The organism is Nonomuraea montanisoli (assembly GCF_013363975.1).
Taxonomy (GTDB): domain Bacteria; phylum Actinomycetota; class Actinomycetes; order Streptosporangiales; family Streptosporangiaceae; genus Nonomuraea; species Nonomuraea montanisoli.
Window position 1 is genome coordinate 1 of sequence record NZ_JABWGN010000020.1, and the last position, 57,671, is coordinate 57,671.

The 57,671-nt window shown below is 66.3% G+C and carries 37 protein-coding genes (1 of these 37 running past the window's edge); 7 read left to right on the plus strand and 30 right to left on the minus strand.

Annotation, left to right across the window (positions count from 1 at the left end):
- Positions 1–485: 485 nt before the first annotated feature.
- The 4 genes from HTZ77_RS47010 to HTZ77_RS38880 all read right to left on the minus strand — a co-directional run bounded on the left by HTZ77_RS47010 (position 486) and on the right by HTZ77_RS38880 (position 3,068).
- Positions 486–827 carry a site-specific integrase gene (locus tag HTZ77_RS47010; RefSeq protein WP_235995801.1) on the minus strand — a complete coding sequence of 114 codons (342 nt, stop codon included), beginning with the start codon at positions 825–827 and terminating at the stop codon, positions 486–488.
- A 56-nt stretch (positions 828–883) separates the two neighbouring features.
- Positions 884–1,849: a hypothetical protein gene (locus HTZ77_RS38870; protein WP_235995802.1), complete on the minus strand. Its 966-nt coding sequence runs from the start codon at positions 1,847–1,849 to the stop codon at positions 884–886.
- The gene (locus HTZ77_RS38875) at positions 1,846–2,034 is read right to left on the minus strand and encodes a helix-turn-helix transcriptional regulator (RefSeq protein ID WP_175594775.1); all 189 of its coding nucleotides are present in this window, start codon (positions 2,032–2,034) and stop codon (positions 1,846–1,848) included. The genes HTZ77_RS38870 and HTZ77_RS38875 overlap by 4 nt, the downstream gene beginning before the upstream one ends.
- Before the next feature lie 788 nt (positions 2,035–2,822).
- A complete protein-coding gene (locus tag HTZ77_RS38880) occupies positions 2,823–3,068 on the minus strand; it encodes a hypothetical protein (protein WP_175594776.1) in 246 nt (81 codons plus the stop codon).
- Positions 3,069–3,102: 34 nt separating this feature from the next.
- Here HTZ77_RS38880 and HTZ77_RS48885 point away from each other — a divergent pair, with 34 nt between their 5' ends.
- A complete protein-coding gene (locus tag HTZ77_RS48885) occupies positions 3,103–3,825 on the plus strand; it encodes a sacsin N-terminal ATP-binding-like domain-containing protein (protein ID WP_407940639.1) in 723 nt (240 codons plus the stop codon).
- 85 nt (positions 3,826–3,910) lie between these two features.
- Here the strand turns inward: HTZ77_RS48885 and HTZ77_RS38885 are convergent, their stop codons facing one another.
- From HTZ77_RS38885 to dndB, 7 genes are all read right to left on the minus strand, one after another.
- Positions 3,911–6,148, minus strand: coding sequence for a ParB N-terminal domain-containing protein (locus tag HTZ77_RS38885; protein WP_175594902.1), 2,238 nt, complete (start codon positions 6,146–6,148; stop codon positions 3,911–3,913).
- Between the two features lie 3 nt (positions 6,149–6,151).
- Complete coding sequence (locus HTZ77_RS38890; RefSeq protein ID WP_175594777.1) at positions 6,152–6,838, minus strand: hypothetical protein; 687 nt, start codon at positions 6,836–6,838, stop codon at positions 6,152–6,154.
- A gap of 1,008 nt (positions 6,839–7,846) precedes the next feature.
- Entirely contained in the window at positions 7,847–8,059 is a 213-nt protein-coding gene (locus tag HTZ77_RS38895) for a transposase (RefSeq protein WP_205304515.1), read from the minus strand.
- 252 nt (positions 8,060–8,311) lie between these two features.
- Positions 8,312–8,746 carry a DNA sulfur modification protein DndE gene (dndE, locus tag HTZ77_RS38900; protein WP_328809030.1) on the minus strand — a complete coding sequence of 145 codons (435 nt, stop codon included), beginning with the start codon at positions 8,744–8,746 and terminating at the stop codon, positions 8,312–8,314.
- Complete coding sequence (dndD, locus tag HTZ77_RS38905; RefSeq protein WP_175594779.1) at positions 8,679–10,667, minus strand: DNA sulfur modification protein DndD; 1,989 nt, start codon at positions 10,665–10,667, stop codon at positions 8,679–8,681. Before dndD ends, dndE begins: the two co-directional genes overlap by 68 nt.
- A complete protein-coding gene (dndC, locus tag HTZ77_RS38910) occupies positions 10,654–12,177 on the minus strand; it encodes a DNA phosphorothioation system sulfurtransferase DndC (RefSeq protein WP_235995803.1) in 1,524 nt (507 codons plus the stop codon). The genes dndD and dndC overlap by 14 nt, the downstream gene beginning before the upstream one ends.
- Positions 12,174–13,307, minus strand: a complete 1,134-nt coding sequence (dndB, locus tag HTZ77_RS38915) for a DNA sulfur modification protein DndB (RefSeq protein ID WP_175594780.1) — start codon at positions 13,305–13,307, stop codon at positions 12,174–12,176. The genes dndC and dndB overlap by 4 nt, the downstream gene beginning before the upstream one ends.
- An 82-nt stretch (positions 13,308–13,389) precedes the next feature.
- Here dndB and dndA point away from each other — a divergent pair, with 82 nt between their 5' ends.
- Positions 13,390–14,547 carry a cysteine desulfurase DndA gene (gene dndA / locus HTZ77_RS38920; RefSeq protein WP_175594781.1) on the plus strand — a complete coding sequence of 386 codons (1,158 nt, stop codon included), beginning with the start codon at positions 13,390–13,392 and terminating at the stop codon, positions 14,545–14,547.
- On the opposite strand, the gene HTZ77_RS38925 is transcribed toward dndA, so the two are convergent.
- Genes HTZ77_RS38925 through HTZ77_RS38950 form a run of 6 tightly spaced genes read right to left on the minus strand, consistent with a single transcriptional unit; the run spans position 14,534 to position 22,789 of the window.
- A complete protein-coding gene (locus HTZ77_RS38925; RefSeq protein ID WP_175594782.1) occupies positions 14,534–15,982 on the minus strand; it encodes a DNA phosphorothioation-associated putative methyltransferase in 1,449 nt (482 codons plus the stop codon). The genes dndA and HTZ77_RS38925 overlap by 14 nt on opposite strands.
- 16 nt (positions 15,983–15,998) lie before the next feature.
- Positions 15,999–16,475, minus strand: a complete 477-nt coding sequence (locus tag HTZ77_RS38930) for a DNA phosphorothioation-associated protein 4 (RefSeq protein WP_175594783.1) — start codon at positions 16,473–16,475, stop codon at positions 15,999–16,001.
- Positions 16,472–18,541, minus strand: a complete 2,070-nt coding sequence (locus HTZ77_RS38935) for an AAA family ATPase (protein WP_175594784.1) — start codon at positions 18,539–18,541, stop codon at positions 16,472–16,474. The genes HTZ77_RS38930 and HTZ77_RS38935 overlap by 4 nt, the downstream gene beginning before the upstream one ends.
- Positions 18,538–18,723, minus strand: a complete 186-nt coding sequence (locus HTZ77_RS38940; RefSeq protein ID WP_175594785.1) for a hypothetical protein — start codon at positions 18,721–18,723, stop codon at positions 18,538–18,540. The genes HTZ77_RS38935 and HTZ77_RS38940 overlap by 4 nt, the downstream gene beginning before the upstream one ends.
- A gap of 17 nt (positions 18,724–18,740) precedes the next feature.
- Positions 18,741–20,861 (minus strand): DEAD/DEAH box helicase family protein, encoded by a 2,121-nt coding sequence (locus HTZ77_RS38945; RefSeq protein ID WP_205304517.1) that lies wholly within the window; start codon positions 20,859–20,861, stop codon positions 18,741–18,743.
- A gap of 8 nt (positions 20,862–20,869) precedes the next feature.
- On the minus strand, positions 20,870–22,789 hold the full coding sequence (locus HTZ77_RS38950) for a sigma factor-like helix-turn-helix DNA-binding protein (protein ID WP_175594787.1): 1,920 nt from the start codon (positions 22,787–22,789) through the stop codon (positions 20,870–20,872).
- A gap of 375 nt (positions 22,790–23,164) precedes the next feature.
- Here HTZ77_RS38950 and HTZ77_RS38955 point away from each other — a divergent pair, with 375 nt between their 5' ends.
- The 3 genes from HTZ77_RS38955 (at position 23,165) to HTZ77_RS38965 (ending at position 26,664) form a co-directional block, all read left to right on the plus strand.
- Complete coding sequence (locus tag HTZ77_RS38955; protein WP_175594788.1) at positions 23,165–23,803, plus strand: Lsr2 family DNA-binding protein; 639 nt, start codon at positions 23,165–23,167, stop codon at positions 23,801–23,803.
- A complete protein-coding gene (locus HTZ77_RS38960) occupies positions 23,793–24,437 on the plus strand; it encodes a hypothetical protein (RefSeq protein WP_175594789.1) in 645 nt (214 codons plus the stop codon). Before HTZ77_RS38955 ends, HTZ77_RS38960 begins: the two co-directional genes overlap by 11 nt.
- Before the next feature lie 1,156 nt (positions 24,438–25,593).
- Positions 25,594–26,664, plus strand: a complete 1,071-nt coding sequence (locus tag HTZ77_RS38965) for a restriction endonuclease (RefSeq protein ID WP_175594790.1) — start codon at positions 25,594–25,596, stop codon at positions 26,662–26,664.
- Between the two features lie 225 nt (positions 26,665–26,889).
- On the opposite strand, the gene HTZ77_RS38970 is transcribed toward HTZ77_RS38965, so the two are convergent.
- From HTZ77_RS38970 to HTZ77_RS38980, 3 genes are all read right to left on the minus strand, one after another.
- Complete coding sequence (locus HTZ77_RS38970) at positions 26,890–27,105, minus strand: hypothetical protein (protein WP_175594791.1); 216 nt, start codon at positions 27,103–27,105, stop codon at positions 26,890–26,892.
- A 27-nt stretch (positions 27,106–27,132) separates the two neighbouring features.
- Entirely contained in the window at positions 27,133–29,460 is a 2,328-nt protein-coding gene (locus HTZ77_RS38975) for a type I restriction-modification system subunit M/S (protein WP_175594792.1), read from the minus strand.
- 795 nt (positions 29,461–30,255) lie between these two features.
- Positions 30,256–32,760 (minus strand): hypothetical protein, encoded by a 2,505-nt coding sequence (locus HTZ77_RS38980; RefSeq protein WP_175594793.1) that lies wholly within the window; start codon positions 32,758–32,760, stop codon positions 30,256–30,258.
- Positions 32,761–33,911: 1,151 nt separating this feature from the next.
- On the opposite strand from HTZ77_RS38980, the gene HTZ77_RS38985 reads away from it, so the two are divergent.
- Together HTZ77_RS38985 and prfH are read left to right on the plus strand one after the other, a co-directional pair.
- Positions 33,912–35,117, plus strand: coding sequence for an RNA ligase RtcB family protein (locus HTZ77_RS38985; RefSeq protein WP_175594794.1), 1,206 nt, complete (start codon positions 33,912–33,914; stop codon positions 35,115–35,117).
- A complete protein-coding gene (prfH, locus tag HTZ77_RS38990; RefSeq protein ID WP_175594795.1) occupies positions 35,114–35,815 on the plus strand; it encodes a peptide chain release factor H in 702 nt (233 codons plus the stop codon). Before HTZ77_RS38985 ends, prfH begins: the two co-directional genes overlap by 4 nt.
- A gap of 87 nt (positions 35,816–35,902) precedes the next feature.
- On the opposite strand, the gene HTZ77_RS38995 is transcribed toward prfH, so the two are convergent.
- From HTZ77_RS38995 to HTZ77_RS39040, 10 genes are all read right to left on the minus strand, one after another.
- A complete protein-coding gene (locus HTZ77_RS38995) occupies positions 35,903–38,983 on the minus strand; it encodes a DUF3427 domain-containing protein (protein ID WP_175594796.1) in 3,081 nt (1,026 codons plus the stop codon).
- A gap of 73 nt (positions 38,984–39,056) precedes the next feature.
- On the minus strand, positions 39,057–41,024 hold the full coding sequence (locus HTZ77_RS39000; RefSeq protein WP_175594904.1) for an SWIM zinc finger family protein: 1,968 nt from the start codon (positions 41,022–41,024) through the stop codon (positions 39,057–39,059).
- A gap of 2 nt (positions 41,025–41,026) precedes the next feature.
- Entirely contained in the window at positions 41,027–44,497 is a 3,471-nt protein-coding gene (locus HTZ77_RS39005) for a vWA domain-containing protein (protein ID WP_175594797.1), read from the minus strand.
- Positions 44,494–45,660, minus strand: a complete 1,167-nt coding sequence (locus HTZ77_RS39010; RefSeq protein ID WP_235995805.1) for an ATP-binding protein — start codon at positions 45,658–45,660, stop codon at positions 44,494–44,496. The genes HTZ77_RS39005 and HTZ77_RS39010 overlap by 4 nt, the downstream gene beginning before the upstream one ends.
- Before the next feature lie 31 nt (positions 45,661–45,691).
- The gene (locus HTZ77_RS39015) at positions 45,692–50,596 is read right to left on the minus strand and encodes a DNA-binding protein (RefSeq protein WP_175594799.1); all 4,905 of its coding nucleotides are present in this window, start codon (positions 50,594–50,596) and stop codon (positions 45,692–45,694) included.
- Positions 50,593–51,453 carry a DUF4132 domain-containing protein gene (locus HTZ77_RS39020; protein WP_175594800.1) on the minus strand — a complete coding sequence of 287 codons (861 nt, stop codon included), beginning with the start codon at positions 51,451–51,453 and terminating at the stop codon, positions 50,593–50,595. The genes HTZ77_RS39015 and HTZ77_RS39020 overlap by 4 nt, the downstream gene beginning before the upstream one ends.
- 423 nt (positions 51,454–51,876) lie before the next feature.
- The gene (locus HTZ77_RS39025) at positions 51,877–54,378 is read right to left on the minus strand and encodes a polysaccharide lyase family 8 super-sandwich domain-containing protein (protein WP_175594801.1); all 2,502 of its coding nucleotides are present in this window, start codon (positions 54,376–54,378) and stop codon (positions 51,877–51,879) included.
- 79 nt (positions 54,379–54,457) lie between these two features.
- Complete coding sequence (locus HTZ77_RS39030; RefSeq protein WP_175594802.1) at positions 54,458–55,771, minus strand: family 43 glycosylhydrolase; 1,314 nt, start codon at positions 55,769–55,771, stop codon at positions 54,458–54,460.
- 115 nt (positions 55,772–55,886) lie between these two features.
- Positions 55,887–56,819 carry a formylglycine-generating enzyme family protein gene (locus HTZ77_RS39035; RefSeq protein WP_456237993.1) on the minus strand — a complete coding sequence of 311 codons (933 nt, stop codon included), beginning with the start codon at positions 56,817–56,819 and terminating at the stop codon, positions 55,887–55,889.
- A 1-nt stretch (position 56,820) separates the two neighbouring features.
- Positions 56,821–57,671: the 3' portion of a sulfatase family protein gene (locus HTZ77_RS39040; RefSeq protein ID WP_175594803.1), read on the minus strand. It continues 565 nt past the right edge of the window; the window shows 851 of its 1,416 coding nt (coding positions 566–1,416); its start codon lies off the right edge, out of view; its stop codon occupies positions 56,821–56,823.

Here is a 57,671-nt window from a genome sequence, read left to right on the forward strand (position 1 = left end):
TCACCGCTAAGGTGGCCACGAGGTCTCCGGGTACAGGTTCTTCTTGGTCGTTGAACCCTTTACCGGAGACCTCTTTGCTTATCCGGCTACGACACGCCGTTGATCAACACTTCGAGACAGGCCCTAGCCGCGGATCACCACGCAGGCGTTCTCATGTTGTGAAACCGAGTAGCTGAAGACCGTCGGCGGGGTGGCTGCGGTAGTGGTTGGTGGCGGCGATGTTGGTCCAACTGCCCAGATGGAGCCTTCGATGAGCTTGTCGGCACGGGGATCTGGCCATCCAGGGTGAGGATTTCACTCGCGATGGTATTGAGCCGGGCAGAGCTGTTACCCACCATCGGAATGCGGGAGAGGTCTCCCCCTCTCTCTGCGCGTGGGTGCCAGTGTGGCACAGGGCGGGAAGTTTGGCGGCAACGTGCGGAATAGGGCAGCGCCAGGTGGGGTCGGCCCTGGTTGTGCCAGGGCCGAAGGCGGATAAATGTGAGCTATGTGTCCAACGCGTTGTTGATCTTTCCGTTGATCTGTTCTTGTTGGCCGTCGATGCACTTGGCGTAGACCCGCAGCAGCACGTCAACGCTGTGACCGGCGCGTTTCGCGACCTCAGGGGCCGGAACACCCGCATTCAGCCAGAGTGAGACCGCCGCGTGGCGGAGGTCGTACGGTCGCGCGGCCAGAGATGATGCGACCTGTTCCGGGGTAAGCGCCAGTTTGCGGGCCTCCTGCCAGACGTAGGAGTGTGCCGAACTGGAGTAGGTACCGCCGGTGCCCGTGCTGAAGATCCTCCCGTCCTCTGCGGTGCCGTACTCGGCGATGTGCTCGCGGAGCATGGCGACCAGGACTGGCGGGATCGGGATCTCCCGCGTCTCCTTGTCCGCGCGGTGCTTCAGGCTGCGGGACTCGTGTGTCTCGCCGGAGTTTGTCCAGCGTTTGTTGCCTGGGGTCGTGCCCTCTCCAGGACGATCTGACCCCAGCCCTTCTCGGGCAGGGCACAGTTGCTCAGCCGCAGGTCCGCCGCCTCCTCCGGCCGGAGCGCCGCGTAGTAGATGCAGGCGAAGAGGGCCTTGAGCCGGGGACCTCGTTTGCGCCCCACCTTGGGGACGGCGGCGAGAAGTTGCCTCGCTTGGGCCGGGTTGACCACCGTACGCGGATCGATGACCGTGACGGCCTTTGGCGCTGTCCACTTGATTTCGTCCAGCGGGTTGCTGCCGAACACCTTCTGCTCCACCGCGTGCTCCAGGAGGTGATGCAGGACAGCGCGCTTGCGCCGTACCGAGTTCGCCCCCGCCGGGCCACCGGCGAAAGTGATTGAGATGGCGTCGAGAGCTGTGCGAAGGATGTTCGCCTCCCCCAGGGCCGACAGCGGAAGGGACGCTCTCTCCAGCCAACTCAACGCCGCAGCTTGAGACGGGGAAAGGCTAGTTCGCCTGCTCTCGGGGAGGAGGATGTGAGTCCTGAGAACCTCGCGTAGTTCCTCCGCAGCAGGAGGCCGTGGCGCGTCGGCTACCAGGGCAGGGATTAGCGTCAGGAGTGCGTATGCTTCGGTCTCGCGAGTCCTGGCCGCCAAGATGTTCCACCGCCGGAGAAAATACGCCTGAGCGAACTCCAGGAACGACGGCCCCGATGTCTTCGCCGCAAGCATCGACACTGGCAAACCAGTGGTGATGTCGAACTCCTCCCCCATTTTGACCGCCTGACGCAGGTCGGACATGAAGGCGCTGGCCAGCCCCCTGGTTCGAAAGGTCTTGGACCTGTCCTTGCTCGCCACTCGCCAACGCGCTATGTAGGCGGGCGTGCCGCGGTTGGTGCGCTGCTGGATCTGGCCGAGCTGAACGTAGTAGGTGGTCTTCACGCCGCCTCCCGTCGCGAGTCGAGCCATGCCGTGAGGTCACTCCGCCAGACGCGGAGCTCGAGGTTGGGGAGCTGAACGCAGATCGGTGCGCGGCCGAGCTGGCGCCAGCGGTAGAAGGTACGGCGGGACACGCCCAGTTCTTCGAGGACCTGGGGAATGGTCAGCAGCTCGTCACGTCTGATCATCGACCACCGCCCGGGGTCGCAAGGCAGACAGTGGTGCAGTGGCCCTTCCTCGCAGCCGGACAGCGAAAGGCGGGCCGGATTCCGGGCGCTACACCGCCCGGCTTATGGATAGGGGCGTCGCGGTGCAGCAGCCTGCCTGAGGCTCGACCGAGGTGGACGCCCATTCCATGGCGGTGAACGGGTCGGCGAGAGACACCGATCCGCTTGATCTGGTCCGCCCAATCGTCGCTATCGGGGTAGTTGAGTCGATCGGTCATTCTCGTTTTGGCGCTGGAACAGGCAAGCTCGTGCAAGATGGGATCCGTCCTCTCCAGTGGTCTGGTGTGGGATGGCCCTCGCCTGGTGGACGTCTTGGTGGATGTGGCCAGGCGAGGGCGCTGTGGTTGGCGCGTTGGGCCTTGATGCCGACGCAGGTGCAGTCGGTGCAGGCTCGACGTTCGGGACTTCCTTGATCACTCCTTCTCGGCGGTCAACGCAGCAGGCCGGCGCGTGCCTGTTGACCAGGACGAACTGGATGAAGTCCTGCGGAGGCGCGCTCAGCAGCCAGCCGAGCTGCAAGCCCGCCGTGTACCGCAGGCGATCACCCGCATAGCGGGTGTCCCAGACCGTCAGGGGCAGGGATATGGACCACCGCCTCTGGCCATGTCGTCAAGTCCGGTTGCGTGGCGGCGAACGCGGGGTCCAAAGCTTCCGTGGTCGGCTCGTCGTGGGCTGGCGGCTCCCCACCAGCCGCGTCTGCCGTCAGCATCCAGACGCTGCCAGCGGGCCGCGTGAGCCCCTCAGCTGGATCAGGCAGCCCTCTGGATGGTCGAAGCGTTCTTGAGCGGATGAGGCTTGGTGAAGATAAGCAGGTCCTCGTGCGCGGTGGCGTGGATAGGCAGGCCGCGAGCCCGACCCTTACGCGCCTCGTACAGCTGGAAGAACGACGCGCGGTTCAGCAGTTTGCCGCGGCCCAGCCCGCACAGCAGGCACACGATCCGGTCGGCGAAGTTCAGACCGGCGCGCTGAGCCACCTTCTGCACGAGGCCGGGCAAGTCGACGAGTTCCCCGCGGTGTTACGCCCGGACCGTGCTCAGGGAGTGGGAGGCCACGCAGACCTGGCAACCGGATTTGCAGCTGAGATCGGCGACGTTCAGTAGCGCCCGAGACTATTCAGGACGATTCCTTCTTGAACTGCTGCAGAACGGGCATGACGCCCACCCGTCCGACCGTTCCGACGGATGCATACGAATACTCCTGGACGCAAGCGAAGGGTCCTATGGGACGCTTTATGTCGCCAACGGCGGAATCCCCTTCACCTGGCCGCGAGTCGAGGCGATCTGCAAATTCGCTCTGACCGAGAAGACCGTTGGGGAGGGCATTGGCAACAAGGGCATCGGTTTCCGCAGCATCCCGGAGATCACGGATGCGCCCGAGATCTACAGCGCCCGGGCGAGTGGGCTGGGGCCTTTGCGTTTAGACGGTTATTGCTTCCGTTTCGCAACCGAGTGTGATGTCTCAGGACATCGGAAACCCTCGAACCTACGGGTGCGGGGGTTTCTTCGTTTCCGCCTTTGCCTGAGGCTGGTAGCCGCGAGTGGGGTCGATGGTCAGCTCGCACAGAAGCTCTCCGGTGACCGCATCGACGACGCGGACGTGCAGCCTCGGGGATCATCCCTGCATCAGCTGCTCAAAGACGCCCGCCCTCGCCCACGACCGAAACCTGTCATAGGCGGTGGACCACGGCCCGTGGCTCGGCGGGCAGATCCCGCCACAGGCTACCAGTACGGAACCGCCACATCACGGCATTGAATTGAACTGCTGCCGCAGGTCCGGGATCGGCCCCGCTCCCCCAGAGGCAAGTGAAGCTCGATCAAAGACCATTCCTCTGATCAAGTCAGTCGCCGATGAGATCTTCAAGGCTGGTGACCGGAACATTCTCGGACGTACTGTCGTCGTCCTCAACGATCGACGCGTCGTTGTCGGAGGAGATCTCGTCATCAGTAAGAGCTGCCGGCGATTTTGCAAGTGATGAGAGCCAGGATTCGTACGTGTCCTCAGACAGGTAGAACCAGTCCCTCAGCGCCCGCTTGATCGAATTGCTGGCCGCCTGCTGAGCTTCGACGCGGAGCTTTGCCTCGGCAGAGCCTGGCTTGCTGATCTTCAGAGCCTTGAGTTGCTGGTCGGTACACAGCTTCAGGTACAGCTCACGGGCAGCGCTGATCATCCGATCAAAGCCGGAACGATCGGGAAACCACGGCGCGATGTGCTCCCAGGCAGCCGGAGTGTCGAGTGCCTGCATCCAGAAGTATCGAAAGAACACCGACTGCGCAGTGTCCATATTCCCAATCTGGTTCAGCGGATGGTTGACCTCAGCCTTGTTGAACGCGAGCCTGCGGTCCTTCGCCTTACCCTGATCCTGGGAGAAGTACGCGTTCCAGCCCTTCACCAACGCGTCGGCAAATGCGGGCAGATCCTTGGTGTCCGCGCCGCCAGGCTGCTCCTTACGAAGTTGCCACAGCGAGCCAAGGGTCAGCACCAAACCGAGCTGGCAGGCATGTGTGTTGAACACTGCGTAGGCGGCCTTAGATTTCTTGAGGGCCTCAGGCTTACCGGATTCCAGGAACTCCACCGCTCGGTAAGTCTCGAAGCTCTCCTCGCGTACTTTCAGGGCCTCCCAAGCCTTGATCACATCCGACTTGGTGGTCTTCGCGCCGAGCGCCTTCTTTTCCTGGTAGTGCTCATAGCTGTCCCGCAACGTCCAGAAGACGCCGACACCACTGAAGAGTGCATCGTGAGCGAGGGTCAACCCGGTGTCGTCGACATGCCAGTCGTCCTTCAAACGGGTCAGCGCTTTCGCGTGGGCGGCGTACGGGGCTGTCTTCGACAGAACCGTGAGTATGCCGCGTCCCCACGTCTCGGCGAACCGGTCGCTGATCGTGTCCACCTGGCCGATGGGGAACTCGGAGTTGCCGAGGCTTTCCCGCTGGTAGGTGAAGCCACCGTCCTCGAACTGGGCTGGGAAAAGGCTGGTCAAATCCAGCTGTTCGCGCATGAATGCGTCCTGCTCAGCAGGGCTCTGACGACTCCCGAACCTCAAGGTCACATCCTTGAGGTACTTAGGCGGACCAAACACGCAACGCTCCACCGTCGTCTTCAGGAGGTTGATGTTCGTCAGCACCGACCAGCGAGCTGGGCGGCTGGAGTTGACCTCCGGGTTGTCATACTCGACCGCGTACAGGGGCAGATAGGACTCGTCCTGTCCATTCCGGAGCTCGCTAAGCAGCCGCCGCGTCAGCACATTGCTCAACTCGGCATCGGACAGCAGGATGATGCGCGACTCGGATGGAGGGCGTGCCTCCTTGTTGACGTCCACGAAGAGCTTGCGTGCGGCCTCGTGCGGCTTGGCGTCCTCGCCGGCCTGGTCAGGGAACCAGCAGACAGTAACCGGTACCTCGACCTTGCTCAGGTCCAGTTCGCCATGACTGATGTCCTGCAGCGCCTGCTTGACCTGGTTTTCGTAGAATGACCTGAATCTCGCGCCGGGAGAGTTCTGCCAGCTATTCGTCGTCGTGCGCTCGACAGCGAGCAGCGCCATTGCACGATGCTGGCCGTCCAAAACGACTAGCTGCGACTCGGTCCTGTTCCACCACAGCTTGCCGACGTTCGCTGGGTGCAGCCGATCATTTCCGCCGAGGAGCCGTTGCACCTGGAACGAGGTCCCCGCCTGTTCCTGCTGCCACCTGGCGCCGTCATCTTCGACCACCGTCGGCGCGTCCAAGACCGGAAAGCGCGATGGGCGCTTGTTGCGGAACGGCAGCAACACCGCCACGATCGGAGGGAAGAACGCAGGTCCAGTCGCTTGGGGCTTCAGCAAGTACGGGATCAGGCTGACTGCAACTCGGTGGTCATCCAAGTCGCGTTGCAGGAGCTGGTTGAAGTCCAGGTCCCCGGCCTCCATGACTTCCCGGACCGGGGACAAGCTCTTGGTGAGCTGACGTTCCGGGTCGTCGGCGTCGTCTCCGAGCCGGGCCTTGGTCATGATGTAGTCCACCCGGCCGGCCGGCGTGGAGAAGCTCCCCCACGTGCCCTGCACACAGTCACGGAACGTGAGCTTGGTACCTGAGCCGAACATCACTTACTGCCTTCCCAGAATCGGTGAGTACAGCCGATGCAGGAGCCACTCGGCTGACTCGGCCGTGTTCCGTAGGTGCTTCTTCGTTGCTTCGTCGTTCTCTTCGTCGGCCAGGTCAATGACCCAGGCTTCGAGGTGTTCCATCGCAATGTTCCGGGCCGCGGCACGCTGGCCGAAGTTCTTCCCCCGGCCCCGGATGGTCTCCGCGTCCTCAGGGTGCTCACGCAGCCAGTCATGGGTCCGTGTGTAATCCAGACGGTGCTTGCGAAGCCGTTCCTGCAGGTTCGTTGCGACCCCGATGTAGAGAGGGGTGGAGAACACGGGAGACGCCTTCTGAAGGATGGTTGACATCACCCGGCGCCGCTCCTCGGTGTCGAGGGAACTCATCAGCGTTTCGAGGCGCTGCAGTGAGTCGTCATCCCCGGTCTGACCGCCTTCTGCGGGCTCACGAAGAGGGTAGTCCAACTCCAGAGAGCCCTCCCATTTTGCTCCGTACGATCCTCTGCCGCTCAGATCGATTGGCAGGGGCTCATAGTAACCAGCGTACTTGCGGAGCAGGTTCAAGAAGCCCTCAATGGCCTGGTCTCCATCGGCACTGGGCTTAATCTTCCAGTCGTGCGGGCCGGCACGAAAGCTGACATACCAAGCGTAGAGTCCAGGACTCTCCGGAGCTTGGTCTACGTCCAGCATGGAAAAATGGTTCAGAAAGGAACTGTCCGTCACTGGGTGCCGCCTCGCCCTGGCCTCGACTCCAAGCTGACCAGGGGGCCGTACGTCTTGTGTGCATACCCCAACAGCGTTGGTCTCCCGACTACGTGTGGACCGTTACAGATGCAGATCATCCGAAGATATTGCCACTTCGATGCCGAGTGTAGGGGACAGGACTAACAATCCGGGCAATTTCTTCGCTCACACCTGTTGATCAGCGTATTCATGGCGGGACCAACCCCAGCAGTCACCGAAAGAGGCCGGGGTATATCCCACAATGTCGTCGGATATCCGGCCTCCATGACTGCGCCTACCCCACTACTCCGCAGCGGAGGTCACCAGCTCTTGGGTCGATCGCATGTCTTTGTTCCCTGCCAGATAGCCGATGCCTCGTGAAGGTGGATCACAAGCGTACGACTCACCGACTCGTCCGTGAGGGGCTGGCGTCGGCACGGTCGCGTCCGTGGTGGCGACGTTCCTGATCAGGTTGGGCGGCACGATGGTCTTGCCGTTCGTGTCGGGGGGGTGTGGCAGAGCTCGCTGATGTGCAGTTTGTAGCGTTTCAGGACAAGTCGTCGCCTTTGGCCGCCCACCGGACGTCGACATCGTAGGGGAGATCAGCCGTACTCTGCCCTCGGCAGTCCTTCTCCATCGTCTTCGAGGGAGCGCCGCCGCTGGACCACCTCCCGCCCCTTGCGGTCGGTACGCGCATAGTTTTGGATCAACATGACCCGCAGCGCCTGCACCGCGGGCAGATTCCGCAGCCAGACCGGGGAGCACGGCGCACAACCGTCGGCGCCGTAGGCGCGCGCAAGCTCGGCGCGCTTCGTCTCCGAGACCGGCAACCGCCAGGAGTCGACCCAGGCGCGGTAGCGTGATTGGGATGGGTGGAAAGCAGCGTACCGACGCCACCCACGTGATCAGGGAGCTCCGGACCAGCTGCTGGCCAAGCTCGTGGAGATGGGCCTGACACTCGCATCGAACCCGAGATCATCCAACGCCAGCCCCAAGGCATCCTCCCTCCCAGCTCAGGTCCGCTCGCACGGTCTCGGCGGCCTGCCGGTCGGTCAGGTTCTCCGCCCGCTGCAACACCTTGATCAACGCCAGCCTGCCCGGTGACCAGCCGGGTTTACCCTCCGCTGCGAACGCCGCCGCGAACTCCGCGTCGGCGAACAGCTCACCCGGCTCATCCCTGACCTGCACGGGTAGTGGTGTCGGACCATGATGCTTGGCAGGAACACCGAATCGTGCCCGGCACGAGCTCTACCTGGTTAGTCTTCTGAGTGAGGAATTCTGTTCAAATATCCGGCGAGCCGTTCGAGAATCTCGGCATCGGTCTTGGTTCATACACAGGGCCCTCAGATCGCCAGTCCAGGCTACTTCCTAGTTCAGGGACGAACACCTCCTGCCTTCCCGCCAAATGAAGCAGGGGCGTAGACCACTGCCTTTCCGGAGCTAAGGGACAACAGCCTTCATCAGATCGTCCACAGAATTAAGGTCACGTCGTCCTGCAAGATACCCAATGCCGCGATGCAAGTGAGTGACGAGAGTCCTGCCGCAAGCTTCTTCAGTCGGTTCGCTGCCATCACGAAGACACCGGGATCTAATCAACGCCATGTAGATATCCCCGTAAGCTCCAGCGAAAGTTCGCCAAGACATCTCGATGTTGGAGTCGGTGACAACATCGCGCACCAACGGGGGCGTTTCGTCCTGCAAAGACACAGCTAGGGCCCAGCGGCACAGAACGTTCCAGTTCTTTATACCGGTGACTCGCTTAAGTTTGATCAACTGATCCTTGGCCGGTTGAGACAAGCGGACTGTGTCAAGCGACATACCGAGTCTTCCCCCATCCGTAGCCGCGTTCGATCGTGGTTGTGAACGTCGTGTCATCGTGGACCAGTGTGTATGTCTGGGCGATCGACGGAATGAGACGCTGCAGCAGCTCATCATCGATCTCTTCGTCTGTCGACAGCAGAAGCACCTGGTGGCTTGCTTGCGGGAAGTAACGCTCAACAAGATTCTGTCTGTGCCGGCTATCCAGCCGGCCAAGCGGAGTATCGATGACGCTCGGGAGCCTATTGCCCGCTACGCGAGCTAGGCCCCAAAGGAGGGATACCGCCAGGAGCTGGCGCTCACCTGCGCTCAGACGTGCCGGGTTGAGGTCCTCACCGTCCGCGCCAATCAAGGTCAAGGTGAACTTGCTAGTGTCGATACGCAGGTCCTTGACCAGGCCGTCCTTACGCATTAGGCGATTGAAGCTGTCTAGTACAGCGACTTCCAAACGACTGATATGACGTTGCAGCAGGAGCTCGCCAAACCTGTCCAAAGTATTACGAGCGCGGTCGGAGTATGAAACCACACGGGCGCGGTGCTCGATCTCGGCCAGTCCCTTAGCTCGTTTGGCATATGCCTTTTCGCGGGCTGCCTGAAGCTGCGTGTGTTCACGGACACGTGCGGCGTGATCTTCCTCCGTTGCGCGCAGTTCCCTCTCGAGGTCTTCCACGCGCTGACGGACCTTGTCCTGTCGGGCGATCAGGTCAGCGATCGCGTCTTCTGCTGGAACGCCGGCCAACTGCCGATCCAGCGCGTCGAGCTGCGCTCTAAGCTCTCCAGACTCAGTAAGCAGCTCTTGCGCATGCTGTGATTCGCTCTTAAGGACTTGGTCAAGAGAGTTGAGTTGCTGAATGCCTGTCGCCGACATCTGAATCAGTCTAGGAACGCCCGCGTCAGCTGCACGTTGGGCACGGTCCTCTTCCATGAACTGGCTGATCTGCTTAAGCTGAACACCTGGTATGCCGTTACCCAGTAGCGAGAGGATCTCCTTGTCCCGCATGTGCAGGACGTCGAGTAGCTGCTCCGCGCGGACCGCATCTTCCTCTCGAGCCACCTGCGCACGCAGAGCTTCCAGCTGATCCTTGAGGAGGAGAAGTGGGAGCGGTCCTGACGCGACGGTGTTGGCAAGGGTCGCGCTTACAGCTTCGAGCCGACCTTTCGCGTGCGCACTCTGTGCTTCTAGCTCCGCCCGACGGCGGAAGAGGTCCCCCCCCTCCTTGGCGAACGCAGCCTCGACAGCTTTCAGCTCCTTCTTCTCGTGTAGGAGACCAGCCTTTGCGGAAGCGACCCGCTGAAGCGCATCTGCTCTGGCCACCTCGTTTTCCTCAAGCTGAGCTTCGAGGGTGGCGATCAGCTCGAGTGCGGCCTTGTCCTCTCGACTCACCTTCTGGCGCCGTTGAAGAGCAAGTAGGTCGGTTCGCAGCTGTTCGACCGTGCTGACCCCTAGGAGCGATTGAACCGCCGACTCGATGACTGGAGCCGCCCGCTCAGGATCAGCAAGCGATTCGATCTTCTCGCCATCAAAGAAGAAGAGGGATGCGACTTCCAACGGTAGAAGATCCTCTACATAGTCCGCCCATGTGTCACTGACGGCCTTATCGTGTTCGCCGTTGACAAAGACCGCCAGCGACTCGCGGAGAGTCTTTCCCGCGATGGACCAGTTTCGCTCAATCCGGTAATGACGTTGCTCCCCTTCGACCGTGGTCGAGAACCAGAGCTTCACGCCTGCCTGCTTAGGCACTGCCTGACGGTTCACGCTGTCACGGAGAAACGCGTCGTAGGAACGGTTTCCCCTACCGCTGCACCGTGCCCGGGAGCCATACAACGCGAGTTGGATAGCATCTAGCAGCGTCGTCTTCCCGCAGCCGTTGAGGCCGCCGATCAGGATGATCGGCTTACCAGGCTTGGGATTCAGAGAGAGGACCTGCTTGCCGTGGTACGCTCCGAAGTTTTCGAGAGTGATCTCATGCAGGAGCATCGGTGCTCTCTTCTTCCAATCCCAGAAGGGTAGGAGCGATCTTATTCTGCTGATTGCGTTTGGCTAGCTCGACCGCGTCCTCCTCATCCGTGTAGTAGCCCTTCTTGATTGCCTTCTCAAGTGCTTCGAAGAGCCCGGAGCGACGAGTCATCGTACGGAATTTCCGCTCGACCGCAAGTAGCTCACGCATCGTCTCAAAGTGCAGGTCATCTCCGTCGCAGACCTCACGAAGCAGCTCCACCTCATCCGCGGCCACTGCGAGGTGCTGGTCGAGCGGACCACCGGGGAAGTCCTCACCCGTCTCCTGCTTGTAGATGTGGGGTAGCGAATCCTCGACCTCATGCTTCTCGAAGACCCAGATGCGTCGGATTTCGTGCAGCTCATCCATCGTGATCAGTTCGATGTTCCGCACATGTTCTGGAGCATTCTGCCGAATCCACGTCTGGGCATTAAGGAGTTTTCGGAGCCACTCCTCACGAGCCTTTTGTGTGTACGGTCCAGGAACGTTGCGATCGTGGAAGAGCTGAATCGTGCCGTTCATCTTCCGGAAGTCACGCAGGTGGCTGTCGTCGGGAGCGTCGAGCTCGTCGCGCAGCTCCAGGAGCGGAAGCATCCACTCCTTCTCCTCGTCGTTCTGGATCATCGCCGACATGGACTTGTCCTTGTCGACAAGGGTGCACGTCCAGCACCCAAAGCGGCTGTCGCCGCAGGAAGGAGTGGTGTTGTCCACCACGAGTGGGCATTCTCCGTCGCTCGAGGCTCCTTGATACATGGTGAGGAGATCCTTGTTCGGATGCCCCCAGGGGTTGGACTGCTGCATCAAGAACGTCCAGACCTCGTCGTTGCTCCATGCCTCAACAGGGCTATAGACGAGGGAGTTGGGGAGGTTGCCGTTTGGCGAGAGTCGGTCACGGACACGTCGCTTCTCGTGGCGCTCCATTACTCGGGCGCGAGCCTGGCTCTCGGCCTTACGGATGCCCAGGACCAGAATTGCCTCACCGTGGTCGTGCACGACTCGGCGAATGAAAGAGTTAGACGGCTTAATCTTCAAGCGTTCAGTGCACCAGCGGAACTTCGGTTTCGGCGCGGGGTATCCCTTACCGATCAAGCCGACCCAGAAGGTGTCCTTCACATCAGGCACCAGCCGATTCGGCTGGATAGGAAGCTGCTGCTTCTCTGCCGCCTTACGCATGGTCTCCAGCGATTGGGTGACCCAAGCAGCAACGACCGGATTCTCAACGAGGGTGTCCGTACTGATGACGTAGACCGGTTTGGTGCGCTGATGGGGCTCTAGGTCTTGTAGCGCCATCCACACAAGTTGAAGCACCGCGGTGGAGTCTTTGCCACCGCTGTAGCCCACGACCCAAGGGACCTGATCGGCCAGGTATAGCTCACGGATCTCTGCGGTCAGCTCATTCAGCACGGCGGCGAGCCCGCCTTGGCTCTCAAAGGGGACGGCGCGCCGGGTGGGCGTGTTCAGCATGACGGCACTGCGCGTCGGGGTGCTCATCGCTCTCCTCGCTGGTAGGCGTCTTCTGCCTGCTGCTCATCGGCAGTCAGTTCGAGACCGAGCTGCTTGCGTAGATAATTCACGGTAAGTACGACATTTTGGTGATTTTTCGAGACGCGGCCGCCGATGATCGCGCGTCCCTCCCAATCAGGATTGGTGCGTGACCAGTCCACGTCCCGAAGCCGCGCCAGCCGCGGCTTCCACTCCTCTGGATCAAGCGAATCGCGGAGCAGTGTGTTCCCGAGTAGCCCTAGCGCATGAAGTGCGATCCCATGCGTGTGTAGATACTGCTTACGTATCTCCGAGGCGGACAGAGATCGTCTTCGCACCTCTCCCCAGTCTGGGATGAGATCATCTACAGCTTCCCAGTAGTCCCACGACAGGCGTTCCGTGTCCTTGCCGCCAGTCAGCTCCAGCCCTTGAAGAAGGGCGCTCATCGCCGAGTACAGGGCACTGAGCGTGAAGAGCTTGCGCGATCGCGCTGAGAGGTTGCTGCTCTCCATCTCAACGAAGTTGCGGAACACCGGGCACTTCAGCGCAAGGAGTCGTGTCAGCTGGGAGAGCTCATCCCTATGGTCATAGAGGACGCCTATGGAGCGGGCCGGCCGCACGGCATGGCGGTTCAGGTCAGCAAACATCTGCTGGCTGCGTTCGAGGCCAGCGTCATGGAAGAAGACGACGGCGATGGTCTCGTCGCCGAGTGGCGGGTTCTCCTTGAGTGCCGCCTCGATCGCTGCACGCCGGTGCTGGCCATCGTTGATCAAGAAGCGCGAGGCCATCGGGATGTGCAACTGACCGACCCGCAAGCCTGGGCCTTGATCCGACACCCCCACGAAGCGCATGGCGCCATCGACTGAGGCGGTTAGCGCAGAAAAGACGTAGTCGTCAGGGTTCTCCAGGATGTACCGCGCAAGCGCTGGGACTCGCCCCTTGTTCAGCACGCGCTGTGCCCGCACCTCCGGCGCGAGCTCGTCCTCATCAAACAAGAAGATCTTGGGGATGAGGCGCAACGGACACATCGATACGTAATACTCACGCCCTGCCTGCACACCGCGGATCGCTGGGAAGATGTACTCGAAGCCCGCGGTTGTGGCGTCTCCGCCTTGCTGGGCCAGCGCGTGTGATCCCACGCGGTCCACGGTACCGTAAGTACGTGTGCGTTTTAACGTACACACGTGACCTGGGGCAACAATTATGAGAGATGGTGTGCACGTGGTCGCCTACCTGGATGCCGCTGCAACGACGAGGGTACTCCCCGAAGTCGCCGAGGTCGTCTTGCACTGGATGTCCCAAGACTTCGGCAATGCGGGCTCGCGTACCCATGAGTACGGAACTCGCGCCAAGAGGGCAGTAGCCCGCGCTCGTGAAGGCATCGCAGCCCACTTCTCCGCCCGCCCGGATGAGTTGATCTTCACCAGCGGCGCAACCGAGAGCAACAACATCGCCATCCTCGGTCTTGCTCCCTTCGGTGCGAAGAGTGAACGCCGTCACATCGTCAGCACCGCAATTGAACACAAGGCTGTACTGGAGCCACTGGAGCACCTACAGTCACAGTGTTTCGAGGTCGAACTGATCGAGCCGGGGCCGTCCGGTCGTGTGAGTGCGGAAGCCGTACTGGAACGGCTACGTCCCGACACGCTGCTTGTGTCTGTCATGCAGGTCAACAACGAGACCGGCATCATCCAGCCAGTCGCCGAGCTGGCGGAGCATCTCCGCTCCACTGCCACCTATCTTCATGTTGACGCGGCTCAGGGCTTCGGCAAGCTGCCAGACGACCTTCGTGCACCAATCGATCTCGTCAGCTTCAGTGGGCACAAGATCGGAGCGCCCAAGGGGGTGGGCGGCCTGCTCATCAGACGCCGCGGGCGGGACTCCGTGCCGCTGACCCCGCTGATGTACGGAGGCGGCCAGGAGCGCAAGCTCCGCCCCGGCACACTTCCAGTTCCGCTCATCATGGGCCTGTCCAAAGCCCTTGAGGTGTTCGAAAGCGAACGTACGCAGTGGCTGCAAGCGGCCAGCGAGTTCCGCGCCCGTCTGCTGGAGGGACTCGGCAAGACCCGGTTCAACCTCCATGGCGACCAAGAGCACGTGGTCCCGCACATCCTCAATCTGTCGTTCGAGGGTGTGGACACGGAGGCGTTGATCTTGCAGCTGAAAAACTACGCCGCGGTGGCCACCGGATCCGCCTGTACCAGTGCGTCATACACCCCAAGCCATGTCCTCGCGGCGATGGGGCTACCCCAAGAACAGGCCAGCAATGGACTGCGCCTCTCTTGGTTCCCCGACCAGGCTCAGGCACTGGACGTCGACGAGTTCGCAAGCATCATCGCCGAGTACCAAGCCGGCATCGCACCGGTCAGTTCCTCTTGATCAGGCGGTGACCACGGAGCTGGCGGCCGCAGCGGACCAGCTCGGCCTCCCAGCCCTGCTCTGTCCCAATGAGATGGGGATTGGCGTATAGGCCTGCTCGCAGCTCGCTATCGGTAAGTCGCCGATACTTCGGGACATCGAGGTCATCCGGGTGAAGGAACTCATGTTTGCGATGGAGTAGCGGCCTGTTCTCCGACTGCTCGTAGGACATATGCGAGGTCTTGAATGTGGCGAGATCGACCATATAGGACGATCGCAGCCGCGGATGCGGATCCGTGTCGAACTCCGGATAGTCCAGCCAGCTCACTCCCCTACCCTGATGGCGCAGCTTGGCCAGGGTCCACTCCTGTGGACGTCCTGCCGCGAGCGAAGCGCAGTGCTCATACAGGCGCAGCACAACGGGCATGTGATCAATCGCCCGGCGATGCACGTATAGGGCTGTTGGCGTGAGCTTGCCGACCTTTGACCCGTTCATCGCACCGCGGACATAGGCATCATCGCGCAGCTTGAGCAGCAGACGATCGGACCGCATGCATGCTTCCTTGTAGGAACTGAAGAACGCTCTCACGTCGAGCTGCACGGAAAGGGGGAGACATCCGAAGGGGCCACGCCCGTTGAACAGCTCCACCCCGAGGAACAGCAGCGTGGTCAAGGTGGATCTCTTCGCACCTTCTGCGACCTTTTCTGGATCAGCCGACACCCGGACGATCCGCTGCAGTTCTGCAGTGTTCAAATGGGCTAGGAGCTCCGCCATCTGCGCAGGCATCTCCTCTATGCGCGGCACTCGCCCGCGTCGCTCTGTGTAGTCGACTACGGAGGCGATCGCCGATGCCGCGTCGTCAGAGGCCAGCCAGATGGCCGCGGGTGCGATCCGACGAGCCAGATAGCCCAGGCGCGCCTCGTCGCGCTTGAACGCGTACACGATTCCGGGAGCCGCAGAGACGCACCGGACGCCTGTGGCGTCCTCCACGTAGCTTCGGAGCTCGCCAGCGCTGAACAGGTGCTGAAATGTCCGCCGGCTGGTAAGGACCCCGTCGCCGAATCCCGTGCCCTTGACCTTGGACTTCTCCCAGGTGAGTCGAGTGGAGACCACCAAGGTCTCCTTGGCAAGTTCCCATGCCTTGACGAGCGTACGACGCCGTTCCTCCGGGTCCTCGATGATGTTGAGGACATACGTAAGCAGCACGACATCCGATGGGTCGAGGCTGCCTTCGGGGTGATAATGGGGGTCCCAACCGACCGCCCTCATGGCAATGCCCTGTAGAGCCCGGATGTCATCCCCGCGTCCGCACCCATAGTCCAGGACCGACGAGTCAGACGTGATCTGCTGATCCGCCACAGCCTGACGTGCGGGTACGGAAAGTCCCGTTCTACCGATCGCGGTCAGGCGGCGCTCGGTTTCCCAAGCACCGCCCGTCTGCTCTGTGAGAGTCACATGCCCATCATGGGCTTCAGAACTCCGGAGGGCTGAAGAATTGGCCTAGCTCTGGGGGAAGCCCTCCGGACCTCTGATCCCGATCAGCTCGTCGTACCATCTCCAATAGCACGTCCATAACCCGTGACTTGCTCGCGTTGATCTCGCCTTGAATGTAGTTGAGACCACCGTTTGCATACTCTTCGAAGATTGTGACGCGCTCCCCGAGGCGCTCCTCACTCAGGATGGAAGCGTCGCCAGGGTGCTCCATGACCCCAAGGGAGTCGATGAATGCTTCGGCAGTCGGAGAGCGGCGAAAGACTTCGTACCGAATGGGTTCCCCGGTCTCACTGAACTGCTCCCTACGCTCTTGGGCGTAGCCGACGGACGCTGCGAAGAGCAGGGTCGCGGCCATACTGGTGAATGGACCGTCGCCGTCCTTGCTCAGCTGTTGAATCAGGCTCTCGTGTCCCTTGGGCCGACGAACTCGCTGCTCACTAGGGCTCGTCATCATTGCGCCACCTCAGTGAACTCCGCGCCGTCGAAGGAGGACCCCAGCACCTGGTACGGGTACTCTCTCCCGTTCACAGCGATCTTCTCCGTAACGTCCTGCAGGTCACTCTTCGTCGTATGGGTCGTAATCACATACTGCTTGCCCACGCGCGGATGTAGCGAATTCTCGGCGACCCCCTCGGCTTGGGCCTTGCTGGACAGAACCACCACCTGGGACGTCATCTCCGGGAGGAATCTGGCGATCTGCCGACGGTAGTCATCGTCCAGGTTGCCGAACACCGCGTCCATGACAATTGGATACTCACCGCCGACGCCTCCGAAGAAGGGGTTCGGATTCGTGGCAGCGTCGCGGCACTCCTGCGCAACGGCGCCGACGAAGGAGAGCGAGAGCAGCATGTTCTCACCAGTGGACTTGGGGGCCGGGACCTTCTCGTCGCCTACCTGCTCCCAGTACTCCAGCTGGAATCCCGACGTCAGCTCCGGCTCGTAGTTCTTCAGCGACGCCTGCTTGAAGAGGGTTCGGATACGGGTGTCCAGACGGCGGCGGATGCTGTCGGACAAGAGCTCAAGGATCTGCCGGAGCGCGGTCTCGGTCTCTCGGATTACGGCGATCCGGCGCTGGATGCGCTGGTTGTTCTCGTCCTTGACCTGAATCTTGTCGACCTGCTCCTCTTTCTGCTTTTTCTGGTTGGCCAGGTAGTCGAGATGCTCGTCGATCGTGCCGAGGCGTCTGCTCGTCTCGCTCAACTTGTCGATCATCTTGCTGCGTCGCACTTCGATTGCACTGATGTCTTCCTGCGGCAACTTCTTGATCTCGATGGAAACCTCGTTGAGCTGCTCCACTAACATGCGCTCTTTGTCGGATGCCTCCCCAATTAGGCGATCCGTCTCCGCCAACCGATCCATCGTGCCACGACGCCGCTCTTCCAAGCCGGCCACCGCACCGCGCAGTTGGTTCCATGCCGCTTCCACTTCGGCAAGGCCGGCGCGCTCACGCCACGTCTCCAGTGCAGCTCGCTCGCGCGAGCCTTCGGTGAGGTGGGTACCGCAGATGCACTCGCCCTCTATGAGAAGGTCTTCGATGAACGTGCGCTTCAACGGTGCCGGCAGCTCACCACGCTCCCGAAGCGCGTCACAGGCCGCGATGATCTTCTCAGGCAGATCAGGTAGGAAGGCCAGATAACTGGAGTCTGCGAGCACCCGAGATCGCTCGTCCTCGAGCTTGCGCAGTGATTCATGGGCGCTCGCACGTTCCCGTTCCAGGCGCTCACGCTCCAGCTGAAGTTGCTTGGCACCGTCCAGGGATTTAAGACGTGCCGCGAGCAGCTCGATCTCGTCCTTCAGATGCTGAACTTCTGTGTTGAGAGACTCTTTCTCCTTCTTCTTCTCTTCCGTTTCCTTGAAGACGGCGTCGATCTCAGCGGTCAGGCGCTCGGCGAGCTCGCTGTTGGCCCCCTCGGACTTCAGCTGGTGACGCAGCTTGTTCGCTGCGGTGGGGAGGTGCTTGAGAGCTCGCTCGAGCTGCTCCAAGCCAAGGAGCGTCTTGATCGCATGCTGAATCTCAGCGTAGGCCTCCTTTCGAACCAGTTGCTCGATGCGCTCACCGTTGACGAAAAAGAACTTGCTCAGGCGCTCGGGAAGAATCTTGTCTATGTGTCCCTGGGCGCTCTTGAGCTCTTTGGTGACACCCCTGTCGTCACGCTCGAGGAGAAGGAGCTGCGCCTTGGGCAAGCGTTGGTCCGAATTCTGCTTCTCCGCTGTGAGAAACCGGCGCGCAGTGTAAGTGCGGCCTTCATGTTCGAACTCAACGGTCACCGACATGTCCACCGACGAACCGGGGCGGGCTTCCTGCCAGATCCGATTGTTGATCAGTCTGTCCTGCTGCTCGACATCTGCGCTGAGACGCCCATAGAGAGCCCAGGTGAAGGCGTTGAGCAAGGTCGTCTTACCGCCACCATTGGTACCGTATATCAGCGTGACGTTATGCCCCGGCTCCTGAGCGAACGAGATGCGGTTCCGCCCGCCGTACGGTCTGAAGTTCTCGAGCTCGATCGACAGCAGCTTCACTTGACGATGCCCTCAACCCTCCGGATGATCTGGTCGCTCACGTTGCGCGTTACCGTCGCGGTGTCTCCCAGATGCAGGTTCTCCTTCTCCAAGGTCAGAACGTCCACGACAAGCTTCTTCGCCTCATCGCTTAGTTCCGCATAGATACGACCGACGATCTCGCGCTCGTTCTGGTCGCTCACTGGCTGCTCTCCACCCTTCACACATCAAGAAGCTGGTAATAATCGCGCAGTTCCCTCAGTTTGGCGAGGGCTTCCCCGTGATTCTCCGCGTATCCGGCGAACTCTACGCATCGAGCCAGCTCTCGCCGGAAGAGCCGACGCTCGATTTCGAACAAGGCAGGGTCCTGCGGGGGTGTCACCACGAAGTCGATAACCTCTGCGAGGCCCTTCCCTGGCGCCCTTCTAAGGATCCGGCCACGGCGTTGAATGAACTGCCGAGGGTTGGTGCTGCTCGCGAGCATGTACGCCACGCGAGCATCCGGGAGATCTACCCCCTCATCCAGACAGCGCATCGACACAAGAACTTGCAGGTCACGTCCAGTCGCGAACGACCGGAGCAGATCTCGGCGTTGCCGCTTGTGCTCCCTGGAGGTGAACGTATGAGCCCTGAGACCCAACTCCTTGCCCGCTAGCTCGATAACCTGCTCGACCTGGCGTGGCCCGGTCCCCCCGTCAATCAGCGGTGCTCCGCCCTCAGCGCAGTAGATCAACTGGAAGAAACTGTCCCGGTGTCTTTCCAGCGCCTCTCGAAGGGCCGGCATCTTGGCACGAGCGTGCCCTAGGACCTTTGACCGCATCCCTAGCAGCATTCCGAGCGGTGAGTTGTCATCCTCACTCACAGAGTCTGGCTCTTGCGATCTCATAAGCGCGCCAATCTTCACCGTGAGCTCGGTGTACTGCTCTGCCTCGTCATCGCCCAGGGGAACGAGGACGGGGTGGTATTTGTACCTCGTCAACGCCCCTAGGTCGATCGCCTCCTTGAGACCCAGCTCGATGAGAATGTCCCCGAAGTAGTCCTTGAGGGCGTCCGTGCCCGCCGGATCGAACCATCGCTCCGGTGTGGCGGAAAGTGCTAGGCGGAACTGGGCATGTGCCGGCAGAGCCGTCCGCAAATGTTCTGCTCCTAGATGATGTGCCTCATCGGCAATGACCAGCAGAGGAAGATCGATGGAGGCAAGAAGCGCTTGGAAGGCTGCCGCGCGGAAGGTGGCATTGGTGACCACCAATGTGATGCCACCTTTTTGGCGAGCCCGAAGAGCCGCTAGCGCATTGCGTGCCGCTGGCTCCCATGACGCGGCCAGGTCGCGGCATTTGATCGGTACAACGCCGAAGTTGCGAAGTTCTGTGGACCACTGCTCGACAAGGTCCAGGAGCGGGACCACCACGACCGTGACCAAGGAAAGATCGCGAGTGTGAAGCTGTCGCCCCATCTGGTCGAGCGCTGCCAACGCAGTAATCGTCTTTCCTGTGCCGGTAGCCATCTGCAGCATGCCACGACCATTGGCCATCAGCCACTTCGCTATCGCAGTCTTCTGATAGTCTCGCAGTTCGACATCATGCGGCAATCGCGCCCATCCCAAGGTTGTGAGATCGGTGGACACGACCAGCCGCTCAGGATCTTCGATCTCGTTCGACAACTCGCCGGCGCGCTCACCCAATGCGACGAACCGCTCCTTCGCGACAGCGGGGAAGTCAAGAATTTCGAGCCTTGGTGTGCGTCCGGCCCACAATTCATCGAAGTCCGATCGGAGGATGTCCACCCTGCCCTTGTCGTTCTCGTTCCACGATCTGAAGACCTGGATCGATTCGAAGTTGTCAAGGAGGGCGGAGCTGGTCTCGTTCATGGAACCGGTGAATGCGACGGTGTCCCCGTACTTGTCGGAGATGAGGCCGATCTTCTCGTGATAGAGCGCGAGGCCTTCCCTGCCATGAACGATGGCAATCTTCACATCCATCGCCTCTTGGGCAATGAGACGCCCGAGAAGCCCCAGTCCGGCGAGTTCTTTCCGAGGACGCTCGGTGTCTGGGTCCAGCTCACGTAGCACCGCCTTGGCGATGATCTCCCGGTACGCGTAACCAGCCCGCATCTCATCGATGTCGCCGTCCGTAAGATGCGGACTGGCTATAAGGCGAATACGACCGTCGTTACGTTGGAAGCCTTCCAACCCGCGAGCGACCAGTGCGAGAGACTTGCTGGTGAAGTATCCAACTGCTCGGTCGTATCGGTTCGCGAGTGAGAGGCAGGGGACATAGAACTCGCCTACGACGTTGCTGCGGTCGCTCCTGTAACTATCCTCGAGGGTCAAGGTGCGCAGCATGTCAGCCATCACCGGCCGCCGAGCGCAGCGAAGAAGTCATCCAGATCAGGAACAGAATCGAGCGCTCGACAAGATTCACTCAAGGTGTAGCCCTCCACGATTTCGGCGAGGTCAAGATCGCCGCGAGCACGCAGGGCCATCACGAGAGCAGCCCATGAGGTTTGCACAGAGAGTGCAAGGGCGCCGGCTACGGCCGATCGCAGGTCCTCTCCACTCAGTCCCCGTTGGACACCTGACCGAAGCGCGATCTCGTCATCATCGGTCTTGTTCCAGGCACGAACCAGCCGAGCCCGGATCGCGCCATGGTCGGTCGGTGCGAGCCAGACCACATCTCCGATCTTGGCTCGAAGCTGTGTGACCAGCGGACGGATGCTTCCGAATTGCGGCTGAGGTGCTGCCCAGGAGATGCGGATCTCCTGCGCCAGAGCAGCAAAGACCCGTTCAGTCCCCTCTGCGACTTGGAACAATGCCATTACGCCATGTGGCGCCGTAAAGCCCGATCCGCGCAGAACCTCCTTGTTGATGTCTACACGGAACCACCACTGTCCCCTGAGGAAGAAGCACCGACGGGTCCCTTCAGGAGTCGGCATTTTGCGGGATGCCTGGCTTGGCCCATCGTCTCCACTCCCTGCCAGACTGATCCATCCATCTCTACGAGAGAACTCCCGTCGCGCCGCATACGCACGCACACTGGCCGCGGACACCCCGAACTGCTCGACAAGTTCATCTACTACGTCAGCCAGCAGCACACGTCCACCGCCGCGCTCAATCCTTTGCACGATCTCCTCACGGATGCCCTCATACGTCTCGAGGTTCCACTCAGGGAGTCCATAGGAATTGGGGCCCACACGCGCGATGCGGTCATCGGCCTGCAGACGCCCTCGAAGAGATCGCACGCCATCCACCTGAAGTCGCTCCGCGATCTCCTCCACACTCAATGGATGACCCTCCGCGGCCAGGACCGCGACTGCGAGCTCGGGTTGTGAGGCGCCCTTGCGAACCACGATGCCAGCGGCCTTACGGAGACCGCAGTACTCAAGCCACGAGGACCACGCATGGTCATCCAGCCCCAGCTCCGCCTGGAGTTTGTCGAGGCCGTGGCCGCCATCCGCCTGCTTCTCGGGGTGTATGGCTGAGTAGAAGGTCGCATCACGTAGATCTGAAAGCGGCTTGGTCGCCAACCAGGGACCATCGACATCGAGATCGGGCAGAAGCATCTCAAGGAAATTGGACAGCTCAAGCCCGACTGAGTGAACCAGATCCGACAGCCCAGGAACTCGTGCCGAGACACCCTCGAACGTCATGAGCGGTGAAGATCCATTGCAGACCCGCCAATGGAACTCGCCGATCCGCTCCGCAACCGGGGGGCTCTGCCGCCATGTAGCGAAGTTGTCGGCCAGCTTCTTCTCTAGCTGACCAACGCGTGCGCGGCTGACACCAAGCTCGTTGCCCAGGTCATCAAGACTGCGGTCGCGGCGAGCCATGCGATGACGAAGGATCAGGCGCTGACGATCATCAAGCGAAGAGGCCCACAGCTCCAGAAGATCATGCAACGTAGCATGTGGATCGTTCTGGACCGCTTCACCGCGATCACGCACGCCCCCCTCAACCAGAGAGGCGAGAAGCGCGTTCAAGACATCCATGAGCGTCCGCTGGTCGCCGCTTGCCAACCCTGTGAGCTCCGGAACGGTGGTCCAGAGCAAGACGCGGCGATCTTGAAGAGAATTGGCAAGCAGTATGTCCCGCGCTCTCTCCGTAGAACAGTACCGACGGATGTCGAGGGGCTCACAGACCGAGATCTTCAGCAAGTCACCCAGTGACTCATCCCCGCCATGAGCCGCCAGCTCGGCAGCGTATGTAACGATCCAATCAGCACGATCATCGCTGGAGACGGTGGCAAGTGCATCCAGCATGCGGCCGAAGTTCATGCCCGCCTCCTTTCAACACGATCCAAGCACGCTGAAGGTCTACCAGAACCGACTGACACCACGAAGGCGTGCCGGTTAGACAAAGTTACAGGGATAATGCCCCAACGTCGCCAATAGGGACATCGTCAATAGTCGCTATTACCCCTATCGGACGACCGTAAATACCGCCTACAGCACTCAATGCGAGTAGACGTTTACAGGGTGCGACCAGCATTGGAATCTGTCGGGCCCCTGGTGTATGCCTCAGTATCAGCTGGAACGGTTGACACCGGAAGAACCATGAAAGGCCAAGCGAGATTCGCCAGGGACGTTGACCGATCCATACTAAACGGCACATCTCCCCCATAGCATGACATTACGAGTGAGAGCAGCAACATGACTGTTGGCGAGCCGAGCGCAACCGGCGATGTTGAACAGAAGGAAGCGGTTCCGTCACTGGATGACCTCTTCAAGGCCCTCGCGCGCTCGGATGGGACGGTCAGTAGCGAGCAACAGCTCACGGGCGTCACCTCCAACCAAACCAAGTCAGCTGAGATCCGCCAGTGGGCACGCGACAACGGATACCAGGTGGCGCCCCGGGGTCGCCTTCCGGATCACGTTGTAGACGCTTACAAGCGCCGCTCCTCCTCCGCCTCGGCAAGAAGACCGACACGCACATCACGGTCACTGAAGAGTGTCGCGACCCCCAGGTCACCTGCGTTGCCATACCTCAACAGCCTGCAGGAGACGCTTATTGCCGGCGGCGTCGAGTGTCGATTGAACACTGCGGTGCCCACATTGATCATCTCAGCACCGCACCAAGTCAAGATAGCCACAGCGGGCAAGATAGAGGCATTCGTCTCCAACAGCCGTTTTGTTTGGGGAGAAGGGCGCTCCCTGTCGATTCATCCAATCGAGGACCATGAAGGCGCAGCTAAGAAGATCTTGAGATCCTCAGCCGGTGCCGAGGCCGTCCTCCTCTCCGAAAATGCGATCTCAGAGGCGCGTCACAGCCAAAGATCGCGTGGATCTTAAGCACCTCCTCCAGCTTCGCGCCGCACTAGCTGTACGCGGCGTTCAAGCCGACCTCGACCCCTTCGAGGCTTTCCTGATCATCCGCTCGCCTGCGGAGGTAGCGATCACCACAAGCGGCTACGTTCAGGTCCTGAGGTGCCCCGATCTCCGGTTTAGCTGGGGCAAAGGCCTGCCACGCGTTTCGCACAGCGCCGAGGACGCTGACGGTGCGGCTTGGGAGATCACTAAACGCGATTCGAAGGCGACCACGCCATCCGCAACCATGACGACCTCGACCCCTCAAGAACCGAGCGTCACGAGCCCTCGTCCCCAACGGCCACCACGGTTAGGTAGTAGAGCGATCACAACGTACAGCTCCGAGGAGTTGGTGGCCCTGATCCGATGGCTGATCTCCGAAGGACGGGCAACAACCTATGACGATCTCGTTGACAACGCCATCGCCGAGCTGCGACTTCCTGGCAGGACGTCTAGAAGGGTCCAGGCTATCGAAGAGGCCGCCATCCTCGCGGACTGGAAAGCAGGTACCAACTCTACGACCCATGGCGCCCAGTACTCAGATGTCCTCCAGTGGGCGCAGAGGCTTCGGTTCGAGCTCGACACCAGCGACGAGATTCCAGAACAAGTCGTCTACTAGTACAACCGTATGCATCCTGAGCGGCCGTATAGACCGCTGAGATCGCCTTCACGCTTGACTAATCGCAGTCCAGATGGACGTCACGAGAGTAGAGTTGAAGCCTTGGTACCTGACACCTGACACCTGACACCTGACAGACGACAGATGACCGGCGACTGGCGAGGAGCGCTGGCGGCATGTCCCAGATCCCACCTTGGGAGGAACCTCAGACACTTCGGGCGGCAGATCACGTACCAACCGTGGACGAGTTCATTGCACTCCTGAAGCAACCCGATACGAAGCCCGTCAATTTGATCAAGGCAGCTGAGCTGGATTGAACTTGGAGTGCCTCACTTCCCCAGCCGCCGCTGACCGGCAAGCGGCACTGCCGCAGTGGGCACGCGGACACGCTCACCTGCGGCCGCGGACAGCACCAGGCTCGTACGACATGGCGCGGAAGTGCCACCTGCGCCCTCACAACCTCCTGGCTGTCGCGGCCGACCCGCCTGCGACGGCAGCGCTCGATACAGATGTCGCGGCTTGAAGTCTGCTATCCGAAGATGTCGCTGCCATTGACAAGACCTCGGTCCGCACCGTTGAGGTGATCCGCATGACATGTAGCCAAGGGTTCGGCCGAGAAGGCTTGTCCCCAGCCCCGTCAACAGGCCCAGCGCCGTCCTGATGCACGCCTGCCCCGCGCCATACGATGAACCTGCTCTTCCGCTGACCTCGCCCTCCGCCTTCATCCAGCGAGGACCGCTACGCATGCACCAGTGATCTCTCATGGTCACAGGATCGGGAACCGGCGCCGAGACAATGAGTGTTCCGTACACCCCGAGCCCCAGGCCCCTCGCCGTTGTTGCCTGATCGGCGAGTTGAACCGCTCCTTTGCGACGCGTCCCAAACGTCGAGATACCCCACCGGGTCGTTGCCGTGCCGGATCTCGGGAATCTTGATCTCCCGCTGAAGACCTGACCCCCGAGAAGCTGGACGTCACGTTCTACGTTCTCAACCGGCATACGGACTGCATGCGATCAGTCGGGGGCCTGACAGCGCGCGGGGGCGAGCGATCCAACAAACAGAAACTTTAGTCGGGGATAGCATAGAGCGAAGTTACTGTCACGGAGAGTGGCACTCCTGCTTCCCCTGCTTCCTGATCCCTGCTAGGTTCACAGTCATGGGTCTGGAAGCCGCTCTCCGCGGCTACCTGCTCGAAGAGGCGTTAGCTTGGCTCCTGCGCAGCAGTGGCTATCAATTGCTTGTTGCGGCGGAGCAGGACCCCCAGGACCTCGCCTCCGAAGGCAGCATCTTGAAAGTACGCGGCAGGGGGACCGCGCATCAGGTCGACGTCCTCGGAGAGTGGACGTTCAACCCCGCTTTCTCCCTCCCGGTCCGGCTTTTCCTGGAGGCCAAGTTTTACAAGACTCCATGCCGAATCGAAGTCATCCGGAACGCTCACGGCGTCATCCATGACGTGAACGAGAACTACACGTCCAGCGGCCAGAGCGGGCGCCCCAGGCGCCGATTCCAATACTCCTACGCGCTCTTCTCCACCAGCGGCTTCAGCCCGGATGCTCAAGAATACGCAATAGCTCATCAAATCTCGCTTGTCGATCTCTCCAGCGACTCGTTCGGCTGGCTGCGCACGTTGATCTACACAACCGCAAAACGTCTGTACTCCGAATGGGTACGGCATCACATCGCCACCTTTCCGGTGACGTGGATGCGTATTGTCCTGCGTAGAAGGCTGGGCACTGCCGATGTACAGCTGTTGCCGACTGCGGCGACCCAGACAGTGCGGTTCGGGGCGGCGGCAGAACGGGTGCTAGACGAGTTCGTTGCAGATCTCCTGCACCACGAGGAGACAGAATTGCTCATCGGCTTTCCGTCAGCGCCCTTCATCATTCTGTTAAAGGTCGATGACAAGCGTAGGTTCATCGCCCATGCGGATGCTCATCCGACCCACCCAGTAAGAATCCGCCGCCTCGGCCACGAACCACATGCCGAATGGGTCCTCTCCCCATGGGGGGACGAGGCAGCCTACATGTTGAGGTTCACCATGCCTGCGCACGTCGAGCGGTGGATCACTGAGACCGAAGATCAACGAGTGCGCCGATCAAGAGCGGTCAAAAGCGACTTTCTCTCGAATATCACCGTCTACCGCATGGAGGGTGATCAACCGCGGGTTTACCAGCTCCAGTACGAGACGACTCAATTCCGTCGATCGTCAGCCGACACGGCTCCATAGACGGCCACTCAGTGCTCGATTGCGCACCCAATCGGCTCGGGACAATACCCGGGATAATCCGACGAGCTGTGGGCGCTCTGGAAGGTGTTTCTGCAAGCCATACCTAACGAAGAACCGATACCGACGGCGCTCTACCTGCTGCGGAGGTCAGCTGGCTGAGACCGTGACGATCATCACTTCGGTACTCACCGGCAGGCAGCTTAGGCAAGGTTTCGGACCCGAGAGTCATCGCGGTCCCTGGGCCGCGGCCAACACCGCCAGGCACAGGGCCATCGCCGTGGCGAACGCGCCGCCGCTCACCAACGCCGATTCGGCGAGCCCCGCTCCAGTCTGGCTCTTCAGAATGCCCGCGACCAGCGCGATCACCAGGGAGAGCAGCCCAGCGACTGCCAGCCACAGCGACCGGGCGGCGCCCGGGCCTACAGGAGGTTGGGTGTCCATGTGGAGTGTCCTTCCTTAGAGATGGGCTCAGGCCGGGTCGAAGGTGAGTGCGCCGCTCATGAGCCCCTTGGTCAGCAGGGCGCGGGTGTCCGTGGCAGCCGTGACCATGCACCGATGCAGTGAAATCTGCAGGTCGAGGTCATGGAGCATGGCGGCGACGCGTCGCTGTACGGACATCGGGGGCAGCACCACCGGCAGTTCCCCGAATGAGCGACCGCTGATGGAACGTGCTCCTGCCGAGGCCGAGCGGTTGCGCACCCAGTCGAGCGCGTTCGGCTGCGACAGGAAGCCCAGCAGGTAGAGCGGATCGAAGACCTCCGGCCAGCGCGCACGCAGGCGGAACAGATTGTGGTGCGGCAGCCAGCCTTTTTGCGCGGTGCGCACCAGCGCGGGAGGAGCTAGCGCGCCCGATCGGATGCAGACGATATCGTCGACTTCGAGCAGGTAGTGCTCGTGCAATGCGGCGAACTCGGCCGATACCTTCTCTTGGTCGGTGTCGGTGATGTGGCCGTCCCGCAGATTTCTGGGCCGGACCAAGGGAACGTCGCCGTCCGGTGAGCGCCGCTCGTTCCTCAGATGCGAGTATGACGAGCCCGCCTGGATCTCGCATACCTCGGCCAGTGTCGTCCGTATCCAGCCGTCGGGGAGTGGAGAGGACGTGCCGCCGGTCCCCCGAACCAGCGCCGCCGCGTGCGCGCCAACCGCTCGAGCCACCTCGTTTGTCCTTTCCTGCGCCTCAGCGAGCTGCTCGAAAGCGTCGACTACGGCACCCGGATCTCCCACCGCACCGTCCGGCAAGCCGTCCGTCAGGTAGTTGGCGGGATTGAGCGAGAAGTCGTGGGCGCGGATGTCGGCGAACGTTGCCAGCACGCCGAAGCCATCGCTCGCCTCATGCTCACCGCCCGATGCCTGGCCGTCACGCAACCGCCGGTACGTGGTCACTATGGCGTCTCGGTCGTCGGATGTCAGGATCCGACGGTTGCGCAACTTCGTTCCTCGCTTCCGCGCATCGATAAAGAGCACCGGCGCGTCGGGAGAGACCTGCTTGCGCAGCAACCACACGGACACGGGCACGTCTGTGCTGGCGAACAGCTCGCTGGGCAGGGCGATCACGCACTCGACCACGCCGTCGTTCACCATGTTGCGGCGGATGTCCTGCTCCGCCGGGTTAACAGACGTGCCAGCGCTTTGCGGCATGATCACTGCGGCCCGACCGCCTGCTACCAGCGACTGCAGGATGTGCTGCAGCCAGGCGAAGTTGTCGTTCCCTGTGGGCGGCTCGCCGTACGGCCAAGTCGCTGGCGTCCTCTCTCCCGCCGTCGAAGCCATGTTGAACGGCGGGTTCGTAACGATCACGTCGGCCTTGACCATTGGCCGGTTCCCACGCACCTCCCACGGAGTGGCCGTGCCGACTTCCATGCTCGCGTTGGTGCCGGACACTGCCAAATACATCGCGGCGTACCGGAGGGTCTCCAGACGCGGGCTTTCGCCGCGCGCGTCGACGTCCCCGCTCACGGCGCTTGCGGTGGCGACTAGCAACTCACCGCCGCGGGCGTACGGATCATAGACGCGCCTGATCCGAGTGGCGCCGGAGAGGACAAGGTCAGCCATGAGCCGAGTCAGTGTGGAAGGCGTCAAGAACTCGCCGCTGCGCAGGGAGACCTGCTCCTCGTACATGCCGAGAAACTGCTCATACGTCTCGCGTCCGAGGCCGGCGGAAAGGCGGACGACCTTCGTGAGGTCCTCGACGGCGCGTGGGGTCAACCGCACCAGGGAGTTCTGCAGTCCCGGCGGCACGCCGCGCCAGCGCAGCGCCTCGTCCGCCGCGTGCCCGATGCGCCGAAGCAGATCTTTGGCTTGCTTCGTGCCTCCCGTGCGCAAGGCCGACTCATGCAGCCTCGCCCAGCGGTCCCGCTCGGCCACGCGCAGGAAATTGAGAGTGAGCAGCAAGGTCAAGTAATCTGCCATGGCGGCGGAGCCTCTGACCGCGTCCGCCAGAGTCAACAGCCCGCGCAGCCGCCGCGCGTTATCCCTGTTGGACGTCTCCTCGACCGCGGTGAGTGGTGCGTTGTCGGGCAACTCACGCCGGACACGGTCGCCGTAGGTGGTACCGGGGAGTTCGTCACCAATCAGTCTGTTGGCCGGGACGCGGCGCCCATCCAGCCAGTCAAGCACATTCTGGAGCTGGAAATATTCTGTCTCGCCTCCCGGAACGGGCTTGGGGAAGTCCACGTACCGCCGCTCCCAGTTCGTGACAGCGGGACGTGCCACCTTCGCCCACTTCGCGATCTCCGTCCGGGTGATCAGCCTGCGGGCGCTCTCCAGTGCCGCTCGCATCTCTTGCCGCTCTGTCATGAGGACGACTGTAGAGGAGGCGACGCCTTCGCGTACTGTGAGCACTATCCGTGCTCAATTGGCAGCCAAGCGGTCTGCAAGACTGCGCAGTGGCCCTCATAGCCGTTACATAACCTCTGATCTGCAGGAAAAGCAGTCCGTCACGCCATCGCGCCACCTTTCGCCTATAGAGTAAATTCTAAAATAGGGTTAACAGATCGAAGTGCTGTGCCTACAGGTTCGGGCCGCACGTACCCTCGCCAGAGAAGGCGGGCTTCTCGGATCCGACAGCGACGGCAAGTCCGCGATCTTCCTGACGGAATTGCAGGCACGCTCGCTCGATACAGGGGGACGGCACCGGATAACGATCACTTCTGATACGTCTCCGAGCTCATCTTGATGCAGCAAGAGATACTTCTGAACGGCCTGGAACTGGCTGCTGATGCGATCATGGCCGATAAGGGCTCCTGCGCCGCGTTACGGTGCTCGATCTGGCGGCCTGAGCTCCAGGTCCTGCAATCAGATGACGCGGCTGCCCTCGCGATCCGAGCCGGGGATATCTGCGAGATGATCGTGCCCCGAGAGACGCACTATTTTCCCAGCTCAAGCCGCCTGAGGATGCGGATTAGCCTCTACTCTCCTACGGCGACTTGCTCAACTCGGGTTAGCCCTGTCTCAGGGGTGAGGCACACGCAGGGGGATAGTTCTTTCGGCATCCTGCGGGGCGGTGGTCATTACCCAGCCGATATCCGAGCAGGCAGAGTAACGTTCAGCGTCCTGGGCATATGCGGATCGCCGGGCGCGGAGCACAGTCCCTTATCCGGCATCCAGGCCATGCCGGCGGATCTGCCCCACCTCTCCGAAACGCCCTTGCTCAGTCAGGAGCGTTAGTAGGCGCGAACCCGCGAACTCGTCGCCGAGCGCTGCCCGGTCTCGCAACTCCTGGATCCGGTTCAGACTAGCCAGAAGATCAGCCAGCCTCCAGGCGGCCATCCAGCTTCCCGCCTCGGCCCCCTTCCGCAGTACCGCTATGGCCTCCTCGATCTGCCCCCGCCCCAGTAGCAAGCTGAACTTCTGCTGTTCAGCAACCAGGTCACCCATCTCAACCAACTCCTGTAGCACCTCCAGCGCCTCGTCTACCTTCTCCATCTCGCCCAGTGCCTCGGACAGATACAGGATGGCCCACTTCTCACCGGTTCTGGCCAGTGTCCTCAGCTCTTGCATCTTCCTGTGCTTGGCGAGCACTTCAGCCATCTGGCGGGTGGCGTCTTCATCGCCCTCCCTGGCTAGCTGACGCAACATCGACAGTGCCTCCTCCACTTGCCCCAGTGCGGCCAGCAGAACGGCCGAGCGCCGGACGGCTCCTCTATCACCGGCCTGCGCCTGCTCCCGCCATCTCTCCCGGGCCTGAACCAGCGCAGCCAGCGCCGTCGGCAACTGCAGGACGGCTTCCTCGTCTCCGGCGCGGGCCCGATCCTGCAGGACCTCCATTCCTTTCGGCACGCCGGCGTACATTTTGGCCAGGTCCCTTGTGGCATCCTCGCTCCCGGCCGCGGCCAGCTCGGACAACAGCACCATCGCCTCCGGCCCCTCACCCACCTCCACCAACAGCGTGGACATCCGCCAGAGCGTAAGCTCGCCGGCTGACTCCTTCCTCTCTCGCAGGATTGTCATTGCCTCGTTGGACCGACCCAAGTCAACAAGCACATCGACCAAGGCGGCCATGGCGAGCTCGTCGCCATGGTCGGCCGCTTCGTACAGCGCCTCCAATGCCTCCTCCGATTCGCCGAGCTTGGCCAGTCGCCTAGCTGCCTCCTCATCACCCACTTGGGCCAACTTGCGATAGATCGCCCGCGCCTCATCTTCCTGCCCCAGGTCGACCAGTAGGCTGGCGAACTCCCGTGTGACATCCCGCTTTCCGGCACGGATGGCACCTCGGAAGAGAGGCTCGGCATGGCGCAACAGCAAACGATTGCGAGCCTGGCGACCGACACGCAACTGATCGGCGGGATCAGTCAAGTGATGGACCAGGGCTTGCCAACAAGTCTCCGGGACCTTAGCCCGACGGCGTGCTTGTCCGGCGTACTGTTGCAGGTAATCCGCTACGACATAGCCGACCACTTGGCCCATGCCGACGCCCTCGGGCGCCACGGGTGCGAGAGCCGAGGCCGCGCCGTTCAGTTCCTCCGACAGATAGGCCAGCGCGGCTTCAAACCAGGCCGTTGGCGCCTTGGCGCGTTGACGAGGATCGCAGTATCCAGGTGCGGCCTCCTCCAGCAAGTCCCGCTGTAGCGGCGAGGTCACGCCGAGCCGTGTGGCGTCGATCGCCGCGTTCAGAACGGCGGCCGTGTAGGGGTTGGCACCTTTCCAACGATCGATCAACTGCGGCGCGGCGGCAATCACCTGAGTCAGGCCATAGTCCTTGGACTCCAGGGCCAAGGCGATGCGCGCGTCACCGGCCTGGGCTATGTCCTGCGCGCGTTCATGTTCCGCCGCGCTAAGCCGATCGTCGATGCGCACAGTGTGGGCCAAGCCGAGGACCTCGCGTGCGTCTGCGTGCGCGTCCAGCGCACCTGCCTGGGGTTTCGCCACGTAGTCGTCGTAACGTTCGGACCAGAGACTGGCCACCAGAACGGCACCGGCGCCAAGCAGTCTCCGTACCGTGCTCGCTTGCAAGCCCTCCGGCCCTTCGAAGAGGCGCTGCAGCTCGTCCAGCCATACCACCAGCCTCGCAGGAGGGTCAGCGGCGATCTGGGAGAGATCACCGGCGTCAGCCGGGTGCGCCAGCCACCAGGTGGGCAGGAGCAAATTTATGGCCTCGTAGGCGGAGCGAGTTTTGCCCACCGACGAGCTGCCCACCAGGACGACCAGCCCACCGCGGCCATCAGCAGCTGCCTTGCTGATCAAAGCACGTACGCCGTTCGGGGCGGTGTCGGTATCCCGCTCCACGTAGGTGGGCAGGTCACCCTGCGCGCCTGGAGCATCGATCGCAGCGTGCACTCCTAGGCGACGAGGGTCGGCCTGGCTCACCCGTATCAAACCGGCTGGCACGGGACCAGATGTGGAGAGCGCCCGCTCGCGGGCCTGCTGCCATGCCCGCCAGGTCTCCCGCGGCGCCTGACAGGCGCGAAGGAACACCTCCAGCGTCTCTGCGGTCGGACGGCCATTGGTAAGCAGGTCCGAAACAGTGGACTTCGGCAGTCTTCCGGCCGCCGTTTTGTTCAGACTGGTGTACGAGCGGCCCGCACGTAGCTCCTGCAGTGCACTGATCAACTCAGGAACAGTGTGCACCTGGGCAGGGTCGGGTGTCTGGTCCCTCACCACTGGACTCCTCTCAACCGTGCAGACCCGCAGCTCGCGTAGTGGCCGTCTCCGGACGGTTGGCGAACAGCGCCGAACCCCCGACGTCGCGACCGTGTCCCAGCCTGCCCGATCTTTCTTCGTTGCGGGAGTTCTGGTTCGGGTCGGTCCGGATCCGATGCCGGACAGTGCCCTGCCACAGTGTCCTTGGAGGACTCACCGGGCTGCGCACCATGCGGCCCTGAATCCTCTGGAGTACTTGATGGACCTTCTGCCGCACTTCATTCCGCTGGCTGTCGCCGTCGTCAACCTGGTTGGTGCGCTTGTTGCCCGACGAGACGCGGCTGACCGCCGGCGCAAGCCCCGCCCAGAAACTACTGACCAGGCCCCGACCATGCGTGATGGGTGAGGGCTGGGAACGTCGCCTTGCCGATGGCAGCTGACGAGGAAAGAGGTCATCACACCAGCAGCGCGGCGGCTCGTTGAACCGGCCTGGGGCGCGGTGTCGAGATCGCTCTCGGTCCGTTCCCCAGGCCTCTGGCTGAACCCGCCCCACCGATCTCTAGGTAACGGGCTCTCCACGGTGTCATCCCCGGATGAATCCAAGACTCGATGACCTGGTCATCTGTGTGCGTAGTACGGACGAGAAGCGCCAGCAAACGCCTCACTCTTCTCGGGACAGAAGCGGGATGATCTTGATCGACCCACACACTGTGTGCGGTATTTGCGCAGCTCAAACTGCACGACCTGCCAGAGAAGCCCCCACTCTCCTAAAGCGGGGCCGCAGGCTCGATTCCTAAGCTACAGCTCCTGACTCATCCGTGCCTGTCTGCGCCGAAGGGGCATCGGCGCGACCATCCCTGAACGCGCCGACCAGTTGGCTGAGCATGCTCACGGCGCTGTGCGTTCGCCCTGGTCTGTTATCGGCGTTGCAACGTCGTCCAACGCCCCGCCACGAAGCTCCGTGGCCGCGGACTCATCAAGGCGTGCCAGTAGCCGCACGGCCGTGCAAGCCCGTACCGCCGAAAATCGCTTGCCTGGAATGGCAGGGCTTAGAGATCGTGGCGTCCATGAGGCTCTGACGGACAGCACCCCGCTACTTCGAGATGCCACGGCGCCGACTCTCGCCGTGATGCCGCCCGCCCATGCCCTGTTCAGCGAAGAGAGCATTTTTGTCTCAGCAACATTTCCGGCCGCAGTCCATCCCGGCCACGGGGGCGGCCAGCGTCACCGTGTTCGCCTCCCCCACCAGCTGGATCGAGTCCGATGCCGTAGCCCAATGCCATCAGGTGGCCGCCCTCGACGGCATGTTGCACGTCTCCGCCATGCCGGACCTGCACCCCGGCAAGGGTGCCCCCATCGGCGCCGCCATGGCCTCGGCCATCCTGTACCCGTTCCTGGTGGGCTCCGACATCGGTTGCGGCATCGCCGTGTTCCCCATCAAGCTCAAGCGCGCCGTACCCGAGAAGCTCGCCGCCCGGTTCCCCGATCTCGATCGCGCGCTGGACCCCGAACGAGATGCCGACGATCCCGCCTGGGCCGTCGTGAAGGACGGCATACCCGCTGGTCACGTCGAGGGGCTCGGGACGGTCGGCCGGGGCAATCACTTCGTCGAGCTGGCGCGGATCGGGACCGTCTTCGAACCGTCCCACGCCAGCCGTCTCGGCCTCGCCGCCGGCGACCTGGTTCTCGTCGTCCACAGCGGTTCCCGGGGGCTGGGCGAACGGATCCTGCGGGAGCACACCGCGGTCCACGGTGCGGGTCCCGCCCCTGATCCCGGCGCCTACCTCGCGATGCATGACGAGGCCGTACGGTGGGGGTCGCTCAACCGGCGGCTGCTGGCCGCCCGGGTCGCCCACGCGCTGGGGGCCGAGCCCACCGAACCGATCCTCGACCAGTGCCACAACCTGGTCGAGGTCCGCGACGGGATCTACCTGCACCGCAAAGGAGCGGCGCCGGGTGACGGCCGCGACGTGCTCATCGCCGGTACGCGCGGCACCCCGTCGTACCTCGTGGCCGCCCACGCCGGGCCGGACGCCGGCCACTCCGTGGCGCACGGCGCTGGCCGCAAGATGTCGCGCGCGGACGCCTTGCGCCGCGGGCGGGCCAAGCACACGGTCGAGGAACTGCGCCGCACGCCGGTGGGGTCGCTGGTGGTGTGCGGCGACCGCCAGCTTCTCTTCGAGGAGGCACCGACGGCCTACAAGCGCATCGAGCAGGTGATCGCCGACCTCGTCGACCATGACCTCGCCACGCCCGTGGCCACCACGATCCCCCTGGTCACCTACAAGACACCCGACCTCGGGTCGGGGCCAAAACGGGACCAGCGGGACCAGCGGGACCAGCGGGACCAGCGCCGCAAGCGGGGCCGGTCGTGAGCGTCCATCTGCTCCTGTCGGCCGGGCGTGGCCCGCAGGAGTGTGCCTGGGCGCTGGCCAAGCTGCTGCACCGCCTCGAAGGCGAAGCCGCCCGGCGAAACCTGGAGACCCATCGGGCCCACACAGTTCCCGGTGATCGGCCTGGTACTTACCGATCGGTCCTCGTCTGCATCGCCGGAGAGGGCGCCGAGACGTTCGCCGCCTCGTGGACCGGAACCCTGTGCTGGCAGGCCCCCAGCCCCTACCGGGCGAACACCGGTCGGAAGAACTGGTACGTCATCGCCCAACCGTGCCAGGTCGACACCCCGCGCACGACGTTCACGGAAGCAGACGTCGACATCGTCGCCTGCCGCACCGGCGGCCCCGGCGGTCAACATCGCAACAAGGCCAGCACGGCCGTACGTGCGACCCACCGGCCCACGGGGACCGTCGTCGTGGTCGACACCGAGCGGCAGTTCAGCCTCAACCGCCGGATCGCCATGCGGCTGCTGCGCCAGCGCATCCAGCACGGCGACGAGGCGGCGGAGCGCGCCGTAACCGCCGCCCGCTGGCGCATTCACGATGAGCTCGTACGCGGTAACCCCACCCGCATCGAACGTCCGGAAACGTCGAATCAGGACCTGGCCCGACAGAAGCAGACCCGACGACGGCGGCGGCAGTCCATCTCCCTCCCGCCTACCGAGCATCCGACAACATGAAGACTGCTAGGGAAGAGCCGAAGGGGCCGCCCCAATGGAGGAGGCCGTTCCCGTCGTGTCGGGGGTGCGAGGTCCATCTCGCACCGCTTATCCGGCAATGGCCGCGCGGCGGAACAAGTCTGCGGGCATCTCCTCATCGAGCCGCCAGGTGATGCCCATGGGCCGCTCGCCGCGGTGCTCCACGTAGCGGACCATGCCGTGGAAGACGAAGGCCTCAGGATGGCCTAGCTCGTTCTTCTTACGTTCGCGGGTGAACAGCAGCACGTGGCTGCCCTCCGCCACGTGGTTCTGGTAGCGGCGACCAGTGGCCGAGGTAGCGCTGGTCCGATTCTGGGATTCCCAGTGGAACAGGCGCGAGGTCAGAGCGTAGTCGCGGTACATCGTCTGCGGCGAGAATTCCTTCTCGTTCTTCTGCAAGGTGACGAGGAGCGCGTCGCACAGGGTCGCGGGGCTCCAGGCGACCCCTTCACGCGTGTTGGAGGGCAGCAGTCCCCCCAATGAGGCCCAGCCGATCGCGGCGAGCACCTCGTCGGAGGAGTAGCGAGCGTTGACCGCCAGTGGCACGCCAGCCAGCTCCACCGGCTTAGCCACATAGCGCGGCCGGTCGATGCCGTAGGCGAGCACCTGACTGATCTCGTCGCACAGCGCCGTCTCCCCGCGCAGCTGGTCCAGTGCCTCGTCATAAGAGGCGAACCCGCCCCCATCACGCCAGAGCGAGAAGAACAGCATCCGGGCGAAGGCCTGATCAGCTGGGGACAGAGACGCGAAGCGGGGGCCATCTGGCTGCAGCAGCCGGGCGTAGGCTTCGCCGCGGGTCCGATCGTCCACGTGTAGCAACGAGCGGACGCGTCCCCCCAATTTCTTTTCCAGTACCGAGCCTTCCCCAGACAGCAGTCCGGTACGGCGCAGCAGCGACGTCCAAAAGCGATCGTTGCGATACAGGTCGCTGATGTCGCGCCCGCTCTCCTCCAGATATCTGCTAAGCGACAGCTCCGCGAGAGAACGGATTTCCTGCGACAGCGTGTTGACCGTCGCCCCGAGCTGAAGCTTGAGGTCGGCCAGCAGCCGCTCCTTGGTCACCCGATCCAGCACGATCTGGCTCCCCGACGGCAGCAGCGGGAAGTCATCCTTGACCTGTTTGTCGAGCCGCCCTCTGGAGAACCCGGTCAACGCCTGGAACCGGTTGGCGAACCTGTACTCCTTACGGTGCTGCCCAACAAAGTCGAGCACGGTCAGCACGTCCTTGTCCGGCGTGCGGCGGAGCCCGCGTCCAAGCTGCTGCAGGAAGATCGTGGCGCTCTCGGTGGGCCGCAGCATGAGCAGGGTGTCAACGTCGGGCACGTCCAGGCCCTCATTGAACAGGTCCACCGCGAACAGGAACCTGATCTCCCCATCCGCGAGCGCCCGCAGTGCCGCCTTTCGAGTGCCGTCCTCGGTCGATCCATCCACCGCCCGTGAAGGCAGCCCATGCTGAGTGAAGAACTCGGCCATGTAGTGCGCATGCGGCACCGAAACACAGAAGCCCAGCCCGCGCACGGTCTCCAGGTTGCTCACCTTGTCGCGCACCGCATTGAACACCAGCCGGGCCCGTGCGTCGTCGCCGGTGAAGACGTTGTCGAGAGCGGAGACGTCGTAGGAGCCGCGTGTCCACTTCACCCCGGACAGGTCGGTCCCATCGTTGATCCCGAAATAGTGGAACGGGCACAGCAGATCAGCATCCAGCGCATCCCACAGCCGCAGCTCGGAGGCAATCCGCCGGTCGAAGAACTCATCCTGCACCCACGTGCCATCGGACCGCTCCGGCGTCGCGGTCAGGCCGAGCAACTCTTTCGGCTTGAGATGGCTGATGATCTGCCGATAGGTCGGCGCGGCGGCGTGATGGAACTCGTCGATCACCACGACGTCGAAATGCTCCGGGTCGAACTCCAGGATTCGGCGGGTGAGCGACTGCACGCTGGCGAACACATGCCGCCAGTGCCGCGCCTTCTCCTCCCCCACATGCAGCTCACCGAAGTCCGGTACGGCCAGCACCTGCCGATACGTGCGCATCGCCTGGGCCAGGATCTCCCGCCGATGCGCCACGAACAGCAACGACGGCTGCCGTCCCAACCGCTGCTGCAGGTTGCGGTAGTCGAACGCGGCAACCACGGTCTTGCCCGTGCCGGTCGCGGCAACCAGCAGGTTGCGATGCCGATCGTGGATGGTGCGCTCCCGGTCGAGGTCGGCCAGCATCTCGCGCTGGTGATCGAAGGGATGCGGGACCAGCTCGGGGATGTCGAACAACTGCTTGCCCGCCTGCGAGCGGGCCAGCGCCTCATCTAGGCGATCGGCATCAGTCGCCGGGTCGTATGGCTCGAACGGGGACCGGTTCCAGTAGGAGTCGAAGGTCGCCTCGAACTTGTCCAGCAGCCGTGCGGTGGTCACTGACGACAGCCGAACGTTCCACTCCAGCCCGTCCAGCAGTGCCGCGCGGGACAGGTTGGAGCTGCCGACATAGGCGGTGTCGAAGCCGGTGTGGCGGCGCAGCAGCCATGCCTTGGCGTGTAGGCGGGTGGAGTTGCGTTCGTAACTGATCTTCACCTCGGCGCCATAGTCGTTGACCAGGCGGTCCAGCGCCCGCCGTTCGGTCGCCCCCATGTAGGTCGTCGTGATCACTCGCAGCGGCACGCCCCGACGCCGCAGTTCGGCCAGCGGCTTCTCCAGAATGCGTAGCCCCGACCACTTCACGAACGCGCACAGCAGATCCACCCGGTCGGCACTCGCCAGCTCGGCCGCCAGTTCGTGCGCCAGGTTCGGGTCCTCGCGGGCATTGGTCAGCAGGGCCGCTTCCGACAACGACGTCAGCGGCCGGCGCGGAGCCGCCGCCCCCGGAACGTCCTTCACGATCGACAGGAGCTGATTCGGACCCTCCGCGATCGTCTCCGGCTCGGTGAGCTGTGCCAGCAGCCGGTTGGCCAGTGCTACCTGCTGGTCAGGGTGTCCCTTCAGCTCAGCGAAGGCCCGCGCCGCTGTTTCGCCGACGAAACGGCCCAGCAGATGGGCAACCTCTTCGCCCTCGATCTTTGACACCTCGGCCAGGTGGCCGGCTTGCCGCCAGGCGTCGATCTTCGCATCGAGCGTGCCCGTGAGCAGGGAGTCATAGAGACCAGGGATCGGAGCGTTGGTCATGTCATGCCCTCAGAGACCTAGGAAGATCACATATCTAGTTGATGCCGCCGACGACGGCAAGGGATATGCGGAATCACTCACCTGCCCGCCAGGACGCCTGGACGAGGGCGCGTTCGGTGGCGGCCAGGTGGGTGGCTGCGGCGAGCCAGGCCCACGTGTACCGGTCGAGTCCGGGGTCGGTCAGGCGGCCGAACACGTCCCGTTCGCGGCGATCGGCCTCCGCCGTGAGGCCGGCGACCAGTTCGGCGGCCGCTTTGAAGCCGGCACGACGCAGCGACGCCGCCTGCGTTTTGGAGTCTCCGCCGCGTCCCGACTCGGCCACGGCGCGGCGGCCGCCCGCGACGGCCAGCTCGATCAGGCGCCGGACGCGCCACAGGGGCGCGCTCGCCAGCGGGTCCGCCCTCTCTCCCGAGGACAGCATGCCGTCTGCTGAGGGCAGCATGCCGTCTGCTGAGATCGGCATGCCGTCGAGGGGGACGGGCGGGGGGAGGTGGGCGCCCTGCAGGCGGTCGTAGCCGAGGTCTGCCCGGTCCTGCCACTCGGCGGGCAGTCGCAGCGTCATCTCGGCTCCCGGTACGGGGCCCACGGCGAACGGCCGTAGCGTGGTCGCCCGGTCCGGCTCCACTCGTCCCACCACACGTACGCACAGGCCGGGACAGGAAGCTAGCCGTCCGAGGTTGGCCACATGCGCCAGGTCTTGATGTCGGTTGGCCGGCACGAGACGGATCATCGGCCCAGCGGGCGTAGCGGAGGTGAGCATGCGGGCGAGGACGTGGTCGCCGGACGCGCCGACGATCATCAGGTCACACGCGACCGGCTCCCGGGCCACCTCCTCCGTGCCCGACTCGCTCCAGACCTCGCCCGACAGGCGTGCCAGAGCCTGTTCGGCCAGCGGGCGGGCGAACAGGTCGCCCATGGGTCCCTCGGTCCACGGCATGCCGCGGACCGGCGTGGCGCGGACGCCCTTTCCCGCCCCGAGCCGGCCGTCCGGCGAGACCGTGGCCCCGACGATCAGCAGGCCCGACTTGGCGAGCTGCGAGTGGTTCAGCGTGGCCGAGCCGATGGCGACGGTCGCGGTGGCCGCGCCGCGGGCGCGGGCCGCTCCGCCCGGCTTGACGTCGGAGACCGAGAACCACCGGCCGTCCTCCGTGACGACGTGGGTGACCACGCCGCCGTAGCCGGTGGCGCTGATCACCGGCTCCCGGAAGACGCCGTACACGCGGAGGCTGCCACCCTGCTCGTACGCGCGCCGGACGGTGCCCGTCAGCGCCGGGTCCGGATCGCCCGCGGCCAGACGGCCGGCGATGAGCAGGAGTTCGCGGAGTGCGGACACGAGGTCCGAGAGGCGGTGGCCGACGCGCTGTTCGCGGGCCGACCTCAGCCCTCGTACGACGCGGAGGGCGGCGGCCTCGGCCCTGGGGAGACCGGCGAGGCGGGCGGAGTGGGCGGCGCGGAGCAGCTCGGCCTGCGGCACCGCACCCGCAGCCGAGATTCCGGCCGCGAGCACGGCCGATCCGGCGGCCCACAGCCCCGCCGCGGCCCCCACCTGCCCCGGAGTCGGCCCGGTCGGCACTGACGTCGATCCCGCCGTCGTCGCCTCACCTGGGGATGCCGGCTCGGCGACCGTCGGTTCGGTCCGGGGTGGTGGTGCGGTCGCCTGGCTCGGCGCCTCGGGCTGTGCCGCGGTGGGAGGCGGGTCGGTGGCGTGAGTGGTCGGCTCCGCGGGCGTCGCGTCCGCCGGCGGGCACGCGCTCAGTACCGCTGCCCGGTGCAGGCATCTCGGCGCGAGCAGGCAACTGCACCCCGCCTGCCCCTCCTCCTCGACCACACCGGACGCGCCCGGTGACAGCGTGACCACCGCGTCCTCGCCGCACGTGATCCGCAGCCCCTCCCCGTCCACCGCCACGACGGGCAGGGCCGCGTACTGCTCGACGGCCGCGTCCAGCTTCTTCCGCAGCCGGGAGGTGAGTCCCTCCACGGCCGCCGCCACCACGTGCGGCGCCACAGGAGGCAAAGCCGCCGGCGGCAGATTGGGCGACATGTTCACCGGTTCTCTCCACGAAGGCGTTCCCCCACCCAGCGGGCGAGGGCGAGCGGGCTGAGCGCGGCGACCGGCATCCCGGCCGCGACGAGCTGCTGGGCGACGGGCAGCGAATAGCGCGGCGCCCCGCTGTCGTCCAGGGCGGCGCAACCCAGCAGGTGGACGCCGGACCCCGCCAGGGCGCGCACCTCCGCGAGCAGCCCGCCGATCGGATGGCCCTCCTCGAAGTCGCTCACGACCACGACGAGCGTCCGGCTGGGCACGGTCACCAGCGAGCGCGCCTGGGCGAGGCCCGCCGCGATGTGCGTACCGCCGCCCACCCGCACTTCGAGCAGCAGCGAGAGGGGGTCGGTCACCTGCTCGGTCAGGTCGATGACCTGCGTGGAGAACGTCAGGAAGTGCGTCGACAGCGTCGGCACGCCCGCCAGGACGGCGGCGGTCAGCGCCGACCAGACCACCGACGCCTCCATCGAGCCGGACACGTCCACCACGAGGATCAGCCGCCAGTCGGCCTCCTGACGCGCCCGCGTGCTGAACACCGGTCGCTCCGGCACCACCACCAGCCGCCCGTCCTCCAGGCGCCGGCTGTGCTGGAGGTTCGCGCGGAGGGTACGCGGCAGGTCCAGGGGGCCGCCGGGGCGGCGGGTCGGGCGCGGGTTCGCCAGGCCGGTCATCGCCGGGCGCAGCCTGGTCGCCAGCTCGCGGGTGAGCTCGGCGACCAGGCGCCGCACGAGCGGGCGCAGCTTGGCGAGCTGCTGCTCGGGCATGCCTCCGGCCAGCGACAGTACGGACGTCAGCAGCTCGACGGACGGCCGGACGGCGGCCGGGTCCAGCTCCGCCAGCACGTCGACACGTCCGGCGTCGGCCGCGCCGGCCAGCACTTCCTCGCGGACGTCGGCCCCGAACAGCGCCTCCAGCTCCTCGGCCCACTCCCGGGCCGTCGGGAACGATCGGTCCTGGCCCCCGGCGTCTCCCCCGCCGGAGGGGGCGAAGTCGTCCGAGCCCTCGCCGCGTCCGGCTCCGTACAGGTCGTCCAGGGCACGTGCGTAGGCGCGGGCCTGGGACGGCAGCTTCTGGGGCTCGCGCCCGAGCAGCAGCCGCCACCGGTCGACCGGCGCCAGCATGGCTGACACCTCAGGCCGGGGCTTCGGCTCCTCTCCCTCGCTGGGCGGCGTGGGTTCCTCCGCCTTCACGGGCAACCCCAGTGAGTGCAGGACGGCCAGGGCCGCCGCGTCGGCCGCCGTCCACAGGCCGACCAGTTCGGGCGGGGCCTCCAGGGACAGGTCGAGCCGGTCGCCGAGCCGTTCGGACACCGTGCCCAGCAGCCGCGTACGCGCCGCCGGGGTCAGCGTGTCGAATCCGCCCCGCAACGCCGGCAGCCGGTCCAGGAACTCCTTGTCGGCCAGGTCGTCGACGCGGGCCATGAGGGGATGAAGCACCGCGGGGGCCGATTCGAGCAGCGGGCCGGCGGCGGTCAGCACGCCGGTCAGCAGGCGGCCGAGGCGGCGGCGGCCGTCCGGGCCGGTGGCGGCGTCGATCCAGCCCGCCGCCCGGGCTCCCAGCGCGCCGGCGCCGTCGAGGTCCAGCAGGACGCGGGCCGCCAGCGCCGCGCCCTGCATCAGCGGCGACGCCGTACGGGCCAGCTCGTCCAGCACGCCGTCCATCCGCAGGCTCAGGCGGTCCTCGCCGCTCCGGATGGCGAGCGCGACCAGGGCCGCGGCGTCCTCGGGCTGGTCGCTGCCCGCCAGGCCCGGAAGCGCCCGGATCGCCGCCTCCAGCAGCGTGCCGGCCAGCTCGACGGCCTGCCACCGGCCCTCCGGCGTGGTGCCGGGGAGGTGTTCGCGGCGGAGGGCTTCGAGCAGGTCGAGGGCGTCCAGCAGCTCGGCCAGGGTGGCGGTGGCGGGCAGCACGACGGCGGCCTCGGCGAGGCGGTCGGCGACGAGCTCGGGCAGGTCGCACTGCGCCGCCGCGCGCAGGCCGTCGAGGACCAGCCGGCACGTGGGCCCGCCCTCCGCGGACTCTCTCCGGTGCGTCTCCCGCAACGTGCCCGCGGCGGCCTGCGCGAGGGTCACGCCGCGTACGCCCGCCAGGTCGAGCAGGGCCGGGACCGCCGGGGTCCAGCTCAGCCGCCACCTGGTGGTGAGCGCGGAGGCGTCGCCCGTGCCGGTCACCTCGATCGGCTCGCCGTACGGGACGCCGCAGGTGAGCAGGCGGCGCAGCAGGACCTCGCGGCGCGCGTCCAGGTCGGACCGGAGCGGGTCCAGGCGCATCTCCCGGCCTTCCGGATCGTCCGGCCCCGGCAGCCGCAGCGCCTTCAGCTCGGCCTCCACGGCGGGGCCGAGGCCCGAACGTGGCGTGCCGGGCGAGGTCCGACCGCGTTGCGTGCCGACGAGGACGGTGTCCAGGGCACGGGCCAGCGCCCGGCCGCGGCCGAGGGGTTCGCCCTGGCCCAGGACGGTCGTCACGGCCTCCAGCAGCTCGCCGCGGCCGGGGGCGGGCAGGTCGCGCAACCGGGCCAGGTCACAGGCCATGCGCAGGGTCTCGGCGGCCTCCCCCGTGCCGGCGGTGTGGCCCGCCCGGCGCAGCTCCCGGCACAGGTCGGTGATGGCGCGGGCGGCGCCGTCGATGATCCGGTCGGGATCGCCGCCGGCCTCGAACACCGCCTGCTGCCAGCGGGGGTCCCGGATGCCGGCGGGGTAGCCGGAGCGGGAGTCCAGCAGGTCGAACGCGTACGGGACGAGAGAGACGACCGTCGTTGGCTCGGGATTCCCAGCAGGTCTGGGGGTGGCGGAGGTGACGAGGGCGGGGGCGTGGAAGGCGCCGATCACCGCGGCGACGCGACGGCCGCCCGTCGCGGCCTCGGTGAGGACGCGGCGCATGTGGGCCTCACGCGCCAGATCCCTGGCCGGAACGCCGCCCGACTCCTCGGCGTCCCTGCGCAGGGCCCAGCCGACGCCGAGCGCGGCCCGGCGCACGGCCTCGGGCTCGCTCTCGGGGGCGAGGACCTCCACGGCCCGGTCCCACATGTCGTCGCCTTCGCGACCGGTGCCGGAGGCGGCCAGCGCGTCGGCGAAGGACCGCCGCCGCGGCACCGTCACCGCCTCAAGGCCATCCCCCTTCCAACCCCGATCCGACAGCGGCAGGTCGCAGCACACCACCTCCACCCCTCGCTTCCAGGCCCACCGGACGGCCACCAGCTCCGGCGAGAAGTCGGCGAACGGGTAGAACCCGAGGCCGCCGTCCGCCCCCGCACCCGCCAGCGCGACCGGCGCGATGGTCTCGGGGGCGGCCAGGTGTTCCAGCCACGGCTGGAAGTCCGCGGGCAGCTCGACGCACACCACCTCCGCGTCGGCCGCCTCCAGCAGATCGGGCAGGACCACGGACAGCGCCGGGCTGTGGTGCCGTACCCCGATCAGGTACGGCCGGGCGGAGGCCGCCAGCGCGGCGAGCGCCTCCCTGGGGTCGGAGGTCACCGGAGGTTCTCCCGCAGGTCCCACAGCCGCCGCCACATCGCCGACCCGTCCTCCGCGCGCCGCCGTACCGGCCCGTCCCAGTAGCCGAGCAGCCGCCCGTGGTCGGCGGGATCGTCCTTGCGGACCACGCCGAGCAGGTGGCCGGGCACCAGGTCGAGCACGTCGCCCGCCGGCAGGTACGCCGTCGCCACCCCCAGCGAGGCGGCGACCTGCACCGCCTCCGCCGTGGACATCACGGTTCCGGGCCGCTCCACGTCCCATCCCTCGTCGGACCGCCCGGTACGCAGGTCACGGAAGACCGTCACCAGCGCCTCCAGCACCGCGTCGTCCACCCCGAACGCCGCCCCGGCCCGCTGCACCACCGCGGTCGCCTGGCGGCGGACCAGCGCGGTCTCCGCCGTGGCGTCCGCGATGGGCCCCACGGTCTCGAAGCTGAAGCGCCGCTTCAGGGCCGCCGACATCTCGGACACGCCGCGGTCGCGCAGGTTGGCCGTGGCGATCACGGTGAACCCGGGCGCCGCCGCCACCTGCGCGTCATCGGTCCCGGCCAGCTCCGGTACGCTCACCCGCCGGTCGGACAGGATCGACACCAGGGCGTCCTGCACCTCGGGCAGGCAGCGGGTGATCTCCTCCACCCGGGCCACCCGTCCCGTGCGCATGGCGGTGAGCACCGGCGAGTCCACCAGCGCGCTCCGGGACGGGCCCTGGGCCAGCAGCAGGGCGTAGTTCCAGCCGTAGCGGAAGGCGTCCTCGGTCGTGCCGGCGGTGCCCTGGACGGTGAGCTCGCTGGTGCCGCACACGGCGGCGGCCAGCAGCTCGGACACCATCGACTTGGCGGTGCCGGGCTCGCCCACGAGCAGCAGGCCGCGCTCGCCGGCCAGCGTCACCACGCATCGCTCGACGAGCGAGCGCTCGCCGACGAACTTCGCCTCCAGTTTCAGGCGCTTCGGAGCGCCGGCGGTCTGCCGTTCCTTGGGCAGGTCGAGCGTCTCGCCGCCGCTGCCGCAGATGAACGTCACCACCGCCCGCGGGGTCAGCAGCCACCCGGGCGGGCGCGGCCCGTCGTCGTGGGCGGCGAGGAAGGCCAGCTCGGTCGCGTACCGTTCCTCGGCCGCGAGCACCTGACGGTCCGGAGCGGCAGCCGTCGCCTGATCATCGGTCATGGTCATGGAAGTCCTCACACGGATAGGGGGTTCAGCGGCGCCGGCCGCGTCTGGCGACCTTCAGCTCCTCGTAGCGGGGCAGGTCGCCCTCGCGTACCCGTGCCCACGCCCGGGCGTACAGGTCGGCGGCGGGTTCGAGCGGCACCAGGGGCGCGCCCGGGCACGACTGGAGCATGGACAGCTTCCACTGCTCGACGGGGAGGCTGGGCGCGGCCAGGTCCGTCCATCCGCCGGGCAGGAACAGCGAGCGCCCGGCCCGCCGCCTCTCGGCCTCGATCACGAGGTCGGTGGCGGCCAGCTCGGCCCGGACCGCCTTGAGGCGGGCGGGCTTCCAGCCGGTCCACCGGGCGACGTTGCGGTCGGCCGGGTCCGGCATGGCCAGGAGCATCAGGTAGAGGGCCCCGGCGTCCGCGCCGAGCCCGTGCGTCGCGGCTGCCTCGGCGACCAGCTCGGGGACGGAGCGCGTGGGGTCCTGCGGCCACCACTGCTCGCCGTCGGCCCCGGCAGGACCGGCGAGCAGGGCCTCGAAGCGCGGGTCACGCGCCACGCGCAGGGCGGTCTCGGCCGCGAACGGCTGCTCCATGCCGAGCAGCGCCCGCAGGTACGGGTCGTCCCCGTCGAGCAGCGCGACGCGGATGCCGGGCGCGGGCCGGTCGTCGGCGGTGGGCAGGATGAGGCTCCCGTACCGGACGAATCCCTCGCCGGTCTCGGTCGGCGCGCCCGCGACCTGCACGTACCTGGGCAGGGCGATGTAGCGGTCGAGGTCGAGCACGAGCTCGGGCGCGGCCAGCCGGTCGTGGACGGCGGCCAGCGCGGCGGGCAGCGCCGCCCGGATCGGGTCGCCGACGGGCAGCCGGTGGGCCAGCCACGCCGCCATGGGGACGAAGGACGCGAGCGTGTCCGCGTCGAACCCCGCGTCCTGCCCGCCCACGGGGCGCACGCGGTCGCCCTGGACGGACCAGGACAGGTCGCGGCTCAGCTCCGGCGTCGCGGCCGGGTCCATGAGGGCGCGCAGCGCGCGGCCCGTGTCCCACTCCCCCTTGACCGCGCGGCCCGCCTCGGCGAGCAGCCATTCGGGCACGGCCGCCTGCCGGCCGACCTGGGCGTTCCACACCTCGGCCGCGGCGGCCGCGTCGGGGCCGTCGGTCCAGAGCCGGGCCGGGTCGGCGGGCAGCAGCGCCGAGACGACGGCCTGCCGCACGCCGGGCTCCAGGTCGCGGAGCTGGTCCCGGGCGACCGCCGCGTCGGCCACCTTCACGCCGAGCGTCGTGCGCGCCTCCTTGGTGAGGAAGCCGCGCTGGTACGAGTCCACGTCCGGCATCCCGGCCACCACCAGGGCGGAAAGGGTACGGGAGACGCCGGTCAGCCGGGCGAACTCCTCCACCGCCTCGGCCCGCCACGGCGCCGGCCCGCGCGCCTCCAGCTCGGCGAGGAACGTCTCGGTCCAGCCGGACGGCCGGTTCCCGCCGACCGGGGAGGAGGACGTGACGGTGTACGGCGGCGGCACCTCGAAGCGGCCCCGCGGGTCGTGGACGAGCGCGTCCCAGGTGACCCGGGGGCTGGTGTGGTCGAGCAGGGTGGCGAGGACGACGAACGCCCCGCCGTCCAGGGGCAGCGTCCCGACCCACGTGCCGTTCCGCCACTCGCCGTCGATCCCGGTCAGGTGACGGTCGTCGAGCTGTAGCGTCATCCGCCGCCACCGCTCGGGGGCGGCCGAGAGCGGCAGGCCGCGCTCGCGCAGCTCCGTGAGGAGCGTCCGCAGGGTGGCGCGGTGCTCGGAGCCGGTCGTGGCGGACGCCGCGCGGAAGGCCACGGCGGCGGCGTGGTCGAGCGTCGCGAGCCAGCGCAGGCGGGAGCCGGGCAGTTCGGGCAGGTCCAGATGGAGCCGGGCCGGCGGGGCGGCCTGGCTCCCGCCGGACGGGGCGCCCTGGGCGGGCGGGGCGGGCCGGCTCCCGTCCGGCTCGGACAGCAGCTCACCGACGGCCTGGATCTGGCGGAAGAGACCGTCCCGTTCGGTGCGGTGCCAGTAGCCGTCGGCGTGGACGTTCAGCCCGCTGAGCGCCTCGACGATCACGTCGTCGAAGGGCCCCGCGGGCCCCCGCGACCGGCTGCCGCCCGCCAGCGCCTCCCCTAGCCTGGCCACGACGTCGCGCAGCGCGGCCTGCTGCTGGGCGGCGAAGCGGGCGACCCCGGCGATGCCGGCCACCAGCGCGTCGTCGGTGACGCCCGGCAGCAGCGCCCGGATCTGGGCGGCCAGGTCGTCCTCACCAGTGGACTTGGTCCCAGCGGCGGACTCGGCGGCCTTGAGCAGTGCAGCCGCGGTGCCACCGTCGATCCCGCGCAGCACGGCCGACCCCTCGGGGTCTCGGGGCTCGAAGTACGTCCAGTACCGCACCGGCGGCAGGATGATCGTGCCCTTGCCGAACGAGCCGGGCGTGCGGTCGGTCTTCATCGTGGCCGTGAGCACACCGTCGGAACCGACCAGCTCGACCCGGTAGCTGCCGCGTATGACGGCGCAGGCCCGCTCGGCGCCGGGGAACATCAGCGCGGACACGGGGACCCCGACGTCGTCCGGCACGGTGACGGTCGTCCCGCCCGCGTCCTCACCCCGTACGGACCCGTCGGGCAGCCGCACCACCCGCCAGCCGAGCACTCCGTTCACCGGCGTGCCGACGGGCGTGGGGGCGTCGGAGGGAGCGGGAAGCAGCCTGCCGGTCATGAAGGCGCTGCCCGCCGGGGCGTCGCGCACCGCGTCGGCGAGGAAGCCCGGCATGCCCATGCGGCCCCGCCGCCCGCTGACCGGGTCGAACTCGTACCAGCCGACGGTGGCGCCGTAGTTCTCCTCCCAGGACCACACCCAGAACGAGGTCCCGTCGCTGATCACCGTGCGCTCGGACGGCACCGACGTGTCGCCCCGGTGCAGCACGTCATGGCCGGTGGTGCGGCCGCCGCCGGGCAGCGCCAGGCTGACGGGGTCGTCGCCGCGGTGGTAGTCGAGCTTGACGCCCCGGACGCTGTTGTCGCCCTCCAGGTCGAGGATCCGGTCGGGGGCGGTGTGCCAGTAGCCGCGCAGCCGGTGGTCGCGAGTCCGCGACCGCCAGTAGACCAGCAGTTCGCCGTCCACGTAGTGGAAGCCGTGGTCGCCCCACGTCTCGTCGGCCGGAACGCGCAGGTCGTGCGTGAGCACGACCCCCTCGGGGCCGAGCACGCGAACCTGGCCGGGCCCGGCGACGATCGCGTACGGCCAGGCGTCGGCGACCACGATCTCGTGGGGCATGTCCCGGTGCACGAGGGTCGCGGCGGCGTCGTCCCAGGCCGGCCAGCCGAGCTCGTCGATCAGCCCGGTGCGCAGGGTGCGGGCCAGCACCTCGGCGACGTCCGCGGCGGCGGCCTCGCGTACCTCCTCCTCGGCCAGCAGCAGCGCCTCGCCGGGCAGCCAGGCCAGGCGGCGCATCGCGTCGGGCAGGCCGGGCAGCCCGGCGGCCGACGAGCGCAGCGCCACCTCGCGCATCCACTCGGCCAGCATCGGCCGGCCGCCCGGCGACTCGGTCAGCAGCCGGATGGCGCGCCGGCCGCTGTCGTCGTCGCTGAGGCGGTAGGCGGACGACTTGAACGCGGCCCGGAAGCGGCCGTCGGCCTCCAGCGCCACCAGGTCGCGCCGTTCCTCGCTGCCCGCCCAGTGCTCCAGCACGAGCCAGTGGTGCTCGCCGGGGTCGGCGACCGGCACGTCCATGGACAGCAGCAGGTCGAGCAGGTCGACGTCCTCCAGCGCCTTGAACGTGCGGCCGGCGGCGGTCAGCTCGGTCCGCAGCGGGCCGCCCAGGCGCTCGACGAGCGCGTAGAGCGCGGGCAGGCGCGGTGGCCGCCCGTACGGGCGGTCGCGGAACGCCAGGAAGCGGGTCAGCCAGCCGGCGACCCCGTCGGCGGGCCGCAGCTCGCCCTCGGCCAGCTCACGCATGGCTCCCGAGAACTCCAGGATCTCCAGCCACACGGCCGGCATGTCGTGGTCCCTGGCCTCCGGCATGATCTCCAGCAGCGTCGCGCGTACGGCCGGATCGGCCTGGGCCAGCGCGGTGACGGCGGGCGCGTGCGACTTCCACCAGCCGGTGGCGGCCCGCAGGGTGGCCGGCAGGACGATCAGCTCGGCCAGGTAGGCGCGCTCGGCGGCGTCGGCGTCGATCTTCGCGGCGCGGGCGAGCTTGCGCAGGTCCTGCGCCATCTGGGCCGAGGGCTGCAGGCCGCCCGCGGTCCGCCGCAGGCACAGCCGGGTGAAGCGGCGCAGCGCCTCGTCGGCGGGCAGGCGGCCGGCCAGCTCCTTGGCGTACCCGGACAGCGCCTTGACCGGCAGCGCCCCCGCCAGCGCGAACTCCAGGAACACGGCGTCGAGCCGGTCCTCGTCCACGTCGAGCCCGTACTGCGCCTCCGCCCGGCGGGCGTGGGAGAACATCTGGCCGGCGTAGGTGGCGTTCTCCACGCCGGTGAAGACCCGGCCGGCCTGCTCGTAGAACGTGGGCAGGAAGTGCGGCACGGAAGCGGCGAGCCGCCCGGCCAGCTCCTGGTACGCGTCGAGCGCGGCCTTGGGCTTGGACTTGGCCTGCCGGGCGATGCGTTCGAGCTCGGGGACGACGGCCAGCGCGTGGTGGCCGTCGTCGGGGTGGCGCGCCAGCACCCACTCGGGGAAGCCGAGCGAGCGGCGCTGCCCGACGCCGACGACCTCGGGCTCGCCCTCGGGCTCCAGCCCGAGGAACCCGGCCGCCAGGTCCTCGGCCGGGCGCAGCTCGTCGGCCACCAGCCGGACCACCACCCGGTCGTCCAGCACAGGGTGCCGGTAGGCGCGGGCCACCAGCGGCACCGCGTTCTCACCCGCCCCTTCGGTGCCGGGCGGCAGCACGGCCCCGGCCTTCAGCAGCTCCCGCGCCTGCGGCGTCTCGGTCATGCCCCCTCCTCGATCTGCCGGCCGGCGTGCAGCGCCGCGGCCATCCGCATTCCCTCCGACCACGCCACCGGCCCGACCTCGGACAACGGCAGCGACCTGCCCTCCTGGTCGTGCCAGGTGAGGTTGCCGGTCTCCATCTCGCTGTCCCAGTACGGCTCGCCGATCCACACGGCCGCCTCCACGACGCGGCCCGCGTCCCGGACCCGGCAGGTGGCGTAGCCGCCGGACACCTTGTAGCCGAGCTGCGTGGCCCGGGCCGCCAGCCCGAACCGGGAGGCGTACTTGCCGCCGGCGAACTCCGTCACCTGCGTCGCCCCCACCTTCACCTCGGCGGGCTTGAGCCAGGTGGCCCGGTGGATCTGCTCGACCTTCTGCGTCACCCCCAAGTCGGCGGCGAACTCCCGCAGATCGTCCAGGTCGGGCAGGAGCACCGGATGAGGCAGCGTCACCGTCTCCGGGGACAACCGGACGGTCTCGCCGTCGAGGTTGACCACGCGCAGCTCGCCCGAGGCGGTGGCGTCCCGCAGGAACCCCACCTCGTCGGGGTCGTCGCCGACGACCGCGAGGTCGCGCAGCGCCGCCTGCCACGCCTCGTCGGGCCACACCCGGGCCAGCAGCCCGGTCGGTACGGGCAGGGAGGACACCATCCAGGTGTCCACCTGCGCGACGCACGCCGCCGCGTGCCGGTCGAGCCACTCGGCCAGCCGGCGCAGCCGGTCGACCTCGGGGTGCTCCCGCAGGGTCTTGGGCAGAGACTTGAGCTGCCGCCCCACCGCACGGCCGCTGGTGGAGCGTGCCACCACCCGGCCTTCCATGAGGGCGACCTCATATCCGTCGCCCGCCGCCAGCCAACCCAACGCGCCCGCCTTTCAGAGGTCATGCTTCAGGGGTCATGCATCAGGGGGTCATGCCTCAGAGGGCATGGAGATGCCGAAACGCCACGGCTTCCGCCGCCGCGTTGCGGGAACGCTAGCGACCCGGACCGACAAATGGATCACTTTCGGGGCACAACCTGCGACGCTCCGGTGCGGGACTTCGGAGCGGCGGCGGGTGAGCCGCGGCCTTGGCCAGGGGTTATGCGGAGTTTCGCACCTGTCTTGATGCCGGCCGTCCAGCCGGTCTCGTCGTCACGGGACTAGCCGCTCCGGCCGCGCACAGAACTCGCAGTCGCGCGATCCCGTGGGCGCGGAGGACACGATGGTGAACGAGGTGATCGCCCTTCAGGACGACGCTGACGGTGCGGGTCCGGGCGCCGGACTCGGCCGAATGGGCGCTCCGGGTCACGCGGGGCGCAGGGACGCGGTGAAGGTGCGGCCGTAGGCGTGCCGGGTCGTCGCCTGCACCAGCGTGCCGCCCGGCACCCGCCGTACCGTCACTCCCTCGTCCGCCTTGTCCACCTTGAGTCGCGCGCCCGGAAGCAGGATCGAGATTCGGTCCTGCTTCATCGTCGGGTCCGAGAGCGCCACGACCGTACGGTCCCCTGATCGCACCATCACCGAGGCCGGGCCCTCGACGAGCAGCCGCCCCGCCAGGTGCGGGCCGTCGGTGAAGACGTTCGCCGCGACGATCCCGAGCCCCTCGTGCCTGATCGCCTGCACGTCGCCGCTGTTGGCGAGGACGGTCAGCGGGCCGCGTGTGTAACGGCGCAGAGCGGCCTCCGTCGCGTTCGGGACCAGGGCGTACGCGAACGAGGAGAGCCCGCCGGACGCCGGGTGGGTGACGGAGGCGGTGAAGACGTTCTTGGTCACCGCCGTGTCGGGGTTGGACGTGCGGACGACCCGGCGGCTGCGGGTCACGGTCTCCATCCCGGCCGTCACGGGCTGCCGGCTCAGGAACGCGTAGCCGATCGCGGTGCGGCGGGTGTCGTTGGCGTACCGGAGCCAGCGGGGCGGCCTGGTGTCGCCGGCCTGCCACGCCTTGCCGTCCCAGCCCTCCCCGCTCAGCGCGACCGCGTCCGAGGGGGCGGCGATGCGGCTGTCCACGGTGGTCACCGCGTCCCGGCCGCTCTGGCCGGAGACGCCCGCCGCCAGCACCACGATCTCGTCGTCCAGCATGAACCACGACTTGGTCGCGCGGGCGTTCTGGTAGACGACGAAGTCGTCGGGCAGGATGCCGGCCTGCTTGGCGGTGTACGCGACGTCGTCGGACTGCACCATGCCGGCCACCCCGTACGCGCCGAGGGTGGCGCCGCCGGAGAAGGCGTGGCCGGCGCGCGGGAAGTACACGTAGGTGTTCTGCGACTCCGACGAGGAGGTGAAGTTGAGCGGGTGCCCCGGGTTCTCGTACCAGAGCCGGCCGCCGTACAGCTCGGGGACGGTGCGCCGTTCCTCCACCGGCGCGGTGATCCCGGCCAGCCGGTACGGCGAGACGGTCGTGTAGTAGTCGACGCCGAAGACCTCGCGCTGGTCCTCGCCGGCGAGGTAGAGGTGGAAGGCGCCCTCGCCCTGGAACCAGGGCATGAGGTTCTCGCCGCTCATGTACTCGTACTTGCTGATCCGCTCGGAGTTGCGGGCCAGGGCGAAGGCGTAGCCGGGGCGCCGGTGGACGGTGCGGTCCATGGCGTTGAACGCGACGCAGCGCTCCGGCGGGTTGAGGTCGGCGGCCGGGATGGCGGCGTCGGCGCGGATGGCCGCGTACCGGGCGATGCTGACCGGGGAGACGAAGGCGGTCGGGTCGGCGGCGGGCAGGAACTTGACGTACTTCTTCAGCGGAAGCGAGTCCTCGACGTGGTCGGCGAGGTCGGCGACGGCCTCCACGACCACCCCGACGTCGGCGTACCCGGTGCCGGTGCGCGAGACCGCCCGTCCCTTGACGATCTCCATCAGCCAGCCCTCGAAGATGAGCGGGGCGAAGCCGTCGGCGACCCAGCGGTGAACCACACCGGGCAGGTCCGCCGAGGTGCTCGTCGCCCCCTCCAGCGTCTTGAGGGTCTGGACGACGCGGGTGAGCAGGGCCTTGCCGTACGAGCCGGTGTAGGCGACCGAGTGGTGCTGGATGAAGGAGCCGTCACGGTAGTAGCCGTCGGTGTTGCCGTGCTGGAGGTTGTACGGGTCGATCGTGGCGAAGACGGTGGCCTGGTCGGAGATGGCCTTGCCGACGCGGGCGTCGTCGCCGGTCAGAGCGCCCTGGAGGATGCGGTTGGCGGTGATGTCGGCCAGGTTCGCCCCGGTGTGGAAGCGGGAGTCGAGGTCGACGTCGCCGTTCTTGCCGCTGCGCAGGTAGGCGTCCATGGAGGCGAGGTAGGTCGCCGTCAGGTCGGGTCGTTCCGCCCGCACCCTGTCGGCGAGCAGGGCCAGGGTCCTGCTCACGTGGGTGGGGATGCCGATCTCCCAGTTGTGCCAGTTGCCGTAGTAGCCCTTCGACTGGTCGCCGAAGTAGCGCTCGTGCAGCCACACCAGGCCGTCGAGGACCCGCCGCTGGGCGGTCGCGTCGTCGAGGAGCCGGCCGCCCGGCGTGCGGGTCGCGAGAGCGATCTCGTACAGGTACTGGAAGGCCAGCCGCAGGTTGACGTCGTCGGTGCCGAGCCGCAGGCCGGCGAACAGCTCGCCGTCGCCCGCCTTGTCCATGGCGCTCAGCCGTTGCGTGGCGGTGGCGAGGATCGAGGCGAGCTTGGGGGCGACCTCGGGCCGGGCGTTGACGTCGGGGGTTCCGGCGAGCATCGCGACGGTGTTGGCGATCAACCGGGCATGGTCGATCCCGGCTGACGTACGCGCCTGGGCGGGGGCGGCTGCGGCGAGCAGGCCGGCGGCGGGGAGCAGGGAGAGAACCTGGCGACGGGACATGTGCGGCACTGCGGGCTCCAGGCCGTTGGGGGGTATGCCGGGCTGACCCTACATGATCTATTTTGTCGGGGCCGTTAAGTCAACCTCCGTGACTCCGGTTGCGGCGCTGGACGTACAGCCGGTCGCCCTCGGGGCCGGTCCATTCCATCCGCACGACACCCGCCACGGCCGCGTCGGCCACGCGCGACGGGTCCGCCCAGTAGCCGAAGTTCGGGTTGCGGAAGAAGGTCGCCCACAGCCGGCCGCCGTGGTCCACGAAGACGTTGTTGTGGCCGGCGCCGACCCCCGCGGTCCACCGCTCGGAATACGGTCCCTCGAAACGGTCCGACACGGCGACGATCGCGTCGTACTGGTACTGCGTGCGGCCGGGGCCCGGCGGGTCGTAGGCGTACCGGGTGCTGCCGTCGGGGTCGGTCGACGTCCGGTTCCACGCGGCGTGCACGAGGTAGTACTTGCCGCCGTGCTTGAACACGTAGGCGCCCTCGAGATACGGCTCGGGCGAGTAGGGCGTCTGCTGAAACTGGGGGAGATTCGTGGTCGGGACGATGTCCTCCATGTCGTCCCGGAACTTCGCGTAGAAGTTGTTGTGCAGCACGAGCCACGCGTCGTCGCCCTCGGTGTAAAGGCCGCCGTCAATGTGGTGATAGGCGCCGGGCTCGATGAATTTTGGCCCGCCGACGAGAGGGTCACCGAAGGGCTTGTCGTGGTTGCCCTCGACCAGCCGGTACGGGCCCTCGATCCCGCCCTCGCTCACGAGCATGAACGAGCCGACCTTGCGGGAGTGGTCGCCCATGCACGCGACGATGTACCAGGTGTCGCGGAAGTAGTGCACCTCCGGGGCCCAGGCCTGGCCGCGCTTGCCGAACTGGGTGTCGTACCAGTACTCCTGCCACGGGGCGACGACCGTGCGCCCGGGCCGGTTCTCCCCCACGAACTCGGGCGACCACACCTTGCCCCGCTCGGCGCCGGGCCGGACGCCGGTGGTGTCGGCCAGCTTCCACGGCCCCCGCAGGGACGGCGCGGTCCACACGAAGATGCCGTCGTTCCAGGGGCCGGCCGCTTGGAGCCCGGGCACGCGGGTGGTGCCCGTGGCGACGTACAGGGGACGGCCTTCGACGACGAAGCAGTTGACGTAGGTGTCGCGCATCCAGACCTGACCGCGTTCCTTGTCGCGGGGACGCAGTTCGAGCGGGAGCACGAAGGAGTTGTCCTCGCGCGGCCACAGGTCCGGCCGGGTGTCCGCGAGGCCGTAGGGCTCCAGGGCCGGCCAGTTCGCCGGATACCGCCGCGCGGCGGTGGTCGCCGTGGCGGCCGTCGCCGTGGCGGGCAGCGCCGCGGCCCCCAGGATGCCGGCGGCGCCCGCCAGCAGGGACCGCCGGTCGATGTTCTTCATCGGTCATCTCCTCCAATGCCGCGCGGGACGCCGGTGCCCCGCGTGAAAGGAAACGCTAGTGAGAAACATTTCGTCACTGAATAGACGACAAAACGGTTCTCGAAACGTCTCCGCCTCAGTCAATGCCACTGTCAGAAACGGTGCGGAATCCGGCATTGGCCATCGACGAATCCGGGGTGTTCGCCGACCGCGCCGAATTGCGGTAACGGTTGCAGTAGGAGTCGTGGCACAGGAACGAGCCCCCGCGCAGCACCCGCGCCGTGCCGCGGAGCGGGCCGCGCGGGTCGTCGGGCGGCGCGTAGGCGTAGTAGTCGGGCGCGTACCAGTCCGCGCACCACTCCCACACGTTCCCCACCGTCTGCCAGAGCCCGTACGCGTTGGGCGCGTACGCGCGGACCGGAGCGGTGGCCAGGTGGCCGTCGGCCACGGTGTTCTCGGTGGGGAAGACGCCCTGCCAGATGTTCACCCGCCACTCGTCCTCGGGCAGGTCGTCGCCCCACGGGTAGCGGGCGCCGTCGAGGCCGCCCCTGCTGGCGTACTCCCATTCGGCCTCCGTGGGAAGGCGCCGGCCGGCCCACGAGCAGTACGCGACGGCGTCGTTCCAGCTCACGTGGACCACGGGATGATCGGGCTCCGCCGACGACAGGGCGCCGCCCGGGTGCCGCCAGTCGGCGCCGCGCACGCCGACCCACCAGGGGGTGCCGGGCACGGGGCCCATCACGTCGCCGGGGCGGGCGCGCAGGGCCAGGTGGAACACGGCGGAGAAGCCGTACTCCTCCGCCTCGGTCCGATACCCGGTCGCCTCGGCGAAGGCCGCGAAGTCGGCCGTGGTCACGGCGGTGGCGTCGATCGAGAACGGCGACACCGTGACCTGGTGGACGGGTGTCTCCCCGTCGCCCGGGTTGCCGTCGCCGGTGGCGTCGCCCATCATGAACGCGCCGCCGGCCAGCCGGACCTGCTCGATCCCGTGCCGGCCGCGCGCCGCGAACCGCACGGCGGACCCCCTCGGCGGGCCCGGCGTCGCGGGCGTGCAACAGCTTCCCGACACCTCAGATCCCTTCGGGCAGCGGCTGGCCGTGATGCGGCTCGTCGCCGAGGGCCACCTGGGCGCGGTACATGCGGACCTTCATCTCCTCGCGGACCGCGCGGTAGGCCGGGTCGTGGTAGACGTTGCGCAGCTCGTCCGGGTCCGTCTCCAGGTCGTACAGCTCCCATTCGCCGCTGTAGGTGAACGGGCCCGTGCCGGGAAGGCCCAGGCCGTCGTTGTAGAAATAGATGATCTTGTAGCGGGACGTCCGGTAGCCGTAGTGGGCCGGCGCCTTGTGGAAGACGTCGTCGTGCTCCCAGTAGCGGTAGTACATCCCCTCCGCGGGCGGCGGGCCCGGTTCGCCGGTCAGGTCGGCCAGGAAGCTGCGGCCCTGCATCCGCGGGTGGTGCGGCACCCCCGCCGCGTCCAGCACGGTCTGCGCGAAGTCCACGTTGGTGACGATCCCGGTGTGCACCTGGCCCGCCGGGATCCGCCGCGGGTAGCTCAGCACGAGCGGCATCCGCAGCGACTCCTCGTACATGAAGCGCTTGTCGAACCAGCCGTGGTCGCCCAGGAAGAAGCCCTGGTCGGAGCAGTACATCAGGAGCGTGTCATCGAAGTCGCCGCGTGCGCGGAGCCAGTCGACGACCCGGCCCACGTTGTCGTCGACCGACGCGACGACGGCCAGGTAGTCCTCCATGTACCTCTGGTACTTCCACAGCGCCGTCTCCTCGGGGGACAGCCCCTCGGGCGGGTCCTGCTTGAGGTCCTCGGCGTTCAGGTGCTCGGCGATCCGCATCGCCGAGCGCCGGGCCGACGAGGAGCGTGTCGCGTGGTCGTCGGTGAACGTGGCGGGCACCGGGATGGGGTCGG

Excerpts from the sequence above, each read along its gene's own strand:
- HTZ77_RS38955 (WP_175594788.1), top strand. The coding sequence starts at position 23,165 with ATGACTGTTGGCGAGCCGAGCGCAACCGGCGATGTTGAACAGAAGGAA.
- HTZ77_RS38875 (WP_175594775.1), bottom strand. The coding sequence starts at position 2,034 with ATGATCAGACGTGACGAGCTGCTGACCATTCCCCAGGTCCTCGAAGAA.
- dndD (WP_175594779.1), bottom strand. The coding sequence starts at position 10,667 with ATGCTCCTGCATGAGATCACTCTCGAAAACTTCGGAGCGTACCACGGC.
- HTZ77_RS38890 (WP_175594777.1), bottom strand. The coding sequence starts at position 6,838 with ATGCTGGACGTAGACCAAGCTCCGGAGAGTCCTGGACTCTACGCTTGG.
- HTZ77_RS39010 (WP_235995805.1), bottom strand. The coding sequence starts at position 45,660 with ATGACCGATGATCAGGCGACGGCTGCCGCTCCGGACCGTCAGGTGCTC.
- HTZ77_RS39030 (WP_175594802.1), bottom strand. The coding sequence starts at position 55,771 with ATGAAGAACATCGACCGGCGGTCCCTGCTGGCGGGCGCCGCCGGCATC.
- HTZ77_RS38965 (WP_175594790.1), top strand. The coding sequence starts at position 25,594 with ATGGGTCTGGAAGCCGCTCTCCGCGGCTACCTGCTCGAAGAGGCGTTA.
- HTZ77_RS39025 (WP_175594801.1), bottom strand. The coding sequence starts at position 54,378 with ATGTCCCGTCGCCAGGTTCTCTCCCTGCTCCCCGCCGCCGGCCTGCTC.
- HTZ77_RS47010 (WP_235995801.1), bottom strand. The coding sequence starts at position 827 with ATGCTCCGCGAGCACATCGCCGAGTACGGCACCGCAGAGGACGGGAGG.
- HTZ77_RS38975 (WP_175594792.1), bottom strand. The coding sequence starts at position 29,460 with ATGACAGAGCGGCAAGAGATGCGAGCGGCACTGGAGAGCGCCCGCAGG.
- HTZ77_RS38950 (WP_175594787.1), bottom strand. The coding sequence starts at position 22,789 with ATGAACTTCGGCCGCATGCTGGATGCACTTGCCACCGTCTCCAGCGAT.
- HTZ77_RS39000 (WP_175594904.1), bottom strand. The coding sequence starts at position 41,024 with ATGTCGCCCAATCTGCCGCCGGCGGCTTTGCCTCCTGTGGCGCCGCAC.
- HTZ77_RS38930 (WP_175594783.1), bottom strand. The coding sequence starts at position 16,475 with ATGATGACGAGCCCTAGTGAGCAGCGAGTTCGTCGGCCCAAGGGACAC.
- HTZ77_RS38885 (WP_175594902.1), bottom strand. The coding sequence starts at position 6,148 with ATGTTCGGCTCAGGTACCAAGCTCACGTTCCGTGACTGTGTGCAGGGC.
- dndC (WP_235995803.1), bottom strand. The coding sequence starts at position 12,177 with ATGAGCACCCCGACGCGCAGTGCCGTCATGCTGAACACGCCCACCCGG.
- HTZ77_RS38945 (WP_205304517.1), bottom strand. The coding sequence starts at position 20,861 with ATGCTGCGCACCTTGACCCTCGAGGATAGTTACAGGAGCGACCGCAGC.
- HTZ77_RS39015 (WP_175594799.1), bottom strand. The coding sequence starts at position 50,596 with ATGACCGAGACGCCGCAGGCGCGGGAGCTGCTGAAGGCCGGGGCCGTG.
- dndE (WP_328809030.1), bottom strand. The coding sequence starts at position 8,746 with ATGACACGACGTTCACAACCACGATCGAACGCGGCTACGGATGGGGGA.
- HTZ77_RS38995 (WP_175594796.1), bottom strand. The coding sequence starts at position 38,983 with ATGACCAACGCTCCGATCCCTGGTCTCTATGACTCCCTGCTCACGGGC.
- HTZ77_RS38970 (WP_175594791.1), bottom strand. The coding sequence starts at position 27,105 with ATGGACACCCAACCTCCTGTAGGCCCGGGCGCCGCCCGGTCGCTGTGG.